The sequence below is a fragment of the Niallia sp. 01092 genome, assembly GCF_052318935.1.
Lineage (GTDB): Bacteria > Bacillota > Bacilli > Bacillales > Cytobacillaceae > Niallia.
On the sequence record NZ_JBQRKO010000010.1, the window covers coordinates 1 to 57671 of the forward strand.

59 protein-coding genes, 2 pseudogenes and 2 riboswitches (1 of these 63 running past the window's edge) are annotated in these 57671 nt (G+C 35.0%); of the genes and pseudogenes, 37 read left to right on the forward strand and 24 right to left on the reverse strand.

Annotated features, from left to right (window positions below):
• Positions 1-474 precede the first annotated feature (474 nt).
• From yfmF to ACTXGU_RS10800, 15 genes are all read left to right on the forward strand, one after another.
• Complete coding sequence (yfmF, locus tag ACTXGU_RS10730) at positions 475-1755, forward strand: EF-P 5-aminopentanol modification-associated protein YfmF (protein ID WP_443481514.1); 1281 nt, start codon at positions 475-477, stop codon at positions 1753-1755.
• Complete coding sequence (yfmH, locus tag ACTXGU_RS10735) at positions 1755-3038, forward strand: EF-P 5-aminopentanol modification-associated protein YfmH (protein WP_443481515.1); 1284 nt, start codon at positions 1755-1757, stop codon at positions 3036-3038. The genes yfmF and yfmH overlap by 1 nt, the downstream gene beginning before the upstream one ends.
• Positions 3039-3119: 81 nt before the next feature.
• Entirely contained in the window at positions 3120-3842 is a 723-nt protein-coding gene (ymfI, locus tag ACTXGU_RS10740) for an elongation factor P 5-aminopentanone reductase (protein WP_443481516.1), read from the forward strand.
• Between the two features lie 139 nt (positions 3843-3981).
• Complete coding sequence (locus ACTXGU_RS10745) at positions 3982-4239, forward strand: DUF3243 domain-containing protein (protein WP_443481517.1); 258 nt, start codon at positions 3982-3984, stop codon at positions 4237-4239.
• Between the two features lie 443 nt (positions 4240-4682).
• Complete coding sequence (locus ACTXGU_RS10750; protein ID WP_443481518.1) at positions 4683-5474, forward strand: YmfK family protein; 792 nt, start codon at positions 4683-4685, stop codon at positions 5472-5474.
• Between the two features lie 19 nt (positions 5475-5493).
• Positions 5494-6384 carry a helix-turn-helix domain-containing protein gene (locus ACTXGU_RS10755; protein ID WP_443481519.1) on the forward strand — a complete coding sequence of 297 codons (891 nt, stop codon included), beginning with the start codon at positions 5494-5496 and terminating at the stop codon, positions 6382-6384.
• 418 nt (positions 6385-6802) lie between these two features.
• The gene (gene pgsA, locus ACTXGU_RS10760; RefSeq protein ID WP_443481520.1) at positions 6803-7381 is read left to right on the forward strand and encodes a CDP-diacylglycerol--glycerol-3-phosphate 3-phosphatidyltransferase; all 579 of its coding nucleotides are present in this window, start codon (positions 6803-6805) and stop codon (positions 7379-7381) included.
• Positions 7382-7596: 215 nt separating this feature from the next.
• Complete coding sequence (locus ACTXGU_RS10765) at positions 7597-8835, forward strand: competence/damage-inducible protein A (protein WP_443481521.1); 1239 nt, start codon at positions 7597-7599, stop codon at positions 8833-8835.
• A 218-nt stretch (positions 8836-9053) separates the two neighbouring features.
• Positions 9054-10097, forward strand: a complete 1044-nt coding sequence (gene recA, locus ACTXGU_RS10770; RefSeq protein ID WP_443481522.1) for a recombinase RecA — start codon at positions 9054-9056, stop codon at positions 10095-10097.
• A 469-nt stretch (positions 10098-10566) separates the two neighbouring features.
• Positions 10567-12135, forward strand: coding sequence for a ribonuclease Y (rny, locus tag ACTXGU_RS10775; protein ID WP_443481714.1), 1569 nt, complete (start codon positions 10567-10569; stop codon positions 12133-12135).
• 177 nt (positions 12136-12312) lie between these two features.
• Positions 12313-13110 carry a TIGR00282 family metallophosphoesterase gene (locus tag ACTXGU_RS10780; protein WP_443481523.1) on the forward strand — a complete coding sequence of 266 codons (798 nt, stop codon included), beginning with the start codon at positions 12313-12315 and terminating at the stop codon, positions 13108-13110.
• 497 nt (positions 13111-13607) lie between these two features.
• Positions 13608-13868, forward strand: coding sequence for a stage V sporulation protein SpoVS (gene spoVS, locus ACTXGU_RS10785; protein WP_016201204.1), 261 nt, complete (start codon positions 13608-13610; stop codon positions 13866-13868).
• Between the two features lie 218 nt (positions 13869-14086).
• The gene (locus ACTXGU_RS10790; RefSeq protein ID WP_443481524.1) at positions 14087-15031 is read left to right on the forward strand and encodes a dipeptidase; all 945 of its coding nucleotides are present in this window, start codon (positions 14087-14089) and stop codon (positions 15029-15031) included.
• A gap of 166 nt (positions 15032-15197) precedes the next feature.
• A complete protein-coding gene (gene miaB, locus ACTXGU_RS10795; protein ID WP_443481525.1) occupies positions 15198-16742 on the forward strand; it encodes a tRNA (N6-isopentenyl adenosine(37)-C2)-methylthiotransferase MiaB in 1545 nt (514 codons plus the stop codon).
• Positions 16742-17110, forward strand: coding sequence for a RicAFT regulatory complex protein RicA family protein (locus ACTXGU_RS10800; RefSeq protein ID WP_443481526.1), 369 nt, complete (start codon positions 16742-16744; stop codon positions 17108-17110). Before miaB ends, ACTXGU_RS10800 begins: the two co-directional genes overlap by 1 nt.
• A gap of 605 nt (positions 17111-17715) precedes the next feature.
• Here the strand turns inward: ACTXGU_RS10800 and ACTXGU_RS10805 are convergent.
• The 5 genes from ACTXGU_RS10805 to ACTXGU_RS10825 form a co-directional block, all read right to left on the reverse strand.
• A complete protein-coding gene (locus ACTXGU_RS10805; RefSeq protein WP_443481527.1) occupies positions 17716-18432 on the reverse strand; it encodes a transposase in 717 nt (238 codons plus the stop codon).
• A gap of 57 nt (positions 18433-18489) precedes the next feature.
• Positions 18490-18885 carry a hypothetical protein gene (locus ACTXGU_RS10810; RefSeq protein WP_443481528.1) on the reverse strand — a complete coding sequence of 132 codons (396 nt, stop codon included), beginning with the start codon at positions 18883-18885 and terminating at the stop codon, positions 18490-18492.
• A 202-nt stretch (positions 18886-19087) separates the two neighbouring features.
• On the reverse strand, positions 19088-19435 hold the full coding sequence (locus ACTXGU_RS10815) for a hypothetical protein (protein ID WP_443481529.1): 348 nt from the start codon (positions 19433-19435) through the stop codon (positions 19088-19090).
• A gap of 118 nt (positions 19436-19553) precedes the next feature.
• Entirely contained in the window at positions 19554-19820 is a 267-nt protein-coding gene (locus ACTXGU_RS10820; protein ID WP_443481530.1) for a hypothetical protein, read from the reverse strand.
• A gap of 39 nt (positions 19821-19859) precedes the next feature.
• Positions 19860-20255 (reverse strand): hypothetical protein, encoded by a 396-nt coding sequence (locus tag ACTXGU_RS10825; protein ID WP_443481531.1) that lies wholly within the window; start codon positions 20253-20255, stop codon positions 19860-19862.
• A 365-nt stretch (positions 20256-20620) separates the two neighbouring features.
• Here ACTXGU_RS10825 and cotE point away from each other — a divergent pair, with 365 nt between their 5' ends.
• Positions 20621-21169 (forward strand): outer spore coat protein CotE, encoded by a 549-nt coding sequence (cotE, locus tag ACTXGU_RS10830; protein WP_443481532.1) that lies wholly within the window; start codon positions 20621-20623, stop codon positions 21167-21169.
• Positions 21170-21246: 77 nt separating this feature from the next.
• Here the strand turns inward: cotE and ACTXGU_RS10835 are convergent, their stop codons facing one another.
• Positions 21247-21510, reverse strand: coding sequence for an excalibur calcium-binding domain-containing protein (locus ACTXGU_RS10835; protein WP_443481533.1), 264 nt, complete (start codon positions 21508-21510; stop codon positions 21247-21249).
• Positions 21511-21710: 200 nt separating this feature from the next.
• Between ACTXGU_RS10835 and mutS the strand changes: the two genes are divergently transcribed.
• Together mutS and mutL are read left to right on the forward strand one after the other, a co-directional pair.
• Positions 21711-24317, forward strand: a complete 2607-nt coding sequence (mutS, locus tag ACTXGU_RS10840) for a DNA mismatch repair protein MutS (RefSeq protein WP_443481534.1) — start codon at positions 21711-21713, stop codon at positions 24315-24317.
• 299 nt (positions 24318-24616) lie between these two features.
• Positions 24617-26497: a DNA mismatch repair endonuclease MutL gene (mutL, locus tag ACTXGU_RS10845; protein WP_443481535.1), complete on the forward strand. Its 1881-nt coding sequence runs from the start codon at positions 24617-24619 to the stop codon at positions 26495-26497.
• A 368-nt stretch (positions 26498-26865) separates the two neighbouring features.
• Here the strand turns inward: mutL and ACTXGU_RS10850 are convergent, their stop codons facing one another.
• On the reverse strand, positions 26866-27477 hold the full coding sequence (locus tag ACTXGU_RS10850) for an Ig-like domain-containing protein (RefSeq protein WP_443481536.1): 612 nt from the start codon (positions 27475-27477) through the stop codon (positions 26866-26868).
• 1039 nt (positions 27478-28516) lie between these two features.
• Here ACTXGU_RS10850 and ACTXGU_RS10855 point away from each other — a divergent pair.
• From ACTXGU_RS10855 to ACTXGU_RS10870, 4 genes are all read left to right on the forward strand, one after another.
• Positions 28517-29212, forward strand: coding sequence for a YjgB family protein (locus tag ACTXGU_RS10855; protein ID WP_443481537.1), 696 nt, complete (start codon positions 28517-28519; stop codon positions 29210-29212).
• A 353-nt stretch (positions 29213-29565) separates the two neighbouring features.
• Positions 29566-30768: a macrolide family glycosyltransferase gene (locus tag ACTXGU_RS10860; RefSeq protein WP_443481538.1), complete on the forward strand. Its 1203-nt coding sequence runs from the start codon at positions 29566-29568 to the stop codon at positions 30766-30768.
• A gap of 963 nt (positions 30769-31731) precedes the next feature.
• Positions 31732-31926: an aldo/keto reductase gene (locus tag ACTXGU_RS10865; RefSeq protein WP_443481539.1), complete on the forward strand. Its 195-nt coding sequence runs from the start codon at positions 31732-31734 to the stop codon at positions 31924-31926.
• Positions 31914-32630, forward strand: coding sequence for an aldo/keto reductase (locus ACTXGU_RS10870; RefSeq protein ID WP_443481715.1), 717 nt, complete (start codon positions 31914-31916; stop codon positions 32628-32630). Before ACTXGU_RS10865 ends, ACTXGU_RS10870 begins: the two co-directional genes overlap by 13 nt.
• Positions 32631-32762: 132 nt before the next feature.
• Here the strand turns inward: ACTXGU_RS10870 and ACTXGU_RS10875 are convergent, their stop codons facing one another.
• Both ACTXGU_RS10875 and ACTXGU_RS10880 read right to left on the reverse strand, forming a co-directional pair.
• On the reverse strand, positions 32763-33008 hold the full coding sequence (locus ACTXGU_RS10875; RefSeq protein WP_443481540.1) for a DUF2164 domain-containing protein: 246 nt from the start codon (positions 33006-33008) through the stop codon (positions 32763-32765).
• 151 nt (positions 33009-33159) lie between these two features.
• The gene (locus tag ACTXGU_RS10880) at positions 33160-33609 is read right to left on the reverse strand and encodes a DinB family protein (protein WP_443481541.1); all 450 of its coding nucleotides are present in this window, start codon (positions 33607-33609) and stop codon (positions 33160-33162) included.
• Positions 33610-33749: 140 nt separating this feature from the next.
• On the opposite strand from ACTXGU_RS10880, the gene ACTXGU_RS10885 reads away from it, so the two are divergent.
• Positions 33750-34364 (forward strand): hypothetical protein, encoded by a 615-nt coding sequence (locus ACTXGU_RS10885; protein ID WP_443481542.1) that lies wholly within the window; start codon positions 33750-33752, stop codon positions 34362-34364.
• 22 nt (positions 34365-34386) lie between these two features.
• A complete protein-coding gene (locus ACTXGU_RS10890; protein ID WP_443481543.1) occupies positions 34387-34992 on the forward strand; it encodes a dienelactone hydrolase family protein in 606 nt (201 codons plus the stop codon).
• Positions 34993-35036: 44 nt separating this feature from the next.
• On the opposite strand, the gene ACTXGU_RS10895 is transcribed toward ACTXGU_RS10890, so the two are convergent.
• From ACTXGU_RS10895 to ACTXGU_RS10915, 5 genes are all read right to left on the reverse strand, one after another.
• Entirely contained in the window at positions 35037-35426 is a 390-nt protein-coding gene (locus ACTXGU_RS10895) for a DUF5360 family protein (RefSeq protein WP_443481544.1), read from the reverse strand.
• 121 nt (positions 35427-35547) lie between these two features.
• Positions 35548-35880 carry an antibiotic biosynthesis monooxygenase family protein gene (locus ACTXGU_RS10900; RefSeq protein ID WP_443481716.1) on the reverse strand — a complete coding sequence of 111 codons (333 nt, stop codon included), beginning with the start codon at positions 35878-35880 and terminating at the stop codon, positions 35548-35550.
• Positions 35881-36185: 305 nt separating this feature from the next.
• On the reverse strand, positions 36186-36350 hold the full coding sequence (locus ACTXGU_RS10905; RefSeq protein ID WP_443481545.1) for a hypothetical protein: 165 nt from the start codon (positions 36348-36350) through the stop codon (positions 36186-36188).
• 90 nt (positions 36351-36440) lie between these two features.
• Positions 36441-37010, reverse strand: coding sequence for a flavodoxin family protein (locus ACTXGU_RS10910; protein ID WP_443481546.1), 570 nt, complete (start codon positions 37008-37010; stop codon positions 36441-36443).
• A gap of 209 nt (positions 37011-37219) precedes the next feature.
• Entirely contained in the window at positions 37220-37744 is a 525-nt protein-coding gene (locus ACTXGU_RS10915; protein ID WP_443481547.1) for a tubby C-terminal domain-like protein, read from the reverse strand.
• A gap of 781 nt (positions 37745-38525) precedes the next feature.
• Here ACTXGU_RS10915 and ACTXGU_RS10920 point away from each other — a divergent pair.
• Positions 38526-39500 (forward strand): glycoside hydrolase domain-containing protein, encoded by a 975-nt coding sequence (locus tag ACTXGU_RS10920; protein ID WP_443481548.1) that lies wholly within the window; start codon positions 38526-38528, stop codon positions 39498-39500.
• Positions 39501-39575: 75 nt separating this feature from the next.
• Here ACTXGU_RS10920 and ACTXGU_RS10925 read toward each other — a convergent pair whose 3' ends face one another.
• The 3 genes from ACTXGU_RS10925 to ACTXGU_RS10935 all read right to left on the reverse strand — a co-directional run bounded on the left by ACTXGU_RS10925 (position 39576) and on the right by ACTXGU_RS10935 (position 41473).
• Positions 39576-40493 (reverse strand): class I SAM-dependent methyltransferase, encoded by a 918-nt coding sequence (locus tag ACTXGU_RS10925; RefSeq protein ID WP_443481549.1) that lies wholly within the window; start codon positions 40491-40493, stop codon positions 39576-39578.
• Between the two features lie 172 nt (positions 40494-40665).
• Complete coding sequence (locus tag ACTXGU_RS10930; RefSeq protein WP_443481550.1) at positions 40666-41079, reverse strand: YjdF family protein; 414 nt, start codon at positions 41077-41079, stop codon at positions 40666-40668.
• A 175-nt stretch (positions 41080-41254) separates the two neighbouring features.
• Complete coding sequence (locus tag ACTXGU_RS10935; protein WP_443481551.1) at positions 41255-41473, reverse strand: DNA-binding protein; 219 nt, start codon at positions 41471-41473, stop codon at positions 41255-41257.
• Between the two features lie 390 nt (positions 41474-41863).
• Between ACTXGU_RS10935 and ACTXGU_RS10940 the strand changes: the two genes are divergently transcribed.
• Positions 41864-42370, forward strand: a complete 507-nt coding sequence (locus tag ACTXGU_RS10940; protein ID WP_443481552.1) for a GNAT family N-acetyltransferase — start codon at positions 41864-41866, stop codon at positions 42368-42370.
• A 12-nt stretch (positions 42371-42382) separates the two neighbouring features.
• Here ACTXGU_RS10940 and ACTXGU_RS10945 read toward each other — a convergent pair whose 3' ends face one another.
• Positions 42383-42808: a ferritin family protein gene (locus ACTXGU_RS10945; RefSeq protein ID WP_443481553.1), complete on the reverse strand. Its 426-nt coding sequence runs from the start codon at positions 42806-42808 to the stop codon at positions 42383-42385.
• A gap of 213 nt (positions 42809-43021) precedes the next feature.
• A riboswitch (SAM riboswitch) is annotated at positions 43022-43132 on the forward strand.
• 92 nt (positions 43133-43224) lie between these two features.
• A riboswitch (cobalamin riboswitch) is annotated at positions 43225-43422 on the forward strand.
• Between the two features lie 375 nt (positions 43423-43797).
• Here ACTXGU_RS10945 and metE point away from each other — a divergent pair.
• The 5 genes from metE (at position 43798) to ACTXGU_RS10970 (ending at position 49267) form a co-directional block, all read left to right on the forward strand.
• On the forward strand, positions 43798-46095 hold the full coding sequence (gene metE / locus ACTXGU_RS10950) for a 5-methyltetrahydropteroyltriglutamate--homocysteine S-methyltransferase (protein WP_443481554.1): 2298 nt from the start codon (positions 43798-43800) through the stop codon (positions 46093-46095).
• 403 nt (positions 46096-46498) lie between these two features.
• Complete coding sequence (locus ACTXGU_RS10955; protein WP_443481717.1) at positions 46499-47335, forward strand: YitT family protein; 837 nt, start codon at positions 46499-46501, stop codon at positions 47333-47335.
• Positions 47336-47471: 136 nt separating this feature from the next.
• Positions 47472-48002 (forward strand): DUF402 domain-containing protein, encoded by a 531-nt coding sequence (locus ACTXGU_RS10960; RefSeq protein WP_443481555.1) that lies wholly within the window; start codon positions 47472-47474, stop codon positions 48000-48002.
• A gap of 156 nt (positions 48003-48158) precedes the next feature.
• On the forward strand, positions 48159-49154 hold the full coding sequence (locus ACTXGU_RS10965) for a DUF1835 domain-containing protein (protein ID WP_443481556.1): 996 nt from the start codon (positions 48159-48161) through the stop codon (positions 49152-49154).
• Entirely contained in the window at positions 49151-49267 is a 117-nt protein-coding gene (locus ACTXGU_RS10970) for a DUF3658 domain-containing protein (protein WP_443481557.1), read from the forward strand. The genes ACTXGU_RS10965 and ACTXGU_RS10970 overlap by 4 nt, the downstream gene beginning before the upstream one ends.
• Positions 49268-49344: 77 nt before the next feature.
• Here ACTXGU_RS10970 and ACTXGU_RS10975 read toward each other — a convergent pair.
• Positions 49345-49584, reverse strand: a pseudogene (locus ACTXGU_RS10975) (AAA family ATPase); the annotation flags it as partial.
• 93 nt (positions 49585-49677) lie between these two features.
• Here ACTXGU_RS10975 and ACTXGU_RS10980 point away from each other — a divergent pair.
• From ACTXGU_RS10980 to ACTXGU_RS10990, 3 genes are read left to right on the forward strand one after another with little or no spacing between them, the layout of a single operon-like run.
• On the forward strand, positions 49678-50280 hold the full coding sequence (locus ACTXGU_RS10980; RefSeq protein WP_443481558.1) for an IS607 family transposase: 603 nt from the start codon (positions 49678-49680) through the stop codon (positions 50278-50280).
• Positions 50281-50321: 41 nt separating this feature from the next.
• The gene (locus ACTXGU_RS10985) at positions 50322-51341 is read left to right on the forward strand and encodes a hypothetical protein (protein ID WP_443481559.1); all 1020 of its coding nucleotides are present in this window, start codon (positions 50322-50324) and stop codon (positions 51339-51341) included.
• Positions 51342-51400: 59 nt separating this feature from the next.
• The gene (locus ACTXGU_RS10990; RefSeq protein ID WP_443481560.1) at positions 51401-51754 is read left to right on the forward strand and encodes a zinc ribbon domain-containing protein; all 354 of its coding nucleotides are present in this window, start codon (positions 51401-51403) and stop codon (positions 51752-51754) included.
• Positions 51755-51985: 231 nt separating this feature from the next.
• On the opposite strand, the pseudogene ACTXGU_RS10995 reads toward ACTXGU_RS10990, so the two are convergent.
• A pseudogene (locus tag ACTXGU_RS10995) lies at positions 51986-52464 on the reverse strand (AAA family ATPase); the annotation flags it as partial.
• A 114-nt stretch (positions 52465-52578) separates the two neighbouring features.
• On the reverse strand, positions 52579-53466 hold the full coding sequence (locus ACTXGU_RS11000) for a LysR family transcriptional regulator (protein WP_443481561.1): 888 nt from the start codon (positions 53464-53466) through the stop codon (positions 52579-52581).
• Between the two features lie 238 nt (positions 53467-53704).
• Here ACTXGU_RS11000 and ACTXGU_RS11005 point away from each other — a divergent pair, with 238 nt between their 5' ends.
• Together ACTXGU_RS11005 and ACTXGU_RS11010 are read left to right on the forward strand one after the other, a co-directional pair.
• Complete coding sequence (locus ACTXGU_RS11005; protein WP_443481562.1) at positions 53705-54043, forward strand: DMT family transporter; 339 nt, start codon at positions 53705-53707, stop codon at positions 54041-54043.
• Positions 54043-54354: a DMT family transporter gene (locus tag ACTXGU_RS11010; protein ID WP_443481563.1), complete on the forward strand. Its 312-nt coding sequence runs from the start codon at positions 54043-54045 to the stop codon at positions 54352-54354. The genes ACTXGU_RS11005 and ACTXGU_RS11010 overlap by 1 nt, the downstream gene beginning before the upstream one ends.
• A gap of 58 nt (positions 54355-54412) precedes the next feature.
• Here ACTXGU_RS11010 and ACTXGU_RS11015 read toward each other — a convergent pair whose 3' ends face one another.
• Both ACTXGU_RS11015 and ACTXGU_RS11020 read right to left on the reverse strand, forming a co-directional pair.
• Positions 54413-55678, reverse strand: coding sequence for a Y-family DNA polymerase (locus tag ACTXGU_RS11015; protein ID WP_443481564.1), 1266 nt, complete (start codon positions 55676-55678; stop codon positions 54413-54415).
• 12 nt (positions 55679-55690) lie between these two features.
• Positions 55691-56020 carry a YolD-like family protein gene (locus ACTXGU_RS11020; protein WP_443481565.1) on the reverse strand — a complete coding sequence of 110 codons (330 nt, stop codon included), beginning with the start codon at positions 56018-56020 and terminating at the stop codon, positions 55691-55693.
• A gap of 380 nt (positions 56021-56400) precedes the next feature.
• Here ACTXGU_RS11020 and ACTXGU_RS11025 point away from each other — a divergent pair, with 380 nt between their 5' ends.
• On the forward strand, positions 56401-57120 hold the full coding sequence (locus tag ACTXGU_RS11025; protein WP_443481566.1) for a YebC/PmpR family DNA-binding transcriptional regulator: 720 nt from the start codon (positions 56401-56403) through the stop codon (positions 57118-57120).
• Between the two features lie 157 nt (positions 57121-57277).
• Here the strand turns inward: ACTXGU_RS11025 and ACTXGU_RS11030 are convergent, their stop codons facing one another.
• Positions 57278-57671, reverse strand: partial view of a trimeric intracellular cation channel family protein gene (locus ACTXGU_RS11030; RefSeq protein WP_443481567.1) — the 3' portion only. The gene runs 248 nt beyond the window's last position; the window shows 394 of its 642 coding nt (coding positions 249-642); its start codon lies beyond the right edge, outside the window; the stop codon is at positions 57278-57280.

Genomic DNA, 57671 nt, shown 5'->3' on the forward strand with positions numbered 1-57671 from the left:
CATACAAAAAGCCTTTTCTTCACCCGGAAGAAAAGGCTTTTTGTATGAAATATGGCAGGAGCTTTGCCTGCTTTAATGAAAAAAAACGATTGATAGTGCTTTATAGTTTGTTTTTACACTTATTTAGGAAGGCTGTTTTCTAAAAGTTTGTTGTTTTTGAATAAATTAATAAACATGGCTGAAGCACTGAGCAGCCTGAATACACGTAGACTCCTGCGGGAAAAGCGAGAAAGACGAGACCCCACAGGAGCATAGCGACGAGGAGGCTCGACGCTCGCCCACGGAAAGCGAAGTGTATTCATGCTGCGGGTTACGAAAACAACCTTTAGGAAATAAATTCTAACTCTTCATTGTCTATAACTTGAAAAAGGAAGAGTAAGACCGTTATAGTTAGAATATCATGAATAAAAGAGAGAATACTATTTAGTAGGTTTTTACCTTCGTTTTAGAAATGATGTACTTAGGAGGAATGTTATGAGCGTTGCTGCAGAACAAGTCAAACAATATAATGGTTTTAATTTACATACCGTTAAAACCGAAAAATTTAAAACGAATAGCATTACAATAAAATGGAAATCTCCTATTCGAAAAGAAGATGTTACAAAACGTGCACTATTGCCGTATGTTTTGCAAAATAGTTCATCTAAATATAACACTACTACTGAATTGCGATCCTACTTAGAAGAGTTATATGGTGCTACATTTTTTGTTGATTTATCAAAAAAAGGGGAGTATCATATTATTTCTTTTTCTTTAGAAATTGCCAATGAAAAATTTCTTTCCGATCCGACCCCTTTATTAAAAAAAGGAATTGAATTTTTAGCAGAGATTATTTTTCATCCAAAAGCAACAGACAGTGCATTTGATTCTTCTACTGTAGAAAATGAAAAAAGGGCTTTAAAGCAAAGAATCCAAGCCGTTTTTGATGATAAAATGCGTTATTCTAATTTTCGTTTAATTCAAGAAATGTGCAAAGGGGAAGCATATGCACTTGGAGTGAATGGTGAAAAAGAAGCAGTAGACTCGATAACCCCTTCCGATTTATATACTTATTATGAAAAAGCACTAAACGAAGATCAAATTGATGTATATGTTGTTGGAGATATCGAAGATGAGGATGTTGCTTCCTTTGTAGACTCGTTATTTCCATTTGAAAAACGGGAAATTAAAACAGTAGAGCTTGCTGCAGAACATAAGGTAGAGAAGGAAAAGGAAATTCGAGAAGAGCAAGATATTAAGCAAGGAAAATTAAACATCGGTTATCGCACAAATGTTTTGTATGGAGACGACGATTATTTTGCACTGCAAGTTTTTAATGGAATATTTGGAGGGTTTTCTCATTCCAAATTATTCATTAATGTCAGAGAAAAAGAAAGCTTAGCCTACTATGCAGCAAGTCGCTTGGAAAGCCATAAAGGACTCCTGCTTGTGATGTCTGGAATTGACCAGCAAAATTATCAAAAAGCAGTAACGATAATTAATGAGCAGTTGGAGTTAATGAAAAAAGGCGAATTTACAGAAGAGGAAATCAAACAAACAAAAGCGGTTATCCATAACCAGATGCTAGAAACATTGGATACTTCAAGAGGAATGGTGGAAGTATTTTATCACAATGCTGTAAGTCAGGTGAATGTTGAGATGTCAGAATGGCTCCAAAGCATCAGCAAAGTGTCCAAAGAGCAAATACAAAATGTTTCCAATAAAATTGAACTAGACACCGTCTATTTTTTAACAGGATCGGAGGGGAATGCATAATGGAGAAAATATCTTTTGAACAGCTGCAAGAAGATCTTTATTATGAACAGCTTGATAATGGCTTAAAGGTATATATTCTACCGAAAAAAGGATTTAATAAAACATTTTGTACATTCACTACAAATTATGGTTCGGTTGATAATACTTTTATCCCTTTAGATGGTTCTGATTATACGAAGGTTCCTGATGGAATTGCTCATTTTTTAGAGCATAAACTTTTTGAAAAAGAAGATGGAGATGTGTTTCAAGATTTCAGCAAACATGGTGCGTCAGCAAATGCTTTTACTTCTTTTACAAGAACAGCGTATTTATTTTCGAGCACATCCAATGTAGAAAATAACTTAGAAACACTAATTAATTTTGTACAGGATCCTTATTTTACCGAAAAAACAGTCGAAAAGGAAAAAGGGATTATCGGGCAAGAAATAACGATGTATGATGATAACCCAGATTGGCGTCTGTATTTCGGGCTGATTCAAAATATGTATGTGAACCATCCTGTCAAAATTGATATTGCTGGAACTATTGAATCCATCTCCCATATTACGAAAGATATGCTGTATGAATGCTATCATACTTTTTATCATCCTAGTAATATGCTGCTATTCATCGTTGGTCCGGTTGATGCAAAAGAATATATGGAAAAAATAAAAGCAAATCAGCAGAAAAAAGATTATACAAAGCATAGTGAACTTAAACGTAAATTTGCTGAAGAGCCGAAAGAAGTCAATGAGAAAAAACAAGTGCTTAAAATGAATGTCCATGGCTCCAAATGTTTAGTAGGAATCAAAGCAATCGATGTCAATCAATCTGGTGCAGAAATGCTTAAAAATGAATTATCCATTAATATACTGTTGGATCTTTTATTCAGCAATAGTTCTGAAAACTATCAAACATTATTTTCATCTGGCTTGATTGACGATACGTTCTCTTATGATTATACACAAGAAAACGGATTTGGTTTCGCGATGATAGGCGGGGATACGAGTGACCCAGATAAATTGGCAGATACGATTAAGGAAATGTTGACTGCTGCTTTATCTGATGATTTTAAACAAGAAACATTAGAAAGAACAAAGAAGAAAAAAATTGGTGCGTTTCTTCGTGCGGTCAATTCACCGGAGTATATTGCCAACCAGTTTACAAGATATTCTTTTAATGGAATGAATTTATTCGATGTGGTTCCTACCATTGAAAAAATTACAATAGAGGATATAAGTGCTGCTGCGAAACGTCTTATCGAGGAAGAGCGTATCACTGTATGTCAAGTAGTGCCAAAATGATAGACTAAAGGACACAATAAGGGTTTTTCTTGTTGTGTCTGTTTATTTATCGGAGTGAATAGATTGAAATGGAGGATTCTTTTGGGGAAATATATATTAATAACAGGAGCTACAGGCGGGATAGGACGAGCAGTCGCTCACCTTTTGGCCAAAAAAGGATATTCGTTGTATTTACATTATAATCAAAATGAACAGGGGATAAAAAACTTGCTAAAAGAGCTAGAACCATTTGGGCAAGAATATATGCCAATTCAAGCCGATTTACGAAAAAAAGACGCGTATAAAAAAATCGTAGACGCTGTTTTTTCAATTGATGGCATTGTACATACAAGTGGAATCGGGTCATACGGTCTTTTTACAGACTTAAAAGATATCGAGTTAGATGAGTTATGGCATATACATGTTTCCTCCATCATGTGTTTAACGAGAGAGCTTTTACCGAAAATGCTTTCCAAACAATCAGGTAATATTGTTGTTGTCTCTTCTATATGGGGGCAAATTGGGGCAAGCATGGAAGTGGCTTATTCTACCGTTAAAGGTGCACAAATATCGTTTGTAAAAGCGCTAAGCAAAGAGTTAGCATTAAACGGAATTCGTGTTAACGCCATAGCTCCTGGAGCGGTAGATACAAATATGCTTCATCGTTTCGATTTGGAAGAAACAACAGCGATAATAGAAGATATTCCAATGGGAAGACTTTGTCATCCAAACGAAATAGCAGAAAGTGTGTTATTTTTGTTATCCGAAAAATCGTCGTACATTACGGGGCAAGTTTTATCCGTTAATGGAGGCTGGACTGTTTAACAGGAAGCTTCTAGCTAATGAATATATGGCAAATGATCGACTTTTGTGTATTTTCAATGAGGATGATGAATATTTTTATGTCCACCCATGCAAAATAACTACGTAATACACTTTAGAAAAATAGAAAGGGGTATTTCGTATGACTATATTGGAAAACTGGGATCAATGGAAAGATTTTTTAGCAGATCGCTTGCATCATGCCCAAAATGAAGGAATGACTGAACAAGTAATTGGCGATTTAGCGTTCCAAATTGGCGATTATTTATCCAATCAAGTAAAACCAAAAAATGACCATGAAAAAATGCTTTCCGATCTTTGGTCTGTTGCATCAACAGAAGAACAGCATGCTATTGCAAGTATGATGGTTAAGCTTGTACAAAATAATGGTACAAACTAAGTAACCGACGATTTATAAAAAAGAGGTGGCATCAAAATAAAGTGAACAACAAACAAATACAAGAAATAGGTCTTGTTCATGTTAAGTTTGTAAAGATCACTTTATTGTTGTGCTGCCTTTTTTCTTTTTTAAGGCTCTGTTAAACTTGCCTGTTGATTGCAGTGATAGCGTTCGCTTTCCGCGGGCGGTCCGGGAGCCTCCTCGACGCTGTGCGCCTATGGTGTCTCCCTCTGACTCGCTTTTCCCGCAGGAGTCTCACGCCTTCCACTCCAATCAACATCGTGCTAAAATCAACAATGAGCTTTAACATAGCCTTTTTTTAAAAAATGGTTGCAAGCAGGTCTATTTTTTCATTGGTTTCCCTTTCATCTTTTCCTACTTTCCTTTATTATAAAGAAATAAGAAAAAAAGCAAAAAATGAGATTTTTCGCAGGAGGATTTTTTTGAAAAAAAAAGAATGGTACTTAGAATATGAAATTCAAAAAAACCGCCCTGGGCTATTAGGTGATATTTCTTCCTTATTAGGAATGTTATCAATCAATATAGTAACGATAAATGGGGTTGATGATGGCAGGCGCGGTTTATTGATGCTTGCAAATTCGGATGAGCAAATTAAACGATTAGAATCTATTTTATATACAATGGATACGATAAACATCATTAAACTTCGTGTTCCGAAACTAAGAGATCGTTTAGCTGTCATGCACGGTCGATACATACAAAGAGATGCAGATGATAAAAAAACGTTTCGGTTTGTAAGAGATGAATTAGGTTTATTAGTAGATTTTATGGCAGAATTGTTTAAGTTAGAAGGTCATAAATTAATTGGAATTAGAGGCATGCCTAGAGTAGGTAAAACAGAATCAATTGTTGCAGCAAGTGTTTGTGCAAATAAAAGATGGCTGTTAGTAAGTTCTACTTTATTAAAACAAACCATTAGAAATTCGTTTATTCAAGATGAGTATAATGAACAGAATCTTTTTATAATAGATGGGATCGTTTCATCCAAACAAATGAATGAAAAACATTGGCAATTAGTACGAGAGATTATGCAAGTACCAGCTGTAAAAGTGGTGGAGCATCCGGATGCGTTTATTCAGGCTTCAGAATATTCAATAGATGACTTCGATTATATTATTGAGTTAAGACATGAGCCTGATGAAGTAATTGAATATGATGTAAGAAAAAGAAATGCATTCCTGTTAGGAAATGATTTTGAAGGTTTTGATTTTTAGTTAGTTGGAAGGTGTTATTTTGAGTGAATTAGGCAATCGTTTAAAAGAAGCAAGATTGGCAAAAGGATTTAGTTTAGAGGAATTGCAAGAAGTTACAAAGATTCAAATCCGTTATTTAGTAGGTATAGAAGAAGGAAACTATAGCATGATGCCTGGGAAGTTTTATACTCGTGCATTTATCAAGCAATATGCAGAAGCTGTTGACTTGTCCCCAGAGGAAATCTTTGAAGAATTTAAAGGAGAGGTTCCTTCTTCTATTAATGATGAAATACCAGAACAGCTTTCAAGAGTAACGTCTAGAAAAACAATGGCAGCAGGCAGTTCGAAAATATTGGATATTCTACCGACTATATTAATCAGTATTTTAGTTATTGGTGTAATCTTTCTAGTCTGGTATTTAGTGAAAGGAAATAGTTCAACTCCTCCTCCTAAAGGGAATAAAAGCAATGATGCTGTTTATGAAGAATCAGATAAATTAAAAGAAGCAGAAAAAGAGAAGAAAACAGACACAAATAATGAGCCAAATAAGGACGCAAAAGAAGAGACAGCTGTAGAAGAAGAGGAAACACCTAAACAAGAAGTGGCTGTTGTAAAAACAGAAGGACGAAACACGGAGTATGAATTAAAAAACGCAGAAAAATTTCAATTAAAGATTGTATCTACCGGAACAACATGGGTAGATATTAAGAATGGGAAAGGTTATTCTTTTTTTCAAGGAATTTTGAAAAAAGGGGAAACAGAAACCAAATCAGTTGACTTTTCAAAAGAAACGGAAGCAGTGATTGTTGTCGGAAATTCAAGTGAAACGGAAATGTACGTAAATGATGAAAAAGTAGAATTTGCTGTACCTCCTTCTCCAACAACTGTTCGCCAAGACATTACTATTCGTTATGATAAGGGGAATGAATAGTCATTATTTCGATTGTTCAGTTTGTGGATAAACAAGATTATATTCGGTAGCATTCAAATGGAGTGACCATGTTTTTCTTTAGCAGAATCACCCATGTTTTCAGTGAGCTTCGAAAAAAATATGTTTATCCGTTAGCTGTCTCATCGTTTAGATGGCTGTTTTTCGCTTTTTTCTTTTGCTTTAGGTTATAATATTAATGTTTTAAACTATTATTTATTGATGATGACGACTGTTTGTTCTATAGGAAGAAGTATAAAATTTTCAACTTAGACGAGTGTCTAGCGCAGGCAGCCAGCCCCTGTGAAAAATAACCCTTTTCCTCTAAAAGTAAAAAGCACTTTTTGAGTTAAATGAACATTTTTCTTCGGGGCTGAGCAAGGCGCCTGCGCTTTTCTTAATAAAATCGGAGGAAAGTCAGATGAATTTACCAAATAAAATAACCATTTCACGTATTTTTTTAATCCCTGTTTTTTTAGTTGTTATGCTGGTTGAATTTTCATGGGGAAATATGACGCTTTTAGGTGTAACACTGCCTGTGGCTCATTTTATCGGTGCTCTTATCTTTATTATTGCATCTACAACGGATTGGATTGATGGATATTATGCAAGAAAATATAATTTAGTAACGAATCTAGGGAAATTTCTAGATCCTCTTGCGGATAAACTATTAGTTTCTGCTGCTCTTATTGTACTAGTAAATTTTCATTTAGCACCTGCTTGGATTACGATTGTTATTATAAGCAGAGAATTTGCCGTAACTGGTTTGCGTCTCGTATTAGCAGGCGGTGGAGAAGTGGTTGCAGCAAACATGCTTGGAAAAATAAAAACATGGGCGCAAATTATTGCTATTTCTGTTTTACTTTTACATAATATGATTTTTGAACTTGGCTCCATTCCCTTTGCAGACATTGCATTATGGATTGCGTTAATTTTCACGATTTGGTCTGGATGGGACTATTTTGCGAAAAATAAACAAGCGTTTGTTTCGTCAAAATAGTTTTAAAATTTGGGTCGTGTTAAAGCTAATTGTTGATTTTGATACTTTGTTGATTGGAGCGGAAATCAACAGGCATCTTTAACAGAACCAAAATTTTTAACATAATACTCTATAAATAAATTTGGCTTGAACGGTGATGATATATCCCGTTCTTCTTATATACATACAATGAAGTTTTTTCGATTTCGTTTGGAATAGGGAAGGGGAAGAAAAAGATGAATGCAGAGATCATTGCTGTCGGATCAGAGTTATTACTTGGACAAATTGCCAACACAAATGCCCAGTTTATATCCAAACAATTAGCAGAATTGGGAGTGAATGTTTTTTATCATACCGTTGTTGGAGATAATCCTCATCGTTTAGAAGAAGCAGTAAAAATTGCAGAAGCAAGATCTGATTTGTTGATTTTTACAGGGGGGCTCGGTCCAACAAAGGATGATTTAACGAAAGAAACGATTGCTAAGCATTTAGGAAAAAACTTAGTGTTTGATCAAGAAGCGCTTTCTTCTATTCAACAATATTTTGATCGAACGAATAGACAGATGACAGAAAATAATAAAAAACAGGCGCTTGTACTCGAAGAATGTAAGGTTTTATCTAATGATTTTGGCATGGCCCCAGGAATGTTTTTATCACAAAATAACAATCATTATATGCTTCTTCCTGGTCCACCAAAAGAAATGCAGCCGATGTTTTTAAACTATGGATATCCTGCTCTGCAAGCTAAACAAACAAATAAACAATTCATTCTTTCCCGTGTATTGCGTTTCTTCGGTATTGGCGAATCATTGCTAGAAACGAAAATTGAAGATTTAATTGATGAGCAAACAAACCCGACGATTGCTCCTTTAGCCGGAGATGGGGAAGTTACACTTCGGATTACTTGCAAACATGATTCCATGGAAGAAGCAGAAAAGCTGATTAAGGAAACAGAAAATAAAATATTCGATCGTGTCGGCCCCTACTTTTATGGGTATGATGATACGACGCTCGTTAAAGAGCTTACAAAAAAGCTACTGGAAAAAGGATTAGCAATTGCAGCAGCCGAAAGCTTAACAGGCGGTATGTTTCAGCAAGCTATCACCTCTATTTCAGGCGCGAGCACCATTTTCCAAGGAGGAGTTGTATGTTATGCAAACGAGGTAAAACAGCATATTCTCCATGTAAAAGAAAGCACGCTAGAACAAGATGGCGCGGTAAGTGAAAATTGTGCAAAAGAGCTTGCTGAAAATGTGGCAAATCTATTAAACGCTGATATTGGCATAAGTTTTACTGGTGTTGCCGGACCACAGGAAATAGAAGGAAGACCAGTTGGCACCGTTTATATTGGAATGGCGATAAAAGGTAGACCGACAACAGTCGAAACGCTCTTACTTGCTGGCTCCAGGGAAGCAATTAGAAAAAGAACGGTTAATTACGGCCACTATTTTCTATTAAAAGCATTGGCAGAGTAATGTTATAAAAGCAATTGTATCGATTGCTGCCGTCAGTGCATCGTATCTTCTCTATCGTATGGTAGTTAGAAAATAAAAAAAACGAATAAATGTTCTGTTTTTGCTCGACAAATGCAATCAGAAAGAGTATATTTAATATATATTCTTGAACAACAAATGAATCTGCTTCATTTCCAATAAAACGGTTCATTTTTATAGATAAAAGGAGGAGAATGTTTTTGAGCGATCGTCAAGCTGCGTTAGAAATGGCGTTAAAACAAATTGAAAAACAATTCGGCAAAGGTAGTATTATGAAACTAGGAGAACAAACAGACAGGGTAGTATCAACTGTTCCTAGTGGTTCATTAGCATTGGACGCAGCACTTGGTGTAGGCGGATATCCACGAGGCCGCATTATTGAAATATATGGTCCTGAAAGTTCAGGTAAAACAACTGTTGCCCTGCATGCTATTGCAGAAGTTCAAGCAAAAGGCGGCCAAGCGGCATTTATTGATGCAGAGCACGCATTAGATCCGGTATATGCGCAAAAATTAGGTGTTAATATAGATGAATTATTGCTTTCCCAACCAGATACAGGAGAACAGGCGTTAGAAATTGCAGAGGCACTAGTAAGAAGTGGTGCAGTAGATATTCTTGTTATTGACTCGGTTGCAGCACTTGTACCAAAAGCGGAAATTGAGGGGGAAATGGGTGATTCTCATGTCGGTTTACAAGCCCGTTTAATGTCACAAGCTCTTCGTAAACTTTCCGGTGCTATTAATAAATCAAAAACAATCGCGATCTTTATTAACCAAATTCGTGAAAAAGTTGGAGTTATGTTCGGTAATCCAGAAACAACGCCTGGCGGACGTGCCCTAAAATTCTATTCAACTGTTCGCTTAGAAGTTCGCCGTGCGGAAACGTTAAAGCAAGGCACTGATATGGTAGGAAACAAAACAAAAATTAAAATCGTAAAAAATAAAGTAGCTCCACCATTTCGAGTAGCAGAAGTAGATATTATGTACGGAGAAGGAATCTCTAAAGAAGGAGAAATCATCGATCTTGGTTCTGAATTAGATATCGTGCAAAAGAGTGGATCATGGTATTCTTATAATGATGAAAGATTAGGGCAAGGCCGGGAAAATGCTAAACAATTTTTAAAAGAAAACACGGAATTGCGCAACGAAATTGCACAGAAAATTCGAGATCACTATGGATTGGATAAAGAAGTGGTCTTAAAAAATTCAGACGATGAGCAAGAATCACTAGAGTTAATAGAGTAATGGTTTGTAGAAAAGAGGGGAGAAACATCCTCTCTTTTTCTGCATCATCATTTCTTATAAAATCAATCAGATGTATATCCATCTTATAGCACCGAATCGTGACGAAATATAGAGTTTTTTTCCTTGCGTAGTATATTAAATGAAGAGCAAGCAAAAAAAAGTTTGTTTAGTAGTTCACATAATGGAAAATAGAGACAAACGTCTTCATTCAAGCTCTTGACAATGAATTGGCACAACTATACAATAAAATTGTATATTTTACATTTTTATGAGTATGAGAAACCTAGAAACCATTTGCGGCTTTGTAGAAAAAAACACTTTAAATGTGTGTTCAAAAAGGTAACAAACTAGAAGTAAGCCAACGAAGAGATTAGCAGCTTTAGTTGGGTGCCTTTATGAACATCCTCTTTAAGCCAATACTTTTAAAATCGTAACAAACACAAGTTCATAGCAAGAGGAGGTGAAAATGATGGATCCAACTATACTCATCTCCATTTTGCTTGGCCTAATCGTAATTGCCGTTGTTGGCTTTGTTGTATATTTGATTCGTAAATCCAATGCAAATGCAAAAATTAATAGTGCGACTGTTACTGCTGAACAATTGGTTGAAAATGCAAAACGTGAAGCAGAAGCATTAAAAAAAGAAGCTTTGTTGGAAGCAAAGGATGAGATTCACAAGCTTCGAAGTGAAGCAGAACTTGAAGTTCGTGATCGAAGAAATGAACTACAAAAACAAGAAAATCGTTTATTGCAAAAAGAAGAGAACCTTGATCGTAAAGCAGAAGCTTTAGATAAACGTGAAACAATGTTAGAAAAGAGGGACGATTCTCTTAATAAAAGACAACAGCATATGGAAGAGATGGAAAGCAAAGTGGACGAGATGGTTCGTAAACAGCAGACTGAACTAGAGCGCATTTCGGGCTTAACTCGAGAAGAGGCGAAGTCCATCATTTTAGAGCGAACAGAGCAAGAAGTTGCTCATGATATCGCAGTAATGATTAAAGAAAGTGACACTAGAGCAAAAGAAGAAGCAGACAAAAAGGCAAAGGAAATTTTGTCACTTGCTATCCAACGATGTGCGGCTGATCATGTGGCAGAAACGACTGTTTCTGTTGTAAACTTGCCGAATGATGAGATGAAAGGTCGAATCATTGGGAGAGAAGGCCGTAATATTCGTACCCTTGAAACATTAACTGGAATTGACTTGATTATCGATGATACACCAGAAGCAGTCATTCTGTCTGGATTTGATCCGATTAGAAGAGAAACTGCTAGACTGGCATTAGATAAACTTGTTCAAGATGGAAGAATCCATCCTGCAAGAATCGAAGAAATGGTCGATAAAGCTCGTCGCGAAGTAGATGAACATATTCGAGAAATCGGAGAACAAACTACTTTTGAAGTAGGTGTACATGCTCTTCATCCAGATTTAATTAAAATTCTTGGGCGTTTGAAATTTAGAACTAGTTATGGACAAAATGTTCTGAAACATAGTATGGAAGTAGCGCAATTGTCTGGTATGTTAGCTGCTGAGCTAGGAGAAGACGAAACACTTGCACGCAGAGCCGGTTTGCTTCATGATATTGGAAAAGCAATTGATCATGAAGTAGAAGGAAGTCATGTGGAAATCGGTGTAGAGCTTGCTACTAAATACAAGGAACATCCTGTAGTTATTAATAGCATTGCTTCCCATCACGGTGATACGGAACCAACTTCTATCATAGCTGTTCTTGTGGCTGCAGCAGATGCACTTTCCGCTGCAAGACCTGGCGCACGAAGAGAAACATTGGAAAACTATATTCGTCGTCTTGAAAAGTTAGAAGAGATTTCCGAATCTTATGATGGAGTAGAAAAATCATTTGCAATTCAAGCAGGCCGAGAAATTCGAATTATGGTAAAACCAGATCTTGTGGATGATTTAGAATCGCATCGATTAGCAAGAGATATTCGCAAAAAAATCGAAGAAGAATTAGATTATCCAGGTCATATTAAAGTGACGGTCATTCGTGAAACAAGAGCTGTTGAATACGCAAAATAAACGGTGCATTTGCACCGTTTTTATTTTGCACATGATAATCTTTATTTAGCTTATATATAACATGCCATTCAATTCTATAAATTTGGGAGCGGTTGAAAAGGCTGTTGATTTTCACAATTCGTTTAGCCATATGTTAAACTAATTGTAATTCATGTTAAGAAAAGAAAGGAAAAAGTTATGCATATTTTATTTATAGGTGATGTTGTCGGTTCAATGGGAAGGGACATGATCAAGGAATACGTACCTAAGTTAAAGGAAAAATATCGTCCCCAAGTAACCATTATTAATGGAGAAAATGCTGCTGGTGGAAAGGGTATTACAGAAAAAATTTACCGTGGTTTTTTAGAAGTGGGAGCACAAGCAGTAACATTAGGAAACCACACATGGGATAATCGAGAAATCTTTGAATTTATAGACTCAGCGAAGTACTTAGTTAGACCTGCAAATTTTTCAGAAAACAATCCAGGAAAAGGCATGGTCTTTGTGAAGATTAACGACATAGAAGTTGCGATTATCAATCTGCAAGGAAGAACGTTTATGAATCCAAGTGATGATCCTTTTATAAAAGCAGATGAATTGGTGGCAGAAGCGAAAAAGAGAACGGATATTATCTTTGTTGATTTTCATGGAGAAGCAACGAGTGAAAAGCAAGCGATAGCATGGTATCTAGATGGAAAAGTAACAGCAGTTGTTGGAACACATACACATGTACAAACCGCTGATAATCGCATTCTGCCGCAAGGAACGGCATTTATGTCAGATGTAGGCATGACTGGACCATACGATGGCATATTGGGCATGGAAAGAGAAGCAGTATTACATCGTTTCTTAACAAATCTTCCAACTAGGTTTGAACCGCCAAAATCAGGAAGATCACAATTAAGTGCTTGTATAATTGAGGTAGATAAAAAAACAGGTAAAGCAAAAAAGATCGATCGAATTCTTATCAATGACGATCATCCATTTTATTCATAAAAGTTTTTCTCACTTCACCACATCGGATAGTGCATACAACTATTCAAATGTGGTGAAGTTTTTTTATTTTATAGGAATTATAAACGAAACGGAGTTCTGGATAATTTAGTGGTTGGGTCCGCATCTAGCTCCAGCGCCTAGCTCTTGTGAAAAATAACCCCATGCCTCTAAAAGTAAAAAGCACTTTTTGAGTCATGTGAACATTTTTCTTCAGAGCTGTTCAAGGCGCTTACGCTTTTGTTCTTGCTTATGTCTATCTACATAAAAAATAGGAGGAGGAAGTAGCTGGATAAAGGGAGAAATCCATTGGACGAAGAGAAAACGAAGACCAGCATCAATTCATAACATCTAAAAAACGCAGTTTTCAAGTTTTTTATGTCCAAGCTGGAATATGTGTTTTAAAAGTGGAATATAGTAACAATGGAATGATATATATTCCTGATATGTTCTCACAATTAGTGAGTCATGCGGGGGGGTTAAACAAGGAGGAGCTAGAAATGGAGATATTAAAGGTTTCAGCAAAGTCTAGTCCCAATTCTGTAGCTGGTGCGCTTGCTGGTGTTCTACGAGAAAGAGGTGGAGCAGAAATCCAAGCTATTGGTGCAGGTGCATTAAATCAAGCGGTTAAAGCAGTAGCTATTGCAAGAGGGTTTGTAGCACCTAGCGGCGTTGATTTAATTTGCATCCCGGCCTTCACCGACATTGTTATTGACGGGGAAGAACGAACAGCCATTAAGCTCATTGTGGAGCCTAGATAAGATTGGTAAAAGTATAAAAGAAATGTAATCTAAAATCTATTACTATTTTTCTAGTAACTTATATTCCCTTGTAGAGGTTTCTTTTCTTCGAATTTTATATATAAATAGAAGAAGGATCAATATAGGTGAAAATAAGGGAACAAACCTGAAAGCAGCTGCTATCAGGTTCTTTTTTAATGATTAAATTATATAATAAGAAGGATATTTCATAATAGGAGATGGTATTTCTGTATTTTTTTGATGGGCACTGTGATGTATTGTATAAAATGTTTTTAGACCAACAGATTGATTTTTACGATAGTGATAAATTACAAGTGACCTTTAAAGGTTTAGAAAAAAGCGGGGCAAAAATTCAATCCTTTGCTATTTATATTCCAGAATCAGTATATCCAGATATGCGATTTCAAGCGGCCTTAAAAATGGTCGACATTTTTTATGAAAAAATCTTAAAAGCCTTTCCACAAATGAAGCTTGTTCAGTCACAAAAGGATGCTGCTGCATTAGCTGCAAATGAAATAGGAGCGATTTTAACATTAGAAGGCTGTGACGCGATTGGAAGTGATATTGGAAAGCTAAAAACTTTATTACGCTTAGGCGTGACAGCAGTCGGTCTTACTTGGAATTATGCCAATGCGGTTGCAGATGGTGCATTAGAGCCAAGAGGGGCTGGTTTATCTTTATTCGGCAGAGAAGTAGTAAAACAATTAAATAGACAGCAATGTTGGTGTGATGTGTCGCATTTATCTGAACAAGGATTTTGGGATGTAATAGAGCTTGCCAACTTCCCATATGCGTCTCATTCTAATGCGTATACACTTTGCCCGCATCCACGTAATTTACGGGATGATCAAATCAAAGCATTAATTGACATCAATAGTGTGATAGGCATTACCTTTGTACCTGAATTTTTAAGCGGTACTGCGTCAGCAAGTATGACTGATATATTGAGGCATTTGGAATATATTTGTTCACTCGGTGGAGAAAATCATGTAGGATTTGGGTCTGATTTTGACGGAACAACACATGCTGTGAAAGAATTGCAGAGCGTTTTTGATTATCCTCAGCTTATGGAAGAATTAACGAAATACTATAGTTCTAACCAAGTAGAAAAGTTTTTATATAAAAATATGATAAAGAGTTATAGTAATCGAACGCGCAGATAGAAACATCCCTTCCAAATGTAGCTATTGTTTTCACCTGCACAAACGCTTATACTAATATAATGTAAAACTGTCAAAAAAGCATAAAAGTTGCTAAATAAAAAGGATATTTATTTGAAAAAACTTATGGATGAAGAGTAAACTCATCGGTAAGAGAGGAGTAGTATAAATGAATGAAAAACAACGATTAGAAAGTCAACAAGTAGAGAATGGTAATTCTTCGGACAAAAAATCCGTCAAGGATTATAGCAAATATTTTGAAACAGTATATACAGCGCCTTCGTTAAAAGATGCAAAAAAAAGAGGGAAAGAAGAAATCCGTTACGATAAAGATTTCACTATCTCAGAACAATTTCGTGGAATGGGAGAAGGGCGCAAGTTCTATATACGGACATTTGGCTGTCAAATGAACGAACATGATACAGAAGTAATGGCAGGAATTTTTCTTGCGCTTGGTTATGAACCAACAGACAGTGTAAATGATGCAAATGTTATTTTATTAAATACATGTGCGATTCGTGAAAATGCGGAAAACAAAGTATTTGGTGAATTAGGTCATTTAAAACATTTAAAAACGCAAAAGCCAGACCTATTATTAGGGGTATGCGGATGTATGTCTCAGGAAGAATCCGTTGTGAACAAAATTTTAAAAACGTACAACCAAGTAGATATGATTTTTGGAACGCATAATATCCACCGCTTGCCAAATATTTTACAAGAAGCGTATATGTCGAAAGAAATGGTCGTTGAAGTATGGTCTAAAGAAGGAGATGTTATTGAGAATCTTCCGAAAGTCCGCAACGGGAAAATTAAAGCTTGGGTGAACATTATGTATGGTTGTGATAAATTCTGTACGTATTGCATCGTGCCATTTACACGCGGAAAAGAACGCAGCAGACGCCCAGAAGATATTATTCAAGAAGTGCGTCAATTAGCGGCACAAGGCTATAAAGAAATCACTTTGCTTGGACAAAATGTAAATGCTTATGGAAAAGACTTTACAGATATCAACTACCGTTTAGGTGATTTAATGGATGAAATGCGCAAAATTGATATTCCTCGCGTTCGTTTTACAACGAGTCATCCTCGTGACTTTGATGATCATTTAATTGAAGTGCTAGGTAAAGGCGGCAATTTAGTGGAGCATATTCATTTGCCAGTTCAGTCCGGTTCTACCGACGTGTTAAAAATAATGGCTCGAAAATACACAAGAGAGCAATATTTAGAGTTGGTTCGCAAAATGAAGGCGGCAATTCCCAATTTAACATTAACAACCGATATTATTGTTGGGTATCCAAATGAAACAGACGAGCAGTTTGAAGAAACTTTATCATTATATAAAGAAGTTGGGTTTGAAGCTGCGTATACGTTTATTTATTCACCACGTGAAGGAACACCTGCTGCGAAGATGCAAGATAATGTGCCAATGGAAGTGAAGAAAGAGCGTCTGCAGCGATTAAACGCTCTTGTCAATGAAAAGTCAGCACAAGCAATGAAAGGATATCAAGACCAAATCGTAGAAGTATTGGTTGAAGGAGAAAGTAAAAACAACCCAGATGTTCTTGCAGGATATACTCGTAAAAATAAATTAGTGAACTTTGTTGGACCAAAATCTGCAATCGGCAAATTAGTATCGGTGAAAATTACGGATGCAAAAACATGGTCATTAAACGGAGAAATGATTGAGGTATTAGAAGCTGTTGAGGCAAACTAATGGCAAAATTTACACGTGAAGAAATTATTCATCGTACAGAACAGCTTGCCAAAATGATTCGCCAAACAGAAGAAGTCGATTTTTATAAAAGGGCAGAGCAGCAAATTAACCAAAATGCAAAAGTGAATGACAAAATTGCGCAAATAAAAAAACTGCAGAAACAAGCAGTTAATTTGCAGCATTATGGAAAATTTTCAGCTTTAAAAGAAACAGAAGCAAAAATTAATGCGCTTCAACAAGAAATTGATGAATTGCCGATTGTGAATGAATTTAAACAATCACAAGCGGAAGTAAATGAGATGCTGCAATTGGTAAGCAAAACGATTGCTAACCATGTTGTGAATAAAATAAACGAAGAGAAAAAGTAAAAAATGCAACTAAAATGTCCTGAAGGCGATCTACAAGTGCTCGCTTTCAGGACATTTTTTGTTCTAGTATCAGATTTTATAAGTTTTAAGTTAGATAACTGCCTAGTTCCAGCGCCTATCGCCTATCGTACTTCAGGCCTTCTCCCTACGATAAGTCAAAGCCCCTTCAGTCCCAATGTCATCAATCTAAACTTCAAAAAAAAGGAAAATAAGCAACTAAATAGGAAGTAAGGGTTTCCGTTCTGTTCTCCGAGGCTTACCGCTCGCTTTCCACGGGGCGAGCGCCGAGCCTCCTCGTCGCTTTGCTCCTGTGGGGTCTCGTCTTTCTCGCTAATCCCGTAGGAGTCGAGCGGACACCTCTCCAAACAATTGAGGTATTTCTTTTAAATAAAGGGTATCCCATAAATAGGATCATAAAAAAGGCAATAGGATGCCCGGGCGGATGAAATGTAATTTTTTTCACCCTCCCTTGGCATTCTATTTTCATGAATCAAACCTTTAAAAAGCGGACTTTTGAATCAATCCATTTCTATTAGCTCGTAATCCTTTCACACGGTTAAAACTCCTACCTGGTCTTATAGGAACTCGATTCCTTTGAATTTCATTCAGTATTTTTTATACAGCTTATTACGTCTTCTAACACTTTTTTCTAACATTAATTGAATGAAATTATCTTTTAGCTTTCCTATTAAAAGTCGTTGATTGGCGGTATATTCATATTTCAATTCCTTTCCCCTCTGTTTTTTGGCAATTATTTCATCGGCTTCTTGTTTTACAAGTGCGGCCATGTTTGCGAGAAATATTGTCGCATAAAAATCCTGTTCAATAGATAAAACTGTATCGCCAGTGAATTTTTGGATATGAAGCTTATTTTTTAACTCATCATATTTTGTTTCAATTCCCCAACGTTTAAAATAAAGGACCTTAAAATCGTCTATTCTCAGTTCTTCTTCTATATTAGTGAGGAGAAGTTCTTCCTCACCGGATTCCAAAGTAAATCTAATGGCACGTAAACGAATGACTTTTCCTTTTTTTCCACACTGTTTAAGTTCAATGATTTGATCTGTTTCCGATTGTTTTATAGTGGCCATATAATAACGGATAGGTGTACGAACAATGAATTTTACCTGTGCCTCCATAAGATAATGAAAAAAATCGATGGACGGATACCCTCTATCAAAAAGAAATAGATCGTGATTCGAACGGATTGCTTTAAAACTATCTAATAATTTTACTGCGACAGCACGCTCACTATCATTACAATTTGTAATTAGGGCTTTCACAATGAAGTTATTTTCGATATCATAGATACAGGATGCCATTGCACGTGCAAGTTCTATGGACTTGCCTTTCGCAACCCCGAAGGCATCCTTTAATCTTTAGGAATTATTGATTTCAAGTATGGAAGCATCAATAGCGAAGATTCGATATCCCATAAATGTCCTCCATTCCTTTTTCTTGTAATACCAATCCACGATGGTATCAAATAGTTTAATAAAAGCTTCCGGCTTAATTTTCTTACGCGCTTCAGAAAATCCTTGTTTACTAATACATTTCCCTTCTTTACCAATAAGCTTAAAATAGTCATCTAGCTCTATCTGAAAACTCTTTTTTACAAAATTCAGCATAAAAAGGATAGTGCTGATAAAAGCCAACTTATTTTTTCCTTGTCGTGTAAAATAGGTTGGCTTTGAACGAGATTCACACATAAAAATAAAATCAGGTAGCACGTTTTTGGTTACTTCTACTGCCTCTAAAAATTTACTTTTCCCCATAAAAAAATCACCACACATCGTTGATATACCCAAAAAAAAGATATCCAAATCGATTATTGTGGTGCTCTTAAAAAGTCAAGTGATTTGTTGGTTTTAATACAACAATTTTATGACGGTTTAATCTAATAACATTTTATGGAATCTTAAGTTGATGACATTGCCTCCAGTCCGTACGGCGATGAGCAAGGCGCTTCCGCTTTTCTTATTTTTTATTAAGGATATTAACAGCCTGCAAAAACGCTTTCCGATATTCTTTTTGCTCCTTCATCGCAGTTTCTAAAGCAGAGAGCAATGACTTATTTAATAGTTTTGTTTCCTTGTCTTTATTATTGCCGTTGTTAATGGTATGAAGAAGGAAAGTGTAAACAAGGAAAAGGGTAGAATAATTATCCACATATGTTAAACTGACAGCGCTTCCCCCATTTCCACCTTCTGCATGGGTGTTGACAGACGGTGCACCCGACTCAAGGATTTTGTCAATTAACTCTTCTGGCACGCCTAAGCTTTTTAACTTATCTGCAGTTAACCCGATATTTTTTTCTTCTTTCATGAGTTCACTCCTCTCTATGTATATATATATAGGAAAGAGGGCAATCAGACCGTCCATTATGGAAAAATCAACGGAGGAAAATTGCCCATTTCATTATTCTTATATATTGTGTGTATTATTAAGCTTCGTTCACCAATTCAGGATTATTTTCATTGAATGATACAGCAGTAGCAGCTCCAGCAACATTAGCATTAACAAGGATACCACCAATAAAGAAGTTTAATAAGTTTACACCTACAGCAGCACCACCAGCAGCACCAGCAGCAGAAAATTGGTTAGCAAGGTTACCGTTCCCTTGTGTAGCGTTTGTAAATGCACGTACTTCTGTTTTTTCTATATCAGAAGATTTACTTCCTCTTGATTCAGATGTGCAACCAGATAACATTTGACCTCACCTCCCTTCAAAATAAGAGCTTTCACGGAATTAATTTTTTTTAAAATTAGAAAGATCTAAGGAGAAAAGAGGTTTTCCGTTTACATTTACTTTGATATCGCCATTATCATTTGATGCATCAATCACTGGAAGCTTTTCTCTTAGTTCATTTAATTTTTCTTGATCGAATAGGTTTTTAAAGGAATCAAGATTTAGATTATTTGGAAGCACTTTATCTTTTACAGCATTAATACCGTTGCTTGCTACTTTACTTGTTACTTTGTTTGTCACATTTTTTCCTAATTTTTTTATAATGCCGCCCATTTCTTCCGACATCTTATTAAGCAATTCTTGTGCATGTTTTTTTGCTTCTTCACCAGAAACTTCTTTACCATTTACATTAAATTTAAAATCTAATTGATCTTTTATATTAAAATTACCTGCCAACTCCCTCACCCCCTTACCGTATAGTACAGTATATAAAACTGAGACCAAGCTGTATCCGCTAATTAATCAATACAAACGCATATTTTTTTCTTTCTCATATAATTTCTGATTTCTTATTAATGCTTTAAATGAGAAAAGGGATAATGACTCTTATTTTAAGTGACATGGGACGTGTTAAGGGAAGGGAAGTAATTTCTATGACAGCAGTCTAGAAAATACATCGTATACCGGCACACTTGCCCGTGCTTTTCATACAATGAATTAGACGTAAGATTTACTTAACTGCTATCCAAAAATTATCGCACACTAGTCTCTTATCACGCATAGGATGAAATGAAATATGAATGAGGAGGTTTCGCTCGAAAATGGGAGAATATAGAGAGATTATTACAAAAGCAGTTGTGGCGAAAGGACGTAAATTTACAAAGTCCCATCATACGATTTGCCCTGATCACAGCCCTTCAAGTATATTAGGGTGCTGGATAATTAACCATACGTATGAAGCGGAAAAGGTTGGCAAAAAAGTAGAAATAAGCGGTTACTACGATATCAATGTTTGGTATTCTTATGCTGATAATACAAGAACAGAAGTAGTAACAGAACGTGTTGAATACACGGATGTAGTAAAATTAAAATATCGTGATCCTGATAGTTTAGAAGATCATGATGTAATTGCCCGTGTTGTTCAACAGCCGAATTGCATTGAAGCAGTAATTTCTCCAAATGGCAATAAAATTATTGTTCATGTAGAAAGAGAATTTATTGTGGAAGTAATTGGAGAAACAACGATTTGCGTAGAAGTTCACGCAGACAAAAAATTAAGTGATGACGATGATGACTGGTCCGATGATGTAGAAGACGAAGAATTTGAAGATTTGAATCCAGACTTTATTGTTGGAGGAGAAGAAGAGTAAGAACTAGGAGCAGTTTTCCTAGTTCTTTTTTTGCCGTTAATTTATATGTTAAGTACGGTTAGTATAGTGATAAAAAATTAACGTTCGCAGGCAATGCCATCTTTATCGCGATCGCTTTTTTTATTTGCATTATATAGATCTTTTGATGCATATGGTTTATATTTTGTTTTGCCGCCTTTGTTTTTGACAGAAGATGATTTGGCAACTCCACCTGCATAATCTTTGTTTAATTCTTTACAATTACTATAAACTTTTGTTTTTGCTTCTACATTGTTTGTAGTAACAAAAGATAAAGCAAGTAAGGTCGATACGGACAAAAGTATTGAGATCAGACGTTTCATATTTACCCCTTTCTTTCCTTAAATTTACTCTCACAGCTGATTATTATAGTATAAACGATCTATTTATACTAGGATTTTTTTCTATTCCATGTTATTTTTTAGAATGCTGGATGAAGCTCCCCCCTGATAGTTAACATGCTTTATGTTATAATAGAAAAATAGAATTTTGCTTAAAAGAGTGCAAGTGCATGGAGGAATTTATGTCAACGTATACGCCAATGATACAACAATACTTACGAGTAAAGGCAGATTATCAGGATGCCTTTTTATTTTTCCGTTTAGGAGACTTTTACGAAATGTTTTTTGAGGATGCGATTCAAGCTTCTCAAGAATTAGAAATAACATTAACAAGCCGGGATGGCGGAGGAACCGAAAGAATTCCGATGTGTGGAGTTCCCCATCATTCTGCGCCCAACTATATTGAACAGCTTGTCAATCGTGGATACAAGGTGGCCATTTGTGAACAAACAGAAGATCCAAAGCAGGCAAAAGGGGTCGTGAAGCGAGAAGTTGTTCAGCTTATTACACCAGGAACGATGATGGAAGGAAGAAACCTTTCTGATAAAGAAAATAATTATATTGCAACAATTACCGAATTTGCTGAACATACATTTGGATTTGCATACAGCGATCTTTCAACAGGAGAATGTAAGGCCACTAGTTTAGCAGGATTTGATGCTTGCTTAAATGAGTTGTCTCTTTCCGGTGCAAAAGAAGTTATTGTAAGCAGTAATTTTCCAGAAGCGAAAAAAAAGCGCCTGCAAGAACGTGCGGTATTAACGATTTCCTATGAAAATGAAACAGAAGATGTAGATGCGTATAAAATGTTGCTTGCAGAAGTGGCAGACGATCACTTAAGAAAAACAGCATCCCGTTTGTTTCATTATTTATACCGTACGCAAAAAAGAAGCCTTGATCATCTTCAGCCGGTATCAAGTTATGTAATCGATCAATATATGAAGATTGACTATTTTTCAAAACGAAATTTAGAATTAACGGAAACAATTCGTTCAAAAGGGAAAAAAGGGTCGCTTTTGTGGCTGTTGGATGAAACAAAAACGGCAATGGGCGGAAGGTTATTAAAACAATGGATTGATCGCCCGTTATTAAATAAAGATGAAATCGTCTATCGGCAGCAGCTAGTCCAAACAATGATAAGCCATTATTTTGAACGATTGGAATTACGAGAAAAGTTAAAAGAAGTCTATGATTTGGAACGGTTGGCCGGCAGAGTCGCATTTGGAAATGTAAATGCCAGAGATTTAGTGCAACTGAAACGTTCCTTACAGCAAGTTCCGCTGATTCAACAGCTTGTTGCTGCTTTTAAGACAGAGGAAGCACAAAAGCTTGCCGAACAGCTGGATGCTTGTGAAGAAGTAACTGACTTATTAGAACGTTCTATTGTAGAAAACCCGCCATTGTCGATAAAAGAAGGCAATATTATTTTAGATAGCTATGATGAAGAACTCGACAAGTACAAAGATGCAAGCCGCAACGGAAAAACATGGATTGCCCAATTAGAAAAACAAGAGCGGGAAAAAACGGGGATTAAATCATTAAAAATCGGTTATAACCGCGTGTTTGGCTACTATATTGAAGTAACAAGGGCAAATGTTCATTTATTAGCAGAAGGCCAGTATGAACGCAAACAAACATTGGCAAATGCAGAACGATACATCACACCGGAGTTAAAGGAAAAAGAAAGTCTTATACTAGAAGCAGAAGAAAAAATCGTCGGACTCGAATACGAACTATTTACGACGATTCGAGAAACGGTGAAAGAGTATATTCCAAGACTGCAAACGTTGGCGAAAAAAGTAAGTGAACTAGATGTATTGCAATGTTTTGCGACGGTTAGTGAAGAGCGCCGTTACGTGAAACCAGACTTTTCTACCGAGCGCGTTCTTTCCATTAACAATGGCCGTCATCCGGTTGTCGAAAAGGTAATGGATGCCCAAAACTATGTGCCAAATGATTGCGACATGCATCAAGAAAGAGAATTGCTGTTAATTACCGGGCCGAATATGTCAGGGAAAAGTACATATATGAGGCAAGTAGCGCTGACAAGCATTATGGCTCAGATTGGCTGTTTTGTACCGGCGGAAAATGCCGTGCTTCCTTTATTTGATCAAGTATTTACAAGGATTGGCGCAGCCGATGATTTGATTTCAGGCCAAAGTACGTTTATGGTAGAAATGCTCGAAGCTAAAAATGCTCTTTTGCATGCAACGAAAAACAGTTTAATTTTATTTGATGAAATTGGCCGCGGGACAAGCACTTATGATGGCATGGCGTTGGCACAGGCGATTATCGAACATATTCATCATGTTGTTGGAGCGAAAACATTATTTTCGACCCATTACCACGAGCTGACCGTATTGGAAAATGAGCTGGCGGCATTACGCAACGTCCATGTTAGTGCGATGGAACAAAATGGCAAACTCGTGTTTCTTCATAAAATAAAAGAAGGTGCAGCAGATAAAAGCTACGGGATCCATGTGGCTCAACTAGCCGAATTGCCAGCAGCGCTGATCGATCGCGCTCAAACATTATTAGACGCTTTTGAACAAAAAGATGGTACACAGACTATCGAAAACGCAAAACCGGAAGCAGAACCGGTAAAAACAGAAAAAATTAATGAAGCACAGCTATCCTTTTTTGAAGAAGAAAAGAAAACGGCTAAATCTGTCACTACAAAAGAGAAGCAGTTAATTAGTAAGCTGAAATCATTGGATATTTTAGAATTGACGCCAATGCAAGCATTAAATACGCTGTATGAGCTGCATAAAAAAATCAAGAATGATTAATAAGAAAAGAGGAAGCGTCTTGAACAGCCCTGAAGAAAAATGTTCGTTTGACTCAGAAAGTGCTTTTTACTTTCAGAGGCAAAGGGTTATTTTTCACAAGGGCTAGGCGCTGGCCGGCTAAATGCGCCACGTCCTGTGGCAACACCGGCACTTGTACATCCTATACTTCGAAGCTAGACACCCGTCAGACTTCAGAAAATTTATACTTTCTTATCTTATAAAAATACGGGCGAAAACCAAACCCGCCCGTATTTGTTTAAAATCGCACGAAAGTTTTACGAAAAAAGAAGGGGATACAGATGGCAAAAATATTTCAGCTTGATGATGCATTATCGAATAAAATTGCTGCAGGGGAAGTTGTCGAACGGCCAGCCTCGGTTGTAAAAGAATTAGTGGAAAACAGCATCGATGCAGGCAGTACGACGATTGAAATATTTTTAGAAGAGGCAGGACTTGCAAGCATCCGCATTATTGACAATGGAGCGGGAATCGACGAAGAGGACGTATTGACCGCCTTTAAACGCCATGCAACAAGCAAAATTAAAGATGAAAATGATCTTTTTCGCATTCGGACCCTTGGGTTTAGGGGGGAAGCATTGCCGAGTATTGCATCGGTTTCCCGTATTTTTATGACAACATCAACTGGAGAAGCAGGAACGTTTGTTGAATTAGAAGGCGGAAACTTGATCAAGCAGGAAAAGGCTCCGAGCAGAAAAGGAACAGAAATAACCGTTCAGGATTTATTTTTTAATACACCAGCTCGCCTAAAATATATGAAATCGATTCATACAGAGCTTGGAAATATAACGGATATCGTCAACCGCTTAGCCTTATCCCATCCAGAGATTTCATTTCGTTTAGTGCATAATGACCGGAAAGTTCTGCATACAAATGGAAACGGGGATGTCAGACAAGTACTCGCAAGCATTTACGGACTAAATATTGCCAAAAAAATGGTTCCGATAACAGGAAGCTCTTTAGATTTTAAACTATCTGGTTATATGGCGCTGCCGGAAATTACAAGAGCTTCAAGAAATTATATTTCGACGATGATTAATGGACGCTTTATTAAAAATTATTCATTAGTGCGCAGCATCCAAGAAGGGTTCCATACACTACTGCCAATTGGCAGATTTCCAATTGTGCTGTTAAATGTGGAAATGGATCCAATCTTAGTGGATGTAAATGTCCATCCGTCGAAAATGGAAGTCCGTTTTAGTAAAGAACAAGAACTGAATGAATTAGTTAGTACAAGCATTAAAGCAGCTTTTAAGAAAAAAGAATTGATTCCATCAGGATTTATGAAGGAAAAAGCAAAAGGACCAAAAGATGAACAAACTTTCCTTTCATTTGATACGGTAAAAGAAGCGGCAATTAGTTCATCCTTTAATATGCCAGAAGAAAAATTGCCTATTGAGGAGCCAAAAAGAGAGCCTGAACCACAATTTATTCGAGAAGAAAAGCTGCCAGAACGTAGAGAAGAATGGTTAATGGAAAAAATGGATGTTCTTTTTCAAGAAAATGAAGAAACTCCAACAAAAATGGAAGTAGAGGAAGAGTGGGAAGAAGAAGTTTTACAAGATGTCGAAACGGAAAATCGGGTCCCACCTCTTTATCCAATTGGCCAAATGCATGGCACGTACATTTTTGCGCAAAATGAAAAAGGATTGTATATTGTTGATCAGCATGCTGCCCAAGAGCGGATTAAATATGAATTTTTTCGAGAGAAAGTAGGAGAAGTGCATAATGATCTGCAAGAATTGTTGATCCCGCTTACCCTTGAATACTCATTAGATGAATGGATGAAAATCGAAGAACATAAACAAGAGTTGGAAAAAGTCGGCGTCTTTTTAGAACCATTTGGGATTCACAGCTATTTAATCCGTTCCCACCCACAATGGTTTCCAAAAGGAGAAGAAAAAGAAACAATCGAAGACATGATTGAACAAGTACTCTCCATGAAAAAAGTCGACATCAAAGCACTGCGCGAAGAAGCAGCGATTATGATGAGCTGCAAAGGCTCCATCAAAGCAAACCGCCATCTTCGCAACGACGAAATCCAAAGTTTGCTCGACGAATTGCGCACAACAACAGATCCGTTTACATGCCCACACGGCAGACCGATTATTGTGCATTATTCTTCTTATGAAATGGAGAAGATGTTTAAGCGGGTGATGTAGTGAATAGGTAATTGCTGGCATTGCCCGAAAAATTATGTTTCACATTATCATGTTATAAGGTAGGAATTTTTTTCTTTCGCAGTTTTAGAGGGAAAATTGATGGTTTTATTTATAGGTGACTGGTCTAAAGGGGATGGATCACTCACCATTATGCCTAAGGGAGGATATACAGACCCAAGAGGCGGAAAATTATATGATCCTCCTCTTGGCTGGTGAACTTAGCAAAAGCGTCTTTCTAGTGAAGGGCGTTTTTTACATGTAACCACCACTATAATATAGGCAACAACTAATGTATATTACTTTAAAATGAAGCTGAAAACGGAATTTATTTCAGGTTATATACTATAAGGGATTAAATGTAGGGGACTCTATTGAGTCGATGATGTTACAGTTACCTCTGTAGCTTCACTTGTATGACCTACACGATCAGTTGCTGTTACTTGAAGTTTTGTTCCTGCTATTTGTTTAGGAATATAAACATAGAATGACCATTTTGTCGATGCTGTACCAGTTCCGATGACAGTTAATCCATTTTTTACAGTAATAGTAGAATATGCTTCTGCTGACCCTGTTAACATTGTGGAATTATCTGTTACCACATTAACATAGGGAGCTAGTGGGGCTGTTACATCTACTATATAAACTACTGTTGCTTCACTCTCGTTTCCAGCAGCATCCGTAGCCGTAACTTCAACCCTTCCTCTCTGTGACTGCTTTGGAATGGAAACCGTAAATGTTCCGTCCTCATTTGTAGTACCTGTTCCTAATATTAACGTACCGTATTTAACATTAATAACTGAATTAGGTTCAGCAGTTCCCGTGACAACTGTATCTTGATCTGTTAACTCATTCACTTGTGGCGCATCTGGTGCTGTTACATCATCCGTATATGTTGATGCAAAAACGGATAAAGCACTACTCTCCCAAAAAGATAACAATAGTATAGACAGTGCAATAAATCTTATTGAATTTTTTAACATAGATACACCCTCTTTTGTACTTTTTTAATAACAAAAAACAATAATATACAACCATTTTACCATATATTGTCTAAAGTGATGATTTTATTTTATGAAAAATCAAAAATATCAGAACTTCATTGTGGAAGAAAATAAAAAGTTTATTTTCTTAGATCCTCAAATAAAATGTCGAGTAAGATGATTTGCAGCTTTACGCTATCAATTAAAGTTTTATGTTCAGCATGGGGTATAAGGAGCTTGACTCTAAAGATTCTTATCTTGATATTTGGTTTCAGTATAAGCGAAACCTTCCACAAAAATCTTGGAAAAAGCATAAACGAGTGCATCGTTAAAAGGGCCGGTAAGTGAAAGTGAAAACCCTCGCTTACCGTTACTATCGTTTGTAGATGATGTCCATTACGAATTAGAGAAGATAGAAGAAAAAGAAGCATATGTTGATTTGTATAAACTAGACGATAGTATCGAGGTTGAAAAGAATATGAAAGCAAAAAAAACTAGTGTGAATTAAAAATAAAGATAGATAATTTATATAAAAGTCTGATTGGTTTAGTTATGCTAATTGAAGACTACGATTTACAAGTATCTAAAAAGAGCAGAATCAACAATGATTGATGAACATGTGGCTTTTTTATTTTTAAGATCCACCTGTATATTTTTGGTATTTTGACATATGATTTTTTATTAACTTAATCCAAAAAATGTTATGGGGGAACTCATTCGGTCATACCCCAAAATTTTCTTTGAAACTATAAAAAAATTATCAGTTAGAAGTACCGATATGGTTAAGGAAAATAAAAGGATTACATATTCGGTAAGGAATCAATATTCACTTATAAGAAATAAATGAAAAATGGACCAAAGAGTCCGAAAATCTTATGTCATATCAGGTGCTATTAGCCGCAGTGACTATGAAAATCCGTATAAGCGTATCACTAATCCTTTTTAAGGGCCTCTTTTTTTCGGCAGATTTTATAAGTGATGGGTGTACCAGGTATAGTCAAACTAAAATTGTTAATTTAAGATGGGAGTTGTTTTAAAAATGATGTCTGGTTTTAAGAAGGGTTGCAAATTTACTGCTGTCACTGTCCTTATTTTTGGTATGTTGGCAGCATGCAGTAGCCATAGTAAGAGCAGTGAATCTTCAGCTGCGAGTCACGAGCAGCAAGAGTCACAGACTACAAATGAATCAAGCTCATCAAATAATCCAGCTCCCTCCCAAAGCAATAATGATCGACAAGGTAATGGGTCCGATCAATCAGAACAGAAGGGAAATGGCAGCATATCATCAACGCAATCAGCCAAAACAGAGTTCATTAAACATTTGTATGAACTGGCGAAGAACGGCCAGGTTCCTAATTGTCCTTTCCGTGCCCATTATGATCTAATTGACGACGATGTGGAAAAGGCATGGGGAAATCCAGATAGGACGGATGCAGTAGCAAAGGGATTATATGCTACCTATTCTAAACAAAAGGTTACGGTAGGATTTAATAAAGGCTCACTCATTTTTGATATACGCTCATATAATCCGAAGCTTCAAACCATTACTTATGATCAAGTAGTCAATACATTAGGTAAACCAACAAAACTATTAAAAAATCGCAATGACAACATTTACGTATACACAGTGAATAAGCAATTCCAACTTAAATTTATAATCCCATCATCAACAGGTAAAGTGGACCACATTTCGGTATACAGTCCGCAAGACTCGATTAATAATATGGCGGAGTAATAAAAAATTTCGGACAGCGACTCGAACACCATGGACATCTCTTTTTTCTGAGTGAGCGATCGGAAGGAAAACCTCAGATCGTTCACAGTAATTGTATCATATATGCGCCAAGCTCGAATTTCGGCTATTTACAAGAATTCATTATATTAATTATTATTAGGAATTCTGAAGGAAATGAACATTAACGAAAATTTCCAAAACTAGCTCCTTAAACGATGTATATAAAAAACTAAGAATAATAGATTGTAAATATTTATGAGGAGTTGTTGTTAAAAATTGACATTTGTTTTATCTGGGATGATAATTAATGTGTCTATAGACATGTTTTTATATCTAGAGAAGGAGTGATAAGTTTGTCAAAGGTTCTAATAATAACATTTCCTGGAGAAGGCCATGTGAACCCAACTTTAGCTATTGTTGAAGAACTCATGAAAAGAGGAGAAGAAGTTACTTATTACTGCATTGAAGATTACCAGTATAAAATCGAAAAGACAGGTGCTAAGTTTAGATCTTTTGATAAGTTTTTTAATTCGAATGATGTAGCAAAAAGTATTATGAATTATGGATACAGTTTGATAACCTTAAATAAATTAGCGAATAAGGCTGGATCAATTGCAAATAAAATAATTGATGAAGTTAAAGGTGAAGGCTATGACTATATCATTTATGATATTAATTTTATAGTCGGGAAAATAGTTGCCAACTCACTTAAAATACCTGCTATTACATCTTGTACAACATTTGCATTCGAGGAGAGTATGTTTACAAAAGCAATAAATCAAAGCGAAGAAATGCAAAAGAGTGAAATATACCAAGATTTTTTAAAAAGCTTAAATGCTTTAAATGAGGAGTATGGTCTACATTTAGGGGGGATTGTAGACTTTATGCATCAACCAGGAGACTTGAATATTGTATTTACCTCAAAATACTACCAACCAAATGCAAATAATTTTAATCAAACTTATAAGTTTGTTGGACCTTCAATCGTTCCTAGGAAAGATGTAGATCACCTTAATTTTAAAAAACAGGATAATAAAGTTATATTTATTTCAATGGGCACAGTGTTTAATCAACAGCCTAAGTTGTATGAAACATGTTTTAAAGCTTTTAAAGATTGTGACGCTGACGTGATACTATCCGTTGGTAAACAAACAGATATCAGTCAATTGAAAGATATACCTTCTAATTTCCATGTATTTAATTATGTTCCTCAATTAGAAGTATTACAAATAGCAGATATTTTTGTGACTCATGGAGGTATGAACAGTTCAAGTGAAGGATTGTATTATGGTGTGCCGTTAGTCGTTATCCCTGCATTTGGTGATCAGCCGATTGTTGCAAAAAGAATTGAAGAATTGGGAGCAGGGTTAAGTTTAGATAGGGAAACATTAACTAAAGAGGATTTAAGAAATACAGTTAATATAGTATTAAACAAACCAAAATTTAAAGAAAATAGTTGTAAAGTTGGGAAAACTCTAAAAGAAGCCGGTGGCTATCTTGAAGCGGTTGATGAGATAATGTCCTTTAAACACAAGTGTTTACATGGTGTTGATTAAATAAAACGTTCAAGAAACAAGAGAATTATTAGATATAAGTAAGCAAAGATTGAGTCAACTTCTTAAAGATGAAAGACTTGTTCCTATAAAGCAATTACCAAGAGATAATTTATATTTACGACAACAAGTACGAGAGTTAAAAAAGGAAATGGAAGTATCCAGAAAACAATAAGAGGAGCAACCCAGGATGATTTTTGGGTCTTATTAGATCTAAAATGTGAGGGGAAAAGGAGGATTAACGAACAGTACGAACCTATTCTGTAACTAAAAGAGGAATTTCCTTCTTCAACTATAGGGTGACTTATCTACAGTATGTTTTTCCACCGTATTCAACGTATTTTATGATAACAAAAATGGTAATTTTCTATCTTTGTGGAAGCATTATCTACAGTAATTATTTATAGTTTTCAACGTACACAAAGATAGGACTTTACTTGGAGTGGTGGGTATGATAGGCTCGAATGCCTGATGAAACAACTGCTTCAGCCTTTCATGACCAATCGTACCCACGGAGGCTCCATGTCAAGTCCTTAACCACTTATCTTGGCATACATGTACATAAAGATAAAAGGTGCATTCTATCAATCTTTTGTTGGTAATACTGTAGATAAGCACCCTTTAGTCGAAGAAATAATTACAAAAGGACCGCAATTTGTGGGCTTTTTTCTTATGATTAGTAAGTCAATATTCTTTATGGTGCCAAAAGTAATCAAAAAGCTTAATAAATCTTGATATAAAAACAAAATGACGTATGCTAATTCATACGTCATTTCTTGTGTCATTTATTTAGTAAGTACCTCAAAACGGTGCTGTGATTACTAATGTTTTTATATTTTCTCAACTAAACGTACTATTTACTTTAACAAGTGTATCTTTTTTGAACTGAAATAAGAAGGAATAAACATTTTTATGAGCAGAATTAGGATATTAGGAAAAAATAAATAATCCATGGAGGGACCTATTGTGAAAGTAAATATACAGAACAATTTCTCGGTATCAAAAATAGTTATTGGATGTATGCGGATGAATGAATGGAACTTAAACGTTGAACAAAGAGTGGAATTTGTAGAATGGTGTATTGAACAAGGAATTACAACATTTGATCATGCTGACATATATGGTAGCAATCATCATAATGAAGAACTATTCGAGTTTTAGAATTAAAACCTCAGTTAAGAGAAAAAATTGAAATTATTTCAAAATGCTCCATATGCGTTCCTAGTAAAGAAAATCCAACAATAAAAACAAGATATTTTAATTCAGATAGTGAATACATCATAAATCAGGTAAATAAATCATTAGAAAAACTTAAGTCCAGCTATATTGATATACTACTTATTCATATGCATGACTTGCTTGTTAATCCGAAAGAATTAAATGATACGTTTCTTCAATTAAAAGAGGAAGGAAAGGTTAGATACTTTGGATTATCAAACCATAATCCTTTGGAATTCGACACACTGCAAAAATATTCAGATGTAAAATTTGTTACGCATCAATTTATGTTAAATCCTTTAGGAATCGAAAATTATAAAAATGGTACAATGACTCATTGTTTAAAGGAAGGTATCCATCCGATGTTTTGGTCTCCATTAGCTGGAGGCAGAATTTTCAATCCTAAAAATGCTTTTGAAGAAAATATGAGGAATGTATTAGAAGGTATTAGGAAAGAACTTCACCTTGAGGAAATAGATGAAGTGATTTACAAGTGGCTTTTAAAGCATCCGTCCGATTCTGTTATAGTATTAGGAACAGGAAATAGACAGCGTATAAAGAGAGCATTACATTCACTTGAGGGTGTGCAGATGACAAGGGAACAATGGTACAAAATCCTCACAGAAGCAGGATATAAATTCTGGTAATGCATAGTATCACTTCAAGTTAATTTTATATAAAAGAGGGTTAGCTATCAAGAGTTGTAATGTTGCAATTAGATGAAACTTGACAATAAAAAAGAGTGAAATGCTGAACAATTTCACTCTTGAATAAATTATTTAACTTTTGGTCGGACGTTCAAGGGTCAATATTTCATCTTCAAGAGAAGAAAATTGCTGTTCAACCACATGTTTAACATCTAAAACTGCCGCATTATAGAAATGAGGAGCAAGTGACTCCTTAACGAAATCTAATACTCTTTCTGCAGCAAATTCAGATATTTCTTCATCTCTTTCTTGAGAAAAGAAATATTGAATGTCAGCTATCATTGATTGCTGTTGCTTTTTTGTAAGCTTATAAAACAAATCAGAACACCCCTTTAAAATAATACTGCCATTATACATGTGAAAATTAGAAAATTATAGGCTATATTTTTACTGAATAATATGTACCTGAATGTGTGTGTCACGTTTTTTATTATATCGAGAAGGCAGATCTCCCTACTTGGCAGCATGTTTAAAATAAGGGCTTTTGAAATCCATTCATACGTGCGAAAATTGCAATTTGTCCAACATGATATACTTCATGTGTGTAAACATGATGATACAACCAGTATAGAGTAGGTATGGAAGGTGGTGTCCATCCATCTGAAAACGTTGGAACTTCAACTAATTTATCAAGTTGTGAAGAATCAAATGTATTCAGTATATCATCTGTATAATTTCTAATGTGAATATAGCTATCTAATATTTCTTTTGGAGAACAGTCATCATTTATATTTAAAATACAATTCTTTTTTAGTCCAATTTCATTAATCCAATAGTCTTCGCTGTTTGAAATATGGGAAACAATCCAAGCGAGATTTTTTGGATAAAAGTCTGATTCTTTAAACCAATACTCTTCATCAAGATTGCTTAAGTAGGGAATTAACGTTTTTCTAGGGTCATTACGATAAGGAAAAATCAAAAAACCATCCTTTCTTGTTTAAATATGTATATTCATTTTAAGCGAATAAACGTTCGGTGGAAAGGCTTTTTAAAAATTATAAAAAAATTTATTGCACCGTAAATATTTCTAAAAGTTTCTAAAAAGGGGTGAAAGACAAAATGGAATATGATTATTATATTAATCCTGAAAATTGGATCGGCGGTTTTTATGAGCTATCGATTGAATATCATCCATTCGGTGATGACAAAAGGATTAACGAAGCTCTGAATGCTTTGTGTAAGAGTGACTTCTTTAATGGAATGTGGGGAGAAAAAAAGGATTATGAAAAGCATTCTATTTCTCTACCAATAAATATTGAAGATGAAAGTGTAGATCAGTTTTATGGATTCTTATATTTGTCGGAAGAAAATGAACTTCCTTGTATGATCTGCGTGATTAGAGTGAGTGGTGAGTCAGATTGGTTAGATATTTCTATACCGCAAGCCTCATTTGGAAAGAAATACCCTTATCAATATCCTCTTACTAAAGAGTTAAATCCTTGGTTAAATGAAGTCAATGAAATGTATATAAAGTTGGCAGAAATCATATTCCAAAATTCACCCTTTGATTTTACAATGATAGGAGAAGAAATTTCGGGTTATACAAATCAAAAAGATATTACTGTGGAGGACGTAAAAAATATTACTTGTATACTACCAACTCAATTGCAAAATAAACTTGGACTTCATGGGAAAGGAAAAGAGCTGTCCAATCAACTTAGAATGTTTGGCTAAGCTAGTTTGAAGGAGGAAATGGATGTCATCTATTAAAAAAAGAGATCAACTAGTAATTCTAGTTCATGAAATTTATGGAGTAAATGACCATATGAATTTATTTAAAAAAATATTCGAAGAAAATGGTTTTGATGTGATTTGTCCTAATTTACTTTACTTAGACGAATCTTTTAGTAAGCATCAGGAAGATGAAGCATACAATAATTTTTTCCATTATATTGGGTTTGAAAAAGGTGCTGTTGCTATAAATAAACTAATTAATCAAGTACATAAAAGCTATAGTGAAATTTATTTAGTAGGGTTTAGTGTTGGGGCAACCATTGCCTGGATATGCAGTACACAAAATGCATATCTGAAGGGAGCATTTTGTTTCTATGGCTCAAGAATTAGAGACTATTATCAAAAAACACCTAAATGCTCAGTATCTTTATTTTTTGCTGAAAATGAAAAATCATTTAACGTTCATGAATTAATAATTAAACTAAAAAACGAAAAATATCAAAGTGTTGATGTTCACTTGTTTAATGCAGACCATGGATTTGCTAATCCGTATTCTGATCATTATGATAAAAGTGCATATGAACAATCACTAGACGAGATAATGTCAATTATTAAGAAGGAAAGATAAATATCATGTTGTCTTGAAAATTAGTGAAGAAGACAGACCAGTATTTATTTCTGATCTGCCTTAATGAATCGGGGGAGAAAAAATAATGGATATAAAAGTAAATATAAGTTCGGCAGCCACCAAGAAATATCAAAATCTGACCTTAAAACCCAAAAGGAAAGGGCTTGTAGTCCAGAACATGATGTTAGAATTAAAGATATTAAAGCTAGTTTTGTCCAGTTAGGATTACTTTTCTTATAGAAGTAAAGACTAGTAAACCCAGTAATTGATATGAGTATATCTAATGGAAAAAACGACCAATTCCAAGCGCTTAGGATAGGATTATTGTAATCTTTGAATAAATATTGACTTGGAACTAAATGAAACAGAGTAATGAACCAATAAATAATAAAACCGATATCAGTTATCCAAAAAAAGTATTTTAACGTTTTCAAGTGAAAGGCTCCCTTAATAAATTATATAAGTTGTACGGATTTAAAGTGGTAAGTATTTTTAGTAATCTTGATAAATAAGGCGCGAAAAGAGGCTTCGATAATACGAGCCCCGAATAAATTTCTATTTATTAAAAGAATAATCTCTTTCAACTTTACAGATACGAGTTATGTATTTGGAGTACCAATCAGTTTTCCCTTTTTCTTGAGCTTTTTGGTGAGGCATATTATCTTTCCATAATTTTATAGATTCTAAGCTGTCCCAATAGGAAACAGTGATTCCTATACCATCTTGATCTCTAGAACTTTCAACACCTAAAAAACCCGGTTGTTTAGAAGCAAGTTCAACCATTAAATTAGCAACCTGACCATACCCTTCATCATCTTTTTCTGTTCTTTGAGAAGTAAAAATTACAGCATAATAAGGTGGTTTTGGTGTTTTTGCAAATGACATAATATCGCCTCCATATAGTTATATTAATAATATTAACATATGTAATAAATAGTAAATAGTAAATAACTATTTTAGTGCCACTGTACGACAATTTAGAAGAAAGACTAGTATTTAATTCTAATCTTTCTAGATAAATCGGGGAAGTAAGAATAATAGATATAAAGATTTAATGCAAAAACGTTTGAAGTTATATCTTAAAGAGGGGTTTATTGTAGGGGAGAAAGAAAGAGGTCCAAGATAAAGCTGCTGGAACTTAGCCACTTTATCTTGAGCCTCTTTTTTAATTTATCGCTGGTAACTAATAATCTTTATGCTTTTTCCTTTTTTATTCGATAAATAGTGTATTCTGATTGAATCATCATAGCAAGAAGAAATACAGGAAAAGAAAGAATGACTGCTCTACGATGCCAATCTAAATTCCTCTTTAAAAAAAAGCTGGCAATAAGGATATTTGCAAGTGAATTTTTCAACATTATTTCACCTCTTTTTCCTTAGTTTAACGGTTATGGTGAAATTTATGTATTAGTAGATGAAAATTATGCAGTAAAACAATCCTACTGCTCTTATGACTGTATTTCTTTAATTGAGCTGCGTGCAGCAAGACTTTTATTTAAAAATTGAGCTTGTGATAAAGCCTGAGAATCGTTTAGGATATCACCTGGTTTGTTTGCTTCTCCTAAAATATAAGTTGAGAAATTCATATTTAAAAAATCGAAAGTATAGCGGAATTGCTGAATAAGGGGCAGGCCTTTTATTCTTGGTTCATCTCCACCTACCGCAATAACAATCGCCTCTACTGTCTTGATACGTTCTTTAAATTGTGGGTACCTTTCATCACGTATCGCTTGACTAAGTCGATCAATCATATTTTTCATTAAGCCCGACATCGTATACCAATATATTGGTGTGGCAAAGATGATTACATCGTTTTCCATGAATACTTTTACGATTTGATCATAATCATCATCTATGAGTTGAAATCCTTCTTTTGTATGGCGTAAATCTTCAATTGGTTGAATAGATAAGTCCTTTAAATATACCTTTTGATGTTTTATGTCTTTCAAGACCTCGTTTGCTAGTAATTCAGTGTTTCCTTCAGCTCTTGAGCTGCCTATAATGGATGCAATTTTCATTTTTAATCCTCCTCCATCTGTCCGTTTAAAGAAAGTTTATCCTTAATCCATTCATTAATAAAGATGATTATTTTGATTAAACCGATCGATAAAACCGATTTAGTGGTATGTAGAATATGGAAATTAAGTTATTTTACTAAAGATTAGGAAGTATCACTTTTTTCAACGCGCATGCTGAAACTTGATTTACTTAAAAATGTAAAATATTTTTAGTCGCCGACATAGAAAATATTTTGAAACAAACAAATAAAAAATTCCGGGTCTTGGATAGGGCAATCTTCTTCAATTTCTAAATATGTTTTGAATAATTCTGTAGCTTTCCTATTCCATCTTGCCACTTCTTTACCTTGGTGATAAAACCTAACCCAATCCATGAGTTCTTTTTTTAATACATATTCACTCGTATTATTAGTAATGAGGAATTCAGGGGCAATTTTTTGCCATGTTTTATAACTTACATTGAATTCCTCATTTGTCTTACAGTTAAATACATTGTACTCTGGCCTACCGAACCACTTCGTTACTTTTTTGCTCTGAAAAACTATATCTCCATCATTTGAATAAGCGTCATACTGAACAGACCAATCAATATCAAATATATAATTTCCTATTTTAGCTATTAAGTTTTTGTAAGTTCTTTTGAATTTGCATACTACATTACCTTGTTCGTCCATTACATCTATTATTTTAGTTGATGGCTTAAACTTAGGAGGAGAGTAGGAAAATTTCTGCATATAAAACTCCTTTAATAGTGCTACTTTAATAGATTATTAAATTATATGATATATTCTTTTTTATGTAACATCCTTTACTATTAGTATTTAATGGGACAACGTTATGCTCCACAAAAGATAATTCCATTGCATAACCACTTCTTGGAATAAAATACGACTTACATAACAAAAAGTTTCAGAAATAAATAAGTGAATTGAAATAAACGGATGATGTAGCTGCTTATGAAAGGAAGTTGTTCATTTTTTAATAGGAAAAGAAAGAGGAAGAATTTATTTTGCTAGATTGAAAATAAAAAAAGTATCGGCTCCGCCTTCGCCAAATACCATGATAGCCACGCATGCTATCCCCACTACATATAAAATAGCATTTGAATATTAATTTAGATAGAAGGGATTGTAAATCCTTTGTTAAATGAAGAATAATTTGGAAAACGAATAATATAGCAGTCCCCAAAATAGTAGTTTGTTTACAACAATTTGCAGTAAGTAGAATATATTGAAAGTAGATAGTTATTGGAGCAATAATGCCATCTATCAATAATATTATGTTCTTTTCAAAATGAAAGGTGACAATTAGTGGCAAAATATGATGCTTTTATTTTCTAGTTTATTCTTATGTAAATGTTCTCTATTGAGAATGACTAAATGTTTTTGTTGTGATAGAGATCAATAATCAGGATATTTTTTGAATTAGTTTTTATAAATAATGTAAGAGTAGCTGCCTCAGTGGGTGTTCTTTTTCTATATAAATAATAAATAGTTTATTAGGAGTGTGTATTAAATGGAAAAGGGATTTGATTGTTCAACGAAATTAACAGAAGTAACGGCAAGGAGTTTAAAGAATGCAGGTTTTGATTATGCAGCCCGTTATCTTGGCAACAGCTGGAAGTCATTTGATAAAAAAGAAGCGGAGGTCATTCAAGTAGCAGGTCTTTATCTTATCAGCATTTTTCAAAAAAGTGCAAATTATGGAGCGTATTTTACCTATGAGCAGGGAGTTGCGGATGCAAAAGAGGCAATGGAATATGCATATGCTGTTGAACAGCCTAAAGGGACCGCAATCTATTTTGCTGTCGACTTTGAGGCAGATTCCGCCCACCTTAAAGATGTTCTCCAGTATTTCAGTGGGGTAAAAAAGACATTAAAAGATTATAAGTTGGGGATTTATGGTTCTTATACTGTCATGCATGCAGTAAAAGATGTTGCTGACTACTACTGGCAAACTTATGCATGGTCCCGCGGACAAGTTGCTGATTTTATTCATATGCACCAATATGAAAATGATGTAGAAGTGAATGGTGTGACAATCGATCGGAACGATATTAAAAAAAGTCCTGGGCATTGGGAAACTGCCAAAGCGGTGGCAGCTGTAAAGGAAGGAGTAAAAAGCAATATAGTGAAAACAAACAGCTATCATATTGTAACGACAGTGAACGCATATATGAATGCAGCAGATGCGAAAGCAAAACAAAATAAAAAAGGGACTGTGCCAATTGGAGATTATTATATTTTCAACGAATCTCAAGGAATGATCAATGTGACGCAGAAGAAAGGGGTTCCAGGCAGCTGGATTAATCCTTCAGAAAATAAAAAAACGTCACCTGAAACGGCACGTTACCATATTGTAAAAAAAGGGGAAACAGTAACGTCCATTGCAAATGACTATAAAACCACGATTGCAGCCATTAAAAAGCTAAATCCAGATATTCAAAATATCGACTTGATTTATGTAAACCAAAAAATTCGTGTTAAATAAAAAAATTGAATTCATGGAAAAAAGACCGCTTTATACCTTAAAATGACAAGGAATAGAGCGGTCTGATCATAATTTTTATTTTTTTACAGCATGTATATAATGGATTGTTTCAAACGCTTTTAAATAGTCTTTGCGATTTTTAAAGTAATTCTCTTCGATATCATATGGTGTTAAGTGCTTAAAGATCAGCAAACCCACTTTTTCAAGCATCTTTTCCATTTCACAATAAGAAAAACAAGATTTCATTGGTTCACCGCCAGCCAAAGCCATTTTCACCATGTTTTCGACTCGGTTAGATAACCCTTTTTCTGTAAAAAGATGTTCATCCCCATAATCAAACACAATTGAGCTTCCAGATGGGATATGTGCAAATATTTGTTCTAACAAAAGAGATAGTTGCTCTTTTGATAAATAATAGGAAACACCTAATAGGCTAAAAAAAGTTTTTTTCGTACCATCAAAACCAGCATGTTTAAGCTGCTGATACGAAAATTTTTCAGTAAAATCCATCGACACAAAATGTAGATGATCCGGAGTTTCCAGTTTGGCATCTTTTAAGCGCTTCTTTTTATTTTCCTGTGTAGACGGATGATCTAGCTCGAAAATTTCCAGTTTGTTTTTTACGTGCGGGTTGCGAAAACAAAAAGTATCTAAACCTGCTCCTAAAATAACATATTGCTGTGTACCTAACATCATTTCATGTAACAATACTTTTTCACAATAAGCAGCACGTGCCAAAGGGGTTGGCGATAGCTGGATTTGTGTAATCCATTTTAATAATTTATCTGCATTATTGTCTAATTTAGCTGCAATATCTTTGTTAAAAAACTGTATTCCTTGGACCATATTTTCTTTTATCATATTTTTTTCTTGCTGAGAAATTAAATCTTTAGCTATATAATCATCAAATATTAGGGGACGATCAAACTCACTATGATAAGCTCTGCTAAAAGCAGAAACTAAGGAAGTAATACTGGATTGACCTGTTTTCAAATGAGCTTCCTCCTTATTAAACGCAAAAATAGGGTTCTCATGGCCATGAGAACCCTATTATATAGTTAAAAATCACAATTGTAAATTATAGCATAAATAACTTTTTTTGTCAAATGTTTAGCGTTGGAATAAAAAAACTGACAACTTAGTTGCCAGCGAAATGAATTTTCCCTCATCTGCCTTTATGCCTATTTTTTGCTTTTTGAATTTTTATCGCTCGTTTGTACTGCTGTTGTTCTTCTTTTTGTTGTTTACTTTTTATTACTTTTTCTTTTTTTCGTTCTTCATATTCGGCTTTGATAGCTTCTTGAGCTTGTGAGGAAATAGTTTTTTGTTTTATTTCCTTTGACACTTTTCGCTGCAGTTTTTTCGGATTGATTTTCTTTTGTGCTTCTTTTTTCACCGTTATACCTTTTTGGCTATGCACAGCGATAAATGACAGCAAGTCTTTCTGTACAAAATCTAAAACTTCTTGATCTTTTGGTTCTTTACCAAAAACGTAGCGATAGGCTTTCAATTTATTAGCAGATACGGTTTCAATTAACCCGATATAAAATTGCCCATCATGATAAATGGTTAGTTTCATATAGAGTCCCTCCTCAATAAAAAATAGAATGATGGACATCCCGAGGAGGGGAAGGTTACTGACATCTAAATGATAGATGCATCCGGACTACCAACCGAATTGTGTTTTTTCATTCTTAATATGTATTATACACTATTTTACATTTTTTTGATGAATAGATAGGTCGTTTAGCTATCTATTCATCAAAAAAAAACAAACCTTTCTCTTTAAGTGCTTGTTTTAGTTGTTCCAAAGCCTTTGGTCCCATCCCATGAAGCGCTAATAGTTCTTTTTCTGTAATTTTTGTGAGTTGACTTAACTGCACATAACCTGCACCAAACAGTGCTCGTTTTGCTGGCTTTGCTAATTTTTCTGGAAAATCAGATGCTTGTTCTGTTGTTTGATTGTTTGCCATTACTAGTACACCTCATTTATTTTTGCTTTTTATTATAACAATAATTATGCGGTGAAGAAGGAACACTTTTTATTTTTTTAGCTCTTCTAGAAAATAATGATATGCTGCTACACTAAATGCTGAAATGATTTCACCTGCAAAAACGAGTAATCTAGCAGCTAATTCCATCGCTATCCACTTCTTTCCTTATTTTAATGTCGAATCATTTTTATTTTGATTATATTATATTCTAATATAATTTATCCGGTTAGTATATATACGTGGGTTTATAGCAAAAAGTTTCATAAAATTTGAAGTACTCCTAAAAAATTGTATGTAAATAACGGGAAATATAAAGCATTATATGGTACGTTAAGGATAAACCGCTATTTAGAGGGGAGTGTTTTAACGATGCTAAAAGAATCGTCAAATATTTCTATGTTTATTTACAACGAATCCCATCGTAAAAAAATGGAACAGTATTGCTTTGGGGAAACACAGTTTTCGAGCTCGCCGATACAGGTGATTGATGCACTCGAAGAAAATAAGGACATTTATCCTGTTGTCGTTAATTGTCAGGAGCAAGTGATTGGTTTTTTCGTTTTAGAAAAGCTGCAGCATCAGTCCATATTCGGAGTTTATGATCATGCAATCCTTTTCCGCACTTTTTCCATTGATGCAAATTATCGAGGAAACGGGTTGTCAAAAAAGATAATGAACGAGTTAATTTCCTTTGTAAAAGAGAACTTTCCAGACATTGATACGATTGTATTATCGGTTAATCATAAAAATGAGAAGGCCATTCGTTTATATGAAAGGATGAACTATGTCGACACCGGGAGAACGTATACTGGAGAGAAGGGAAAACAATTAGTTTTTGAAAAAAATATAGAGCACAGTTCAATTAAAAGCGGATAAGAATACTATCATTTATCTCAATAAATATAAAAACCAAACAGCATGATTTTGTTCATCCATCGCCGCCCTTGTAAATGCTTCTTTGATTAATGGATTATTTGATTGATAGGCAATATCCAAATAAAAATCGACTGCTTCTTGTTCATCATGAAAAGCAAAATCAAGCGCTTCCTTATACATTTTTGGACATGGTTCTGTGATTTTAGGCGTGTGCTGCTGTCCAGTTAGTTGTGTATAAAGTTGGGAAAAAGTTTGAAAATGCTTTTTTTCATCGTTTCTAATTTCATGAATTATTTTTTTATCGGTCTTGTTTTTTGCTAAATTTTCTATCTCTTTATAACAAGCAATTGCAGAGTATTCACCATCTATTGCTTTTGCAATATTTAAAGCCAATTCATTTGTTTTTCGTTGGTTGTTGTCGTAATAAGGGTAGTACATACTATCAGCTCCTTTTTTTAACAATCCATTATATGTAAATGGGAGTAGTGCTGGAATTTGTCCTTATGAAATTTAATATATTGAAATAATATAAAAATAAAACTTGTGTATCTGTTTTTTTCTAATTACAAAAAAAAAAATTTGAAAATTCTTTTTGACAGAAGATTATTACATGTGTTACCATCCAATTACATTAAAAAATGCAAATAAAAACTCTTATGATGAGAGGTGGAGGGACTGGCCCTTTGAAGCCTCAGCAACCATTCTAACAAAAAGAAAAGGTGCTAATTCCAGCAAAGTTATCATCGCTTTGATAGATAAGAGAGGGATCCTTAAGACAACAAGCCTCTCTAAAAAGTTAGAGAGGCTTGTTGTCTTAAGGAAAATATCATTTGTATTTTTCTTTTGAAAATTGAATACATAACAACATATTAGGTGCTGTGTAAGGTTAGTTATTTATACAGCTTAAAAGGGAAGACCGGTTAAATTCCGGCACGGTCCCGCCACTGTGATGGGGAGCAACTTATCAACTACCACTGTTTCTTTTTTGAAATGGGAAGGGATAAGGAGCATTGATCCTAAGTCAGGAGACCTGCCTATTGTGTACGCTTGTACTCTACGTGGATATAGAGAGGGGTGACTAGAATGCATTGTTGAGAAAATCGATTCATCTCAACATTATTTGTAATGCCTTTTAATCTCTCTTTTCCAATAAGAAAAGGGAGATTTTTTATTTTAAAAAAAAGCTCTTTTCAAAAGTTTGTTGTTTTTAAATAAAATAATAAACACGACTGAAGCACTGAGCAGCCTGAATACACGTAGACTCCTGCTTAGAAAAGCGAGAAAGACGAGACCCCACAGGAGCATAGCATTGATGCGGCTCGGCACTCGTCCGCGGAAAGCGAAGTGTATTCAGGCTGCGGGGTAAATAACAACAATTTATACGAAAAGAGCGTAAAAAAACAACGAACTAGGAGTGGAGAATAGAAATGAGCAATGTAAAAAATTCTAATTTAGGATACCCAAGAATCGGCGAAAACAGAGAATGGAAAAAAGCTTTAGAACAGTTTTGGGCTGGCAAGATAGAAAAAGCGGAATTTTTAGAAGCAATTGAAGAGCTTCGTTTAAGCCATTTGAAAAAACAGAAAGAACATGGAATTGATTTAATTCCAGTTGGCGATTTTTCTTTATATGATCATGTATTAGATACAGCAGCAATGTTTGGGCTTGTGCCTAAGCGTTTTGAATACAATGGCGGCAAAGTATCTCTTGAGACATATTTTGAAATTGCCCGTGGAGCGAAAAATGCTGTAGCATCTGAAATGACAAAATGGTTTAATACAAACTACCATTACATTGTTCCGGAATTGAATGATGCGCAGCCAGTACTTGTAGAAAACCGTCCTTTAAGCTTTTATAAAGAGGCAAAAGAAAAGCTTAGTATTAACGGTAAACCAGTTATTTTAGGTCCAATCACTTTTATAAAACTATCAAAAGGATATAAACAAGAGGATTTTGCAGCTATCGTAAATCAATTTGTGCCTTTATATGAAGAAGTTGCAAAGCAGCTTCAAGAAGAAGGAGTAGAGTGGCTGCAAATTGATGAGCCGATTTTATCTACATCCATAACAAAAGAAGAGTTGGCATTATTTAAGCCAGTTTATACAGCATTAACAACAGCTGCGCCAAAACTAAAATTTATTTTGCAAACGTATTTTGAAGCAATCGAGCAATATGAAGAAGTCGTTTCACTACCTGTTCAGGCAATTGGACTTGATTTTGTACATGATGAAGGACAAAATCTTGCAGCATTAAAAGAAAAGGGCTTTCCGGAAGATAAAGTTTTATTTGCTGGGGTTGTAGATGGAAGAAATATTTGGAAAGCTTCTCTTGGAAAAATCTCTTCTCTTTTAGAAGAAATTGGACACATAGTAGGAAAAGATCGTGTTGTTGTACAGCCATCTTGTAGTCTTTTACATGTACCAGTTACTGCTAAGAATGAACAAGAATTAGAGCCAGTATTAAAAGAGGCAATTTCTTTTGCGGATGAAAAATTAGCAGAAGTAGCGATTCTTGCGAAAGGCTTACAGGAAGGGAAAGCTGCGATTCAAAATGAAGTGGACAACAGTGAAAAAGCAATTGCTGCATTGGCAGCATCTTCTCACCGTAATAATGCAGAAGTACAAGAAGCGATTCAAAATATTTCTTCTTACGCTTCCGAAAGATATGCTGGATTTGAAGAACGTTTAGCTCTTCAAGAGAAAGTATTTAACTTGCCCATTTTGCCAACAACAACAATTGGAAGTTTCCCGCAAACTGCAGAAGTTAGAAAGAATCGTTTAAAATGGCGCAAAGGAGAACTTTCCAACGAAGAATATGGAAAATTTATTGAAGAAGAAACAAAAAGATGGATTGACATTCAAGAAAAATTAGAAATAGACGTATTAGTGCATGGTGAATTTGAACGAACAGACATGGTTGAATATTTCGGTGAAAAATTAGCTGGCTTCCAGTTTACAAAATTCGGATGGGTGCAGTCTTATGGTTCACGATGTGTAAAACCGCCTGTGATTTTTGGAGATGTTGCATTCATTGAGCCAATGACAGTGAAAGAAACAGTATACGCACAATCCTTAACAAAGAAGCCAGTAAAAGGAATGCTGACAGGTCCAATTACAATCTTAAACTGGTCTTTCGTACGAAATGACATTTCCAGACAACAAGTAGTAAATCAAATTGCACTTGCGCTCCGCAAAGAAGTGAAAGCGTTGGAACAAAGCGGCATTCGCATGATTCAAGTCGATGAGCCAGCTATCCGCGAAGGGCTTCCATTAAAGGAAAGCAAAAAAGAGGGCTATTTAAATGGTGCAGTATATGCATTTAAATTGTCTGTATCGTGCGTAAAAAATGAAACACAAATTCATACACATATGTGCTATTCAGATTTTAAAAATATTATTAACAGCATTGATGCTTTAGACGTAGATGTCATTTCCATCGAAACATCAAGAAGCCATGGAGAGTTGATTGAAGCGTTTGAAGTAAATGAATATAAAAAAGGGATCGGCCTAGGGGTTTATGATATCCACAGCCCGCGTATTCCAACATTAGAAGAAATCACAAGAAACATCGATCGCGCGTTAAAGGTGCTTGATTCGAAATTGTTTTGGATCAATCCAGACTGCGGATTAAAAACACGCGGAGAATATGAAACAGTTGAAGCATTAAAAGTAATGGTAGAAGCAGCCAAACAAACAAGAGCAAAGCTGCTTGTAACAGAGGGATAAGAGGAGTAATGTAGAAAAGTTTAAGAATGATCGTTTTTAGTCATAATGAAAGGATAATTAGTTCAAGATGAACTAGTTATCCTTTCTTTTTTGTCCATGGAAATATTTATTTCTTCTGTTATATTGTTAAAATAAATAATTAATTTATTTCTTAAGATAGATAACGGTCTAGCTGCAGCGCCTAGCTCTTGTGGAAAATAACCTCATGCCTCTAAAAGTAAAAAACACTTTTTTGAGTCATGAGAACATTTTTCTTCAGAGCTGTTCAAGACGCTTCCGCTTTTCTTACAAAAAGATATTTACAAACAATGGATAAACGTGATATAAATCGTTAAGACAGACTGTAAATGCAGTCAATTATTATAGAAGAATAGGATAAATGGTGAAAAATATGAAGAAAGAAATGTACAAAAAAGTAAAAGATATCGTGTTTATTTTGCTGGGATCCTTTTTATTTGCTTTAGCAGTTAATTTATTTGTTATTCCAAATAAATTTGGAGAAGGCGGCGTCACCGGGATTACAATTATTTTGTTTTACTTATTTCAATGGGGGCCAGGAATTGTTAGTTTTATTCTCAATGGTTTTTTACTTGTAATAGGATATAAATTTTTAGATAAACAGACATGTATTTATACGATAATTGCTGTTATTTTTAATTCATTATTTTTACATGTAACGGAAAACTGGCGTATTGAATCAAATGAGATGGTCATTAATGCTATATTCGGCGGTGTGCTGGCAGGAATTGGCATCGGTATGATTTTAAAAGTGGGCGGAACAACGGCCGGAACAACGATTTTAGCAAAAATTACAAATAAATATCTCGACTGGAATGTCAGCTTTTCTTTATTGTTTTTTGATTTAATTGTTGCTTTTTCTTCTTATTTTATTATAGGACCGGAAAAATTGATGATTACGATTGTGATGTTGTATATCGCAACGAAAGTAATGGAGTTTATTATTGAAGGACTGAATCCGAAGAAGGCTGTCACGATTATTTCAAGTAAACAAAGCGAAATCGCAGAAAAAGTAAATGACATAATGGATCGAGGCGTAACGGTTATGTACGGAAGAGGCTTCTATTCAAAAGATGCGAAAGAAATTCTTTATATTGTCATCAGCAAACAAGAAATGGTTACTTTAAAGAAAATTGTCAAAGAAGTAGACGAAGAAGCATTTATTGCTATTCATGATGTCCGCGATGTATTTGGAAAAGGATTTTTGGAGCTTGCTAAGTAAATAATCTAGTTTAGTAGTAAAACCTCACTTTAATTAGTGGGGTTTATTTTCTATTATATAGAAAATAAGTGATCAGCCTTGTATAGTTAAATAATGTAAGTATCAATGATAGTGGAGAAAGGAATAAATAATTAACATGACTTTTCAAACATATAAAAAAGTAATCGAAAAAAAAGTCCGTTATGACAATAAAGTAGTCGAACATAGTTGTTTATTGCTGCAAGCAGAACCGTATATCGTGCTTTTTCATAAAATCACTGATTCTTTTACAATGACAACAGTGGAAGGAAAGCACCTGACTATTTCTGAAGGCAGTTATACAACTGCTTTTTACTGGAAAGATCGGCCTTATAATGTATATTTGTGGAGAGATAGTGAAGGGAATTATTTAGGCTGCTATTTTAATATAGTGAAAAATACGTATAGGACGGATGCTATCGTCTGTTTTGAAGATTTAATGATAGATGTGCTCGTTTTGCCAAATGGTCAGGTCTTTATTTTAGATGAGGACGAGTTGCCTGAACCGATAGAGCAGTTTGAAAAGGGTCAAGTGCAAAAAGCGTTGACTCACTTAACTACTAATATGGAGATCGTGTTATCTGAAGTTTTTACTGATATAGAGAAGAGTTTTCCGCATGAAAACATGCTATTGTTCCTTAATCAGTAAGTATTGATGAAATAAATTAGGCTGTTTAAAACATAAGAGCCCTCCCGAAAATTTTACGCATCCAATTTTCCACACAATATAATGACCAACAACTTTTAAAACCGAAGATATAGAAGAAATATATGGTAAAATTTATTGAAAAGGAGGGTAATAGAAATGGAAACAAGATGTATCTATCCATACATTTATTTTTTGGGCGACCCAGTTGTGTTTGTATTTGACATAAAAGTAGAAAAATACATAAGACCATCTCAGTTAAGAGAAGCGGGAGATTGTAAAGTTTACGAACTGAAGGATGGAGAGGAGTTTGAGTCATTTGATCATATAGAAGCAACCCCAGTTACTGGCGCTGGCTATTTTATGAGTGAGGAAGGGATTGCTTTTATGACAAAAGAGGTGAACCGGCAAATTAGCCATCATAAAAAAATATCCTCCACAAGCATAAAGGAAGATTTCCATGCCCCTGTCCACCTTGTTGCTTCTGAGTCGACAGCTGGGTCTTTACGTGCTGCCCTCGATTCTCCTAATAAGGTGATTGGTTTATCAGAGTATCTGGCTGTAGGTCCAATCAGAAATTTACATACAGAAAGTGGACAAGCAGAACGGTTTGAATGGCTGTTCGATCACATTAATATGGAAATAAGTGAATTTGACCAGGAGATTCGCTTTACAAATACACTTGTCGAAATAGCAGAAATCTCAAAACATGCTCCTATTTATATTTGGTGTGGCAATAACAATGAAGAACAAACCGCACTCCGTTTTTTTCTTTATCTTTTAGCAGATAAAACAAACGATATTTTTCTTATCCATATTAATGAACACAATGACATTAAACATACTCATATCTCTATGTTTGACGATAAGGAATTAAAGATTCTTTTTGAGTATAAGCAAAAGAAAGGAAGAACTCCACTTTCCAACGAGGAAAAAATCAATTATATCGAAGAATGGATGACGTTGGCAAAGTCAAAGGAAGTACTGCGCATTTGGCAAGAGAACAAAATTGGCAGTGTTTCTGAGCAGTATTTTGATTCTATTATTCTAAAAGTAATTAAAACATTACATGAAAAGCAAGAAAATAAAGAGTTTATTAGAGTCTCTGCCATTATTGGGGAAACGATCGATCAATTGGAGGAATGGAATATATGAGTGATTCTTTTATAGAATACCGCATTCGTGATCTTGTATACAGCGGGATATTAAAGATGAAAGGGATTCCTAAATCGATGCGGCATTATCGCGTAATGCTTTCTGAAGGATAAGAGAGGCTTTACCTGTAAAAAAAGGATATTTTCATGAATGGAAATATCCTTTTTTTAGGATGTGCTTTTTATCTCTATTATTCTTCTAATAGCTCTTTCAGCATTTTCTCTCGATTATGCAAAAAGTATTTCGTAATTTGATAATGATCGGTTTCTTCATACTCCATTTCTTCTATTCTTCCATTGTCAAAGCTAAAAATTGTTGCATTTGGGTAGCCTAATAGAATAGGAGAATGGGTGGCAATAATAAATTGGCATTCACCGGATTCACTTAATTGATGTAAGAGCCGCAAAAAAACTAACTGCCTTTGCGGGGTAGAAAAACAGTTTAATTAAATCTACTTAAATGCCTCCATATCTATTTGAAAACCTCCTTATATGGTAATATAAACCATATGAGGAGGTTTTTTTTGTATAGCATTAATAAAGCATCAGAAATGTTAGGTGTCTTTATATCAACTTTGAGAAGATGGGAAAAAGAAGGGAAATTTAACTCCATTAATACAACGGGTGGTCATCGTAGATACACGATTGAAGAATTAAATAAAATAAAGAAAATTAAACCCAAAGAAGGCAAAATAACCATAGGTTACTGTCGAGTTTCTTCTTCTGATCAAAAAGAAGATTTAAAGAGACAAATTGAAACAGTTTCCACTTTTTGTATCGCTAAAGGTTACACTTTCCGAATCATTGATGACTTAGGGAGTGGGTTGAATTATAACAAAAAAGGTTTAAAAGAACTTATCGCTTTAATTCAAAGTAATAAGGTTGATAGAATAGTGGTTCATTATAAAGATAGACCCATTCGATTTGGTTATGAAATCATAGAACAAATATGTGATTTTCATGAAGTGGAAATCGAAGTGATTAATCATACAGAAGATAAATCGTATGAACAAGAACTGGTTGAAGATATGTTATCCACTATTACTGTTTTCAGCAGCCGTTTATACGGTAGTAGGAGTCATAAGCAAAAAAAGTTAAAAAAAAGCAATGGAAGAAGCACTTGCTGAAAGTGATTGAATGAAATAATTGAACAGAAGGAGGTGAGAAAATGAGTCTAATTTACAATAAAAAGATTCAAGTAATCTTCACAAAAGAAGAAGAGTTGATTCTGGATGGACAAAGTAAAATTTGTAATTGGTTGTACAATCAGCTGCTAGATGCTTGTGAAAAGGATTACAAAGAGAATAATAACTCCCTAAAGCTATTAGAAGGTCGAAATTTACGTGATTACAGTGTGTCTTTAAAAGAAAAGTACCCTTTTTTAAACACTGTATTTTCCTCTGTATTAAAAGAACCTTCGACACGTTTAAAAAAGGCGTATCAAAGTTTCTTTAAGGGAGATACGCGATATCCAAAATTCAGAAGTTGGAAAAAGAAATGGTTTAGTTTAGTGTTTGATGAACCAAATAAAGGGTGGAAAATCCAAAATAATGGTACACAAATTTCCATTTCTTTAGGGAATATTCCTGGTATGGAAACAGAAAAAGGAAAACGAAATCCGTCTATCATAGGAAATCTGAAAGAAAAAATGGAAGTACGAGAAGATGAAATACTGAAGACTTTTAGTCTATGTAAACAACAAGGAAACCATTTTTATGCTGTTTTTACTGTAGAACGATGCACAAAAAAAGAAATGGAATTTAAACAGGTTATGTCTGTTTATCGCAAAGAATATAACCTAGCTAAAAAAGAAAATAGAGAAAAACCACCAAAACCTAAGTTTAAGGAAGAAACAGTAGTGATACCGAAGAATGTTACATGGATAGCACTCGACCCGAATCATAAAAATTTCTTTGTGGGTGTAGACTTTGAAGGGAATTCCATTGAGTTTCAAAAGTTGAAGATGATGAAATACTGGGATCAGACCATTGATCAATTAAAATCACTTCGAGATGCGTGTGAAAAGAGATATCGAAAAAGAAAAACAAAACATGGTAATCCTTTCACAGTACATAGTCCTCGTTGGAATCGATTAAATCATGCGTTAAACATTGCCTATCATAAACGTCGAGAACAAATAAAGACGGCATTATACTCCATTGTGCATACCTTATATCGAAAATATTGATTATCGGTGACTATACTCCAACAAACAGAACAGCTCCTTTTAATCATATGAAAAGAAGTATGCTGAATCAAGAAAAAATGGGAGAATTTCGTAAGGTTTTGGAATGGGTCTCCAGTAAACTAGAAAAATACTACCTGATGGCTAACGAACATAATACAACAAAAGAATGTTGTGTTTGTGGGCATTTAGAGAAAAAGGAACCAAATATCCGAAGTTTTGTTTGTGCATGTTGTGGAACCGAATTGTTGAGAGACAATAATTCCGCCGTAAACATCGGTAAAAAGGTTGGCTATTCATTGGATGTTGTTGCATATAAGCACAAACTAAAAAACTTCACCTATAAAGGAGAAGCGAAATTTGGAAAGAAGATTTTATGGTTAGAAAACAACCATTCATTGCCTTGCTTAGGCTAGTTAGGAGTGTCAAAGGCACGTTTGTACTGACTACACTTATAACGACATGCTTTCCCATTCGAGAGCAAGACAGTGCTCATTTGCACCCTGAAAAAATGTTGTTCTGCCAACAAGACCTTCACGCTGCAATACGGTCTTGATTTGGGGATAAGATGATTACTCAGGCGAGACATTCTAAAAAATCTATCTACTTAGATAGTTTTGATTAGAATGGAAGAGAAAAATCAAAGCGGAGAGTGCAGCTTCTGGCTCATCTAATAAATAGATTGCTTGACCGTTAAAACGGTTTAAAAAAAGGGATAAAAACGATTCTCCATGGGATTGCTTAATGATTTGCCGCCATAATCCCGAAATCCATTTTGGGCTACTTCATCAAGATGTGTAGCAAAATGATAAAAAGATTCTGCTCGCAGAAAAAATCCATTTGAAACTTTCGGCATCCAAGACAAACGAATATACTCCCCTAAATCAAAGTGGGAGGAATGAACATCATAATAATTATTCTTGCTGCCACCAGCAGTATGAAAGCCACATTTATCGGCAATGGCTTCTAAAAGAGTCGATTTTCCAGAGCCATTTTCTCCGACAAAAAAAGTAACATTGCTTTTAAAATCTATTGATTGAAAATTTTTGATAGTTGGGATGGAGAAAGAGTATTGTTCATATGTAGGGATATTTTCTTTTATCAAACTAATTCTTTTTAAAAACATCGTATCACCTGCATTTCTTTATTTGTAAGAAGCAGCTAAATCGGAATTTAGCTGAGAATCTTTTCTTTTTTTATGCTCACTATGATAGTAAAAAAATCTTTGATCCTGTCAATATCAAATGGCTTGATTTCTTTTTCTTACTTCCTCAATCGTATTTATAAACTTGTGTTCTGCTACTCCAAGGTAGGAATCCGATCGACGGATATAAACGATATCAATATTTTTATAAGGTTCAGGGAGTGGAAATAGTCGAACTAGTCCCTCTTTTTCAAATTTCTCTACCAAAGTTCGTGACATAGCCGTAATACCAAGACCAGCAATAACCGTACCCATAATGGTTTCAAGTGTACCAAATTCCATTATTCTTGGTGTTGCCATCTGTTCTTCTTTTAGCCAATGTTGTAAGTTTTCTCTATATTGACATCCTTTATTAAATAAAATAAACGGTAAGTGTAGTAATTCTTTGCCAGATTGAACATTTTTAGATTCTTCTCGACTGGTACCACAAACAAGTACAACCTCTTCCTCAAATGCAGGAACTTGATCAAGTAATGGTTCATTGACTGGCTTCGCTACGAACGCTCCATCTAATTGATACGTTAGAACTTTTTCTATTAATTGTCTACTTACTCCCGATACAAGTGTTATATCCACCTTTTTATATTTGCCATAATATAAAGACAGAATATCAGGAAACCCTGCTACTGTTTCGACCAATCCAATGCGTAGCGACCCGACAGGATCATCTTCATCCTGGAATGCTTTATTTATTTCACTCATCAACCTCATCAGTTGTTCCCCATACTTTAAAAGTTTCTTTCCTTCCACATTTAATGTCATTCCACGTCGATGGCGATGAAATAATGGCTTCCCAATTTTCCCTTCAAGAGAACGGATACGTGCAGTTACATTCGGCTGGACATAACCTAATTTATTAGCAGCAAGACTTACACTGCCATGTTCTGCAACAGCCATAAAAATTCGTATATCTTCAACATCCATGATTATCTTTTACTCCTTATCAACTAAACTAGTTTATATAAAACAGGTATCACAATTAATGATATCTACTATAACTTATCATTATTTTACAAGATATTATTGTCAAGATAAAATAATGACCGTCATATAAGGTTACTTATAGGTTAATAAAAATGAGAGCTGATTCTAAAAAGTCATATTTAATCGTATTTGAAATTGATAAGTTTATGTATAAAATTCACATAAAAGGGGATCTGTAGTGTTTTATCTATTATTATTTCTCGCAATTATTTTAGAAGTTATCGCAGTATTTTTTCTCAATATTACGGATGGATTTACGAAATTTGTTCCAACTGTTTTAGCTATAATATTTTACTGTTCCTCTCTTACTGCTTATATCCTGCTTAATGCTAGAGGTGAAGCAGGAGTAGCTAGCGCCTTATATGCTGGAGGCGCAACGGTACTTGTTGTTATTACTGGTGTTGTTTTCTTTGGTGAATCTATTTCCTTATCTAAAATACACGGAACCTGTTTTATTATTATTGGTTCCGCTGTGCTCAACTTGAAAGAAAATTCTAAAGAAAGGGGCATTAAATAGTGGGCTATGTATTTTTAACAATCAGTTTGATTTTAGGTGTTTCAAGTCAAATGTGTGTAAAATTATCAAAAGGATTTAAAGTCCTTCTTCCAACAATAGGGGCATTCCTGCTATTGATTGTTTGTATTTATTTTGTTTCTTTAACGACAAAATATTTTGAAATGGGTGTAGTTTTTGCTATATGGGCAGGATTGACAGTTGCTAGTACTACATTGTTAGGTATATACATATTTAAAGAATCAAAAAGCACGAGAAAGCTAGTTTCTGTAGCTCTTATCATTATTGGTGTTGTGATATTGAAGGCTTTTTAATATAAAGATAAATTGGCACTTATTTTTTGCTGCAGCTAGATCGGAATCTAGCTGCAGCTTATTTTTTATGCCCACCCAATAAGGTTGCTCGCTGTAATGCCGTGCCGCCAGGTGTATAGGAAACAGCACGCAATAGAGAAGCGGGGCCGTAGCGATTGCGAATGCTGTCTACGACATAACCGATTTTTCTTTTTTTCCAGCCGTTTGTGTCAAATAAATCAAGCTGCATTTCGTAGTCGTTTTCTAATTTTGTAATGGAAATGGATAGTTGTCTAACGGTTTGCCCATTATAGTTTTCTTTAAATAACTCTAGGCAAACACGATAGATATCCATTGTAATATTTGTTGGGGTTTCAATCGTTCTGGAACGGTGAAATCCGCCGCCAAATTCATGTTTGCTGTAAGAAACGCCTAAGCTAATCGTTCTGCCTGCATGATGTTTCGTCCGGGCTCTTTTTGCCACTTCTTCACACATTTCTAACATAACGGATTTAATTTCTCTTTCTTCTTTATAATCGCGCAGGAGAATTTGGCTTTTTCCGTAGCTGATTTGTCCTTGCATAATCGGAGCGCCAATTTCTGAAAGATCAATTCCCCATGCATGGTGATAGATCTGATTTCCCATAATGCCAAATTTATTTTCCAGCAGCTTTAAATCATAGCGGGCAAGCTGCCCAATGGAGAAAATCCCCATGCTATTTAATGTTTTTTCCACTCGTCTGCCGATTCCCCACATTTCGCGCAAAGGAGAAATCGGCCAAAGTTTTTCTGGAATATCTTCATATGTCCAAGTACTGATGCCAGTAGGCGACTTTTTTGCTGCTAAATCAAGGCAAAGCTTTGCCATCAACATATTTGGACCGATGCCAATGGTACAAGGAAGACCGAAATCGAGCATAATATCGTTTTGAATTTGCTTCGCGATTTCTTCCGGTGTTCCCAAAATTTTCTCCAAACCACCTACATCGAGAAAACTCTCATCGACTGAATAGATATGGACAGCAGATGGTGGCGCATATCGAAAAAATAATTTCGTAATTTCCGTCGATACACGGACAAATAATCCCATTCGCGGGTTGCACACTTCAATTCTTGGGTCATCAGGAATCTCAAATAAACGAGATCCCGTTTTAATATGAAAATCTTTTTTCATGGCAGGAGATGCTGCTAAAACGACACTGCCTTGCCGGTCGGTGTTGCCGACGACAACAAGGTGGCAAGTGAGAGGATCTAATCCTTTATCGACAGCGATAATGCTTGCGTAAAAACTTTTCATATCCACGCAAAGAATAGATCGTTTTGGAAATTGTTTATAGTCAAACACTGTAGTCTCCTTTTAATTTTTTTGTATGTTTACTAAGGTGCGAAAAGGAATATAGTGAATGTTATTGTTTGTATCTTGGATGCGAAGCTCCTGTTTTATATGGTCGATATAGACAGTTCTTCCAGTTATTCTTTTTATTGCTCCATGTTTAAAAATGTCATAGTGAACGGTCCAATTGTACTCCATGCCTTCTAGGATAAGGAGCTCCATTTCTTGAATTTGACTTTCATCTAAAATAGGCTGTGTTATTTTTTTATCTTCTTTTAAAGCTTCCTTTATGCTTTGAACATGTTCTGGAAGCATCATTGCTGTCCATTTTATTGATCCTCTGTCTCGAATCATAACCATCATCTCCTTACATCTGTTTTCATCTTATCAGAACATTTGTTCGTAATCAAGAAGAGGGATAAAAGTTTTACAGAGAAGAATTTTCCATTCTATATCAGAATTGGTTAACGGATATTGTTTCCAAATGAAGCGGAAATATAAGACATAAATGCAGGGGAGATAAAAGCAGAACTGGCAGCTAGTCTATTTTTTTTAAAGCCTTAACACTTAACAAATAGAGCAATTAAGGTATAATAGTATTTGGTGAAAAAAATCTCTTCAATAGATAAAATGGGTATATCTAGTGAACATTTTATTGAAATAATTGAAGAAAGCATACATAGTTATTTATAATAGATAATTGAAATTGTAAAATCAGAAAGAGAGTGTTCATTATGGGTCGTAAATGGAACAATATTAAAGAGAAAAAAGCGTCAAAGGATGCGAATACGAGTCGTATTTATGCAAAATTTGGCCGCGAAATTTATGTGGCAGCGAAACAAGGAGAACCAGATCCAGAATCCAATCAAGCGTTAAAAGTAGTTCTTGAGCGCGCTAAAACATATAGTGTCCCAAAAGCAATTATTGATCGTGCGATTGAAAAAGCAAAAGGCGGTTCAGAAGAAACATACGATGAGCTTCGTTATGAAGGATTTGGACCAAGTGGATCAATGGTGATTGTGGATGCATTAACGAATAACGTAAACCGAACTGCTTCAGATGTTCGTGCAGCTTTCGGAAAAAATGGCGGAAATATGGGTGTGAGCGGATCCGTTTCTTATATGTTTGATGCTACTGCTGTAATCGGTGTAGAAGGTAAAACAGAAGAAGAAGTGTTAGAGCTATTAATGGAAGCGGATGTAGACGTACGTGATATTCTTGAAGAAGAAGATGCAGTAATTGTCTATGCCGAGCCAGATCAGTTCCACGCCGTACAAGAAGCATTTAAAAGTGCAGGTGTGACAGAATTCACAGTTGCTGAGTTGACAATGCTTGCCCAAAACGATGTAACACTAGATGGAGATGCACAAGCACAGTTTGAAAAAATGATTGATGTATTAGAAGATTTAGAAGACGTTCGCCAAGTGTATCATAATGTTGATTTAGGGGAATAAGATCGACGAATGTTTATATTGTCAAATTTTTGACGGAATCCTTAAAGTTTTGATTTATTCGATAAATGCTCCTCTCATGGATAAAATGAATTTTATCATGAGAGGAGCATTTTTTTAGGTGGCTTTTTGTTTATCTTGCTAAAAAATAGTCGGATATCTATGTCCGACTATTGGTATTTAATGTTTCATTATTTGTTTTTTTGGGTCTAGGGATGTGCCAACCATATATTAATGACAGCATTCTTAAAGAAACGATTAAAAGAAATAATATATAGATTTCTAATTTAGTTGAAGCTATTTGATTGCTAATAATGATTCCGGTTAAAATGGTCCAAAATGCATATAAATCATATTTAAAAACAAAAGGCTGCCTCTTGGATAAAGCATCTCTTATAATTCCTCCACCTACTCCAGTTAATAAAGCGGATGTAATGATAGCGCTTGAAGGAAGATTTAGCTCTTTTGCAAATAATGAACCTTGAATCGCAAAAGCGGCTAATCCAATGGCATCTAATAACCCAAATGAAAGTTCCCAATGTTTCCACTTTGTT

What these genes read in the sequence shown, in the direction of transcription:
- ACTXGU_RS10990 (WP_443481560.1), top strand. Translation starts at nt 51,401, where the DNA reads ATGCTGAATCAAGAAAAAATGGGAGAATTTCGTAAGGTTTTGGAATGG.
- ACTXGU_RS10800 (WP_443481526.1), top strand. Translation starts at nt 16,742, where the DNA reads ATGGCAAAATTTACACGTGAAGAAATTATTCATCGTACAGAACAGCTT.
- spoVS (WP_016201204.1), top strand. Translation starts at nt 13,608, where the DNA reads ATGGAGATATTAAAGGTTTCAGCAAAGTCTAGTCCCAATTCTGTAGCT.
- ACTXGU_RS10905 (WP_443481545.1), bottom strand. Translation starts at nt 36,350, where the DNA reads ATGTTGAAAAATTCACTTGCAAATATCCTTATTGCCAGCTTTTTTTTA.
- ACTXGU_RS10960 (WP_443481555.1), top strand. Translation starts at nt 47,472, where the DNA reads ATGACTTTTCAAACATATAAAAAAGTAATCGAAAAAAAAGTCCGTTAT.
- rny (WP_443481714.1), top strand. Translation starts at nt 10,567, where the DNA reads ATGGATCCAACTATACTCATCTCCATTTTGCTTGGCCTAATCGTAATT.
- ACTXGU_RS10790 (WP_443481524.1), top strand. Translation starts at nt 14,087, where the DNA reads ATGGTATTTCTGTATTTTTTTGATGGGCACTGTGATGTATTGTATAAA.
- ACTXGU_RS10920 (WP_443481548.1), top strand. Translation starts at nt 38,526, where the DNA reads ATGGAAAAGGGATTTGATTGTTCAACGAAATTAACAGAAGTAACGGCA.
- ACTXGU_RS10855 (WP_443481537.1), top strand. Translation starts at nt 28,517, where the DNA reads ATGATGTCTGGTTTTAAGAAGGGTTGCAAATTTACTGCTGTCACTGTC.
- ACTXGU_RS10780 (WP_443481523.1), top strand. Translation starts at nt 12,313, where the DNA reads ATGCATATTTTATTTATAGGTGATGTTGTCGGTTCAATGGGAAGGGAC.
- ACTXGU_RS10930 (WP_443481550.1), bottom strand. Translation starts at nt 41,079, where the DNA reads ATGAAACTAACCATTTATCATGATGGGCAATTTTATATCGGGTTAATT.
- ACTXGU_RS10810 (WP_443481528.1), bottom strand. Translation starts at nt 18,885, where the DNA reads ATGGGGAAAAGTAAATTTTTAGAGGCAGTAGAAGTAACCAAAAACGTG.
- metE (WP_443481554.1), top strand. Translation starts at nt 43,798, where the DNA reads ATGAGCAATGTAAAAAATTCTAATTTAGGATACCCAAGAATCGGCGAA.
- cotE (WP_443481532.1), top strand. Translation starts at nt 20,621, where the DNA reads ATGGGAGAATATAGAGAGATTATTACAAAAGCAGTTGTGGCGAAAGGA.
- ACTXGU_RS10935 (WP_443481551.1), bottom strand. Translation starts at nt 41,473, where the DNA reads ATGGCAAACAATCAAACAACAGAACAAGCATCTGATTTTCCAGAAAAA.
- ACTXGU_RS10885 (WP_443481542.1), top strand. Translation starts at nt 33,750, where the DNA reads ATGGAATATGATTATTATATTAATCCTGAAAATTGGATCGGCGGTTTT.
- mutS (WP_443481534.1), top strand. Translation starts at nt 21,711, where the DNA reads ATGTCAACGTATACGCCAATGATACAACAATACTTACGAGTAAAGGCA.
- mutL (WP_443481535.1), top strand. Translation starts at nt 24,617, where the DNA reads ATGGCAAAAATATTTCAGCTTGATGATGCATTATCGAATAAAATTGCT.
- ACTXGU_RS10985 (WP_443481559.1), top strand. Translation starts at nt 50,322, where the DNA reads ATGAGTCTAATTTACAATAAAAAGATTCAAGTAATCTTCACAAAAGAA.
- ACTXGU_RS10965 (WP_443481556.1), top strand. Translation starts at nt 48,159, where the DNA reads ATGGAAACAAGATGTATCTATCCATACATTTATTTTTTGGGCGACCCA.
- ACTXGU_RS11020 (WP_443481565.1), bottom strand. Translation starts at nt 56,020, where the DNA reads ATGATTCGAGACAGAGGATCAATAAAATGGACAGCAATGATGCTTCCA.
- ACTXGU_RS10835 (WP_443481533.1), bottom strand. Translation starts at nt 21,510, where the DNA reads ATGAAACGTCTGATCTCAATACTTTTGTCCGTATCGACCTTACTTGCT.
- ACTXGU_RS11025 (WP_443481566.1), top strand. Translation starts at nt 56,401, where the DNA reads ATGGGTCGTAAATGGAACAATATTAAAGAGAAAAAAGCGTCAAAGGAT.
- yfmH (WP_443481515.1), top strand. Translation starts at nt 1,755, where the DNA reads ATGGAGAAAATATCTTTTGAACAGCTGCAAGAAGATCTTTATTATGAA.
- ACTXGU_RS10815 (WP_443481529.1), bottom strand. Translation starts at nt 19,435, where the DNA reads ATGAAAGAAGAAAAAAATATCGGGTTAACTGCAGATAAGTTAAAAAGC.
- ACTXGU_RS10805 (WP_443481527.1), bottom strand. Translation starts at nt 18,432, where the DNA reads ATGGCATCCTGTATCTATGATATCGAAAATAACTTCATTGTGAAAGCC.
- ACTXGU_RS10955 (WP_443481717.1), top strand. Translation starts at nt 46,499, where the DNA reads ATGTACAAAAAAGTAAAAGATATCGTGTTTATTTTGCTGGGATCCTTT.
- miaB (WP_443481525.1), top strand. Translation starts at nt 15,198, where the DNA reads ATGAATGAAAAACAACGATTAGAAAGTCAACAAGTAGAGAATGGTAAT.
- ACTXGU_RS10850 (WP_443481536.1), bottom strand. Translation starts at nt 27,477, where the DNA reads ATGTTAAAAAATTCAATAAGATTTATTGCACTGTCTATACTATTGTTA.
- ACTXGU_RS10910 (WP_443481546.1), bottom strand. Translation starts at nt 37,010, where the DNA reads ATGAAAATTGCATCCATTATAGGCAGCTCAAGAGCTGAAGGAAACACT.
- pgsA (WP_443481520.1), top strand. Translation starts at nt 6,803, where the DNA reads ATGAATTTACCAAATAAAATAACCATTTCACGTATTTTTTTAATCCCT.
- yfmF (WP_443481514.1), top strand. Translation starts at nt 475, where the DNA reads ATGAGCGTTGCTGCAGAACAAGTCAAACAATATAATGGTTTTAATTTA.
- ACTXGU_RS10745 (WP_443481517.1), top strand. Translation starts at nt 3,982, where the DNA reads ATGACTATATTGGAAAACTGGGATCAATGGAAAGATTTTTTAGCAGAT.
- ACTXGU_RS10915 (WP_443481547.1), bottom strand. Translation starts at nt 37,744, where the DNA reads ATGCAGAAATTTTCCTACTCTCCTCCTAAGTTTAAGCCATCAACTAAA.
- ACTXGU_RS10970 (WP_443481557.1), top strand. Translation starts at nt 49,151, where the DNA reads ATGAGTGATTCTTTTATAGAATACCGCATTCGTGATCTTGTATACAGC.
- ACTXGU_RS10940 (WP_443481552.1), top strand. Translation starts at nt 41,864, where the DNA reads ATGCTAAAAGAATCGTCAAATATTTCTATGTTTATTTACAACGAATCC.
- ACTXGU_RS11000 (WP_443481561.1), bottom strand. Translation starts at nt 53,466, where the DNA reads ATGGATGTTGAAGATATACGAATTTTTATGGCTGTTGCAGAACATGGC.
- ACTXGU_RS10945 (WP_443481553.1), bottom strand. Translation starts at nt 42,808, where the DNA reads ATGTACTACCCTTATTACGACAACAACCAACGAAAAACAAATGAATTG.
- ACTXGU_RS10765 (WP_443481521.1), top strand. Translation starts at nt 7,597, where the DNA reads ATGAATGCAGAGATCATTGCTGTCGGATCAGAGTTATTACTTGGACAA.
- ACTXGU_RS10820 (WP_443481530.1), bottom strand. Translation starts at nt 19,820, where the DNA reads ATGTTATCTGGTTGCACATCTGAATCAAGAGGAAGTAAATCTTCTGAT.
- ACTXGU_RS10890 (WP_443481543.1), top strand. Translation starts at nt 34,387, where the DNA reads ATGTCATCTATTAAAAAAAGAGATCAACTAGTAATTCTAGTTCATGAA.